Origin of the sequence: Desulfovibrio sp. (assembly GCF_019424165.1) — a bacterium.
Lineage (GTDB): Bacteria > Desulfobacterota > Desulfovibrionia > Desulfovibrionales > Desulfovibrionaceae > Desulfovibrio.
In genome coordinates this window covers 1-56764 of record NZ_JAHZAA010000004.1, presented here as the reverse complement: position 1 = coordinate 56764, position 56764 = coordinate 1, and the positions used below count along the sequence as shown (strand labels likewise).

The 56764-nt window shown below is 55.7% G+C and carries 53 protein-coding genes, 1 tRNA gene and 1 pseudogene (1 of these 55 cut by a window edge); 39 read left to right on the top strand and 16 right to left on the bottom strand.

From position 1 onward, the window contains the following. The 14 genes from QZ377_RS03125 to rlmN all read left to right on the top strand — a co-directional run. Positions 1-1777: the 3' portion of an acetyl-CoA carboxylase carboxyl transferase subunit alpha/beta gene (locus QZ377_RS03125; RefSeq protein ID WP_291439447.1), read on the top strand. The gene continues 473 nt to the left of window position 1, outside the view; the window shows 1777 of its 2250 coding nt (coding positions 474-2250); the start codon falls outside the window, past its left edge; its stop codon occupies positions 1775-1777. Between the two features lie 295 nt (positions 1778-2072). Further along, entirely contained in the window at positions 2073-2723 is a 651-nt protein-coding gene (locus QZ377_RS03120) for a biotin attachment protein (protein WP_291439446.1), read from the top strand. Between the two features lie 42 nt (positions 2724-2765). Then, positions 2766-3104, top strand: coding sequence for a hypothetical protein (locus QZ377_RS03115; RefSeq protein WP_291439444.1), 339 nt, complete (start codon positions 2766-2768; stop codon positions 3102-3104). A gap of 37 nt (positions 3105-3141) precedes the next feature. After that, positions 3142-3678 carry a single-stranded DNA-binding protein gene (locus QZ377_RS03110; RefSeq protein WP_291439442.1) on the top strand — a complete coding sequence of 179 codons (537 nt, stop codon included), beginning with the start codon at positions 3142-3144 and terminating at the stop codon, positions 3676-3678. 1040 nt (positions 3679-4718) lie between these two features. Beyond that, positions 4719-5990 carry a sulfate adenylyltransferase gene (gene sat, locus QZ377_RS03105; protein ID WP_291439440.1) on the top strand — a complete coding sequence of 424 codons (1272 nt, stop codon included), beginning with the start codon at positions 4719-4721 and terminating at the stop codon, positions 5988-5990. Between the two features lie 227 nt (positions 5991-6217). After that, positions 6218-7231: a hypothetical protein gene (locus QZ377_RS03100; RefSeq protein WP_291439438.1), complete on the top strand. Its 1014-nt coding sequence runs from the start codon at positions 6218-6220 to the stop codon at positions 7229-7231. A 348-nt stretch (positions 7232-7579) separates the two neighbouring features. Further along, complete coding sequence (locus QZ377_RS03095) at positions 7580-8107, top strand: RsbRD N-terminal domain-containing protein (RefSeq protein ID WP_291439436.1); 528 nt, start codon at positions 7580-7582, stop codon at positions 8105-8107. Positions 8108-8229: 122 nt separating this feature from the next. Beyond that, the gene (gene dsrM, locus QZ377_RS03090) at positions 8230-9249 is read left to right on the top strand and encodes a sulfate reduction electron transfer complex DsrMKJOP subunit DsrM (RefSeq protein WP_012624091.1); all 1020 of its coding nucleotides are present in this window, start codon (positions 8230-8232) and stop codon (positions 9247-9249) included. Positions 9250-9261: 12 nt separating this feature from the next. Beyond that, the gene (gene dsrK / locus QZ377_RS03085; RefSeq protein WP_291439433.1) at positions 9262-10905 is read left to right on the top strand and encodes a sulfate reduction electron transfer complex DsrMKJOP subunit DsrK; all 1644 of its coding nucleotides are present in this window, start codon (positions 9262-9264) and stop codon (positions 10903-10905) included. Continuing rightward, a complete protein-coding gene (gene dsrJ, locus QZ377_RS03080) occupies positions 10906-11286 on the top strand; it encodes a sulfate reduction electron transfer complex DsrMKJOP subunit DsrJ (protein ID WP_291439431.1) in 381 nt (126 codons plus the stop codon). Then, positions 11286-12068: a sulfate reduction electron transfer complex DsrMKJOP subunit DsrO gene (dsrO, locus tag QZ377_RS03075; protein WP_291439429.1), complete on the top strand. Its 783-nt coding sequence runs from the start codon at positions 11286-11288 to the stop codon at positions 12066-12068. The genes dsrJ and dsrO overlap by 1 nt, the downstream gene beginning before the upstream one ends. A 12-nt stretch (positions 12069-12080) precedes the next feature. Continuing rightward, on the top strand, positions 12081-13250 hold the full coding sequence (gene dsrP, locus QZ377_RS03070) for a sulfate reduction electron transfer complex DsrMKJOP subunit DsrP (RefSeq protein WP_012624087.1): 1170 nt from the start codon (positions 12081-12083) through the stop codon (positions 13248-13250). 427 nt (positions 13251-13677) lie between these two features. Further along, positions 13678-15009: an HD domain-containing protein gene (locus tag QZ377_RS03065; protein WP_291439426.1), complete on the top strand. Its 1332-nt coding sequence runs from the start codon at positions 13678-13680 to the stop codon at positions 15007-15009. 257 nt (positions 15010-15266) lie between these two features. Next, positions 15267-16361: a 23S rRNA (adenine(2503)-C(2))-methyltransferase RlmN gene (gene rlmN / locus QZ377_RS03060; RefSeq protein WP_291439424.1), complete on the top strand. Its 1095-nt coding sequence runs from the start codon at positions 15267-15269 to the stop codon at positions 16359-16361. 519 nt (positions 16362-16880) lie between these two features. On the opposite strand, the gene QZ377_RS03055 is transcribed toward rlmN, so the two are convergent. The 3 genes from QZ377_RS03055 to QZ377_RS03045 all read right to left on the bottom strand — a co-directional run bounded on the left by QZ377_RS03055 (position 16881) and on the right by QZ377_RS03045 (position 20252). Next, entirely contained in the window at positions 16881-17489 is a 609-nt protein-coding gene (locus QZ377_RS03055; protein WP_291439422.1) for an indolepyruvate oxidoreductase subunit beta, read from the bottom strand. A gap of 10 nt (positions 17490-17499) precedes the next feature. After that, positions 17500-19356 carry an indolepyruvate ferredoxin oxidoreductase subunit alpha gene (iorA, locus tag QZ377_RS03050; protein WP_291439420.1) on the bottom strand — a complete coding sequence of 619 codons (1857 nt, stop codon included), beginning with the start codon at positions 19354-19356 and terminating at the stop codon, positions 17500-17502. Positions 19357-19484: 128 nt separating this feature from the next. Next, the gene (locus tag QZ377_RS03045; protein ID WP_291439418.1) at positions 19485-20252 is read right to left on the bottom strand and encodes a tetratricopeptide repeat protein; all 768 of its coding nucleotides are present in this window, start codon (positions 20250-20252) and stop codon (positions 19485-19487) included. A gap of 184 nt (positions 20253-20436) precedes the next feature. On the opposite strand from QZ377_RS03045, the gene QZ377_RS03040 reads away from it, so the two are divergent. The 5 genes from QZ377_RS03040 to QZ377_RS03020 all read left to right on the top strand — a co-directional run bounded on the left by QZ377_RS03040 (position 20437) and on the right by QZ377_RS03020 (position 24005). Continuing rightward, positions 20437-21708: a glutamate-5-semialdehyde dehydrogenase gene (locus tag QZ377_RS03040; protein WP_291439416.1), complete on the top strand. Its 1272-nt coding sequence runs from the start codon at positions 20437-20439 to the stop codon at positions 21706-21708. After that, the gene (locus QZ377_RS03035; RefSeq protein WP_291439415.1) at positions 21708-22448 is read left to right on the top strand and encodes a nicotinate-nicotinamide nucleotide adenylyltransferase; all 741 of its coding nucleotides are present in this window, start codon (positions 21708-21710) and stop codon (positions 22446-22448) included. Before QZ377_RS03040 ends, QZ377_RS03035 begins: the two co-directional genes overlap by 1 nt. Beyond that, entirely contained in the window at positions 22442-23260 is an 819-nt protein-coding gene (locus QZ377_RS03030) for a tetratricopeptide repeat protein (protein ID WP_291439414.1), read from the top strand. The genes QZ377_RS03035 and QZ377_RS03030 overlap by 7 nt, the downstream gene beginning before the upstream one ends. A 233-nt stretch (positions 23261-23493) precedes the next feature. After that, positions 23494-23587, top strand: a tRNA-Ser gene (locus tag QZ377_RS03025). Positions 23588-23768: 181 nt separating this feature from the next. Continuing rightward, positions 23769-24005, top strand: a complete 237-nt coding sequence (locus QZ377_RS03020; RefSeq protein ID WP_365854046.1) for a recombinase family protein — start codon at positions 23769-23771, stop codon at positions 24003-24005. A 153-nt stretch (positions 24006-24158) separates the two neighbouring features. On the opposite strand, the gene QZ377_RS03015 is transcribed toward QZ377_RS03020, so the two are convergent. Continuing rightward, entirely contained in the window at positions 24159-24920 is a 762-nt protein-coding gene (locus QZ377_RS03015; protein ID WP_291439412.1) for a putative phage abortive infection protein, read from the bottom strand. Between the two features lie 397 nt (positions 24921-25317). Continuing rightward, the gene (locus tag QZ377_RS03010) at positions 25318-26235 is read right to left on the bottom strand and encodes a hypothetical protein (RefSeq protein ID WP_291439410.1); all 918 of its coding nucleotides are present in this window, start codon (positions 26233-26235) and stop codon (positions 25318-25320) included. Positions 26236-26432: 197 nt separating this feature from the next. Between QZ377_RS03010 and QZ377_RS03005 the strand changes: the two genes are divergently transcribed. Beyond that, positions 26433-26684 (top strand): AbrB/MazE/SpoVT family DNA-binding domain-containing protein, encoded by a 252-nt coding sequence (locus QZ377_RS03005; protein ID WP_291439408.1) that lies wholly within the window; start codon positions 26433-26435, stop codon positions 26682-26684. After that, the gene (gene mazF / locus QZ377_RS03000; protein ID WP_291439406.1) at positions 26678-27019 is read left to right on the top strand and encodes an endoribonuclease MazF; all 342 of its coding nucleotides are present in this window, start codon (positions 26678-26680) and stop codon (positions 27017-27019) included. Before QZ377_RS03005 ends, mazF begins: the two co-directional genes overlap by 7 nt. A gap of 517 nt (positions 27020-27536) precedes the next feature. Here mazF and QZ377_RS02995 read toward each other — a convergent pair. Next, a complete protein-coding gene (locus QZ377_RS02995; protein WP_291439404.1) occupies positions 27537-28466 on the bottom strand; it encodes an AraC family transcriptional regulator in 930 nt (309 codons plus the stop codon). Between the two features lie 212 nt (positions 28467-28678). Here QZ377_RS02995 and QZ377_RS02990 point away from each other — a divergent pair, with 212 nt between their 5' ends. From QZ377_RS02990 to bioF, 7 genes are all read left to right on the top strand, one after another. Further along, on the top strand, positions 28679-30742 hold the full coding sequence (locus tag QZ377_RS02990; protein WP_291439402.1) for a TonB-dependent receptor: 2064 nt from the start codon (positions 28679-28681) through the stop codon (positions 30740-30742). Between the two features lie 2 nt (positions 30743-30744). Next, positions 30745-31830, top strand: a complete 1086-nt coding sequence (locus tag QZ377_RS02985) for a class I SAM-dependent methyltransferase (RefSeq protein ID WP_291439400.1) — start codon at positions 30745-30747, stop codon at positions 31828-31830. Next, positions 31827-32840, top strand: coding sequence for a hypothetical protein (locus tag QZ377_RS02980; RefSeq protein ID WP_291439398.1), 1014 nt, complete (start codon positions 31827-31829; stop codon positions 32838-32840). Before QZ377_RS02985 ends, QZ377_RS02980 begins: the two co-directional genes overlap by 4 nt. Beyond that, positions 32833-33606 (top strand): ABC transporter permease subunit, encoded by a 774-nt coding sequence (locus QZ377_RS02975; protein WP_291439396.1) that lies wholly within the window; start codon positions 32833-32835, stop codon positions 33604-33606. Before QZ377_RS02980 ends, QZ377_RS02975 begins: the two co-directional genes overlap by 8 nt. Continuing rightward, complete coding sequence (locus tag QZ377_RS02970; protein ID WP_291439394.1) at positions 33603-34241, top strand: ATP-binding cassette domain-containing protein; 639 nt, start codon at positions 33603-33605, stop codon at positions 34239-34241. The genes QZ377_RS02975 and QZ377_RS02970 overlap by 4 nt, the downstream gene beginning before the upstream one ends. 133 nt (positions 34242-34374) lie before the next feature. Next, positions 34375-35082: a 6-carboxyhexanoate--CoA ligase gene (locus QZ377_RS02965; RefSeq protein ID WP_291439392.1), complete on the top strand. Its 708-nt coding sequence runs from the start codon at positions 34375-34377 to the stop codon at positions 35080-35082. After that, positions 35079-36233, top strand: a complete 1155-nt coding sequence (gene bioF / locus QZ377_RS02960) for an 8-amino-7-oxononanoate synthase (protein WP_291439390.1) — start codon at positions 35079-35081, stop codon at positions 36231-36233. Before QZ377_RS02965 ends, bioF begins: the two co-directional genes overlap by 4 nt. A gap of 71 nt (positions 36234-36304) precedes the next feature. Here the strand turns inward: bioF and QZ377_RS02955 are convergent, their stop codons facing one another. Continuing rightward, entirely contained in the window at positions 36305-37258 is a 954-nt protein-coding gene (locus tag QZ377_RS02955) for a GGDEF domain-containing protein (protein WP_291439388.1), read from the bottom strand. A gap of 513 nt (positions 37259-37771) precedes the next feature. Here QZ377_RS02955 and QZ377_RS02950 point away from each other — a divergent pair. Continuing rightward, positions 37772-39529: a bifunctional diguanylate cyclase/phosphodiesterase gene (locus QZ377_RS02950; protein ID WP_291439386.1), complete on the top strand. Its 1758-nt coding sequence runs from the start codon at positions 37772-37774 to the stop codon at positions 39527-39529. Positions 39530-39656: 127 nt separating this feature from the next. On the opposite strand, the gene QZ377_RS02945 is transcribed toward QZ377_RS02950, so the two are convergent. After that, a complete protein-coding gene (locus QZ377_RS02945; RefSeq protein ID WP_081428268.1) occupies positions 39657-40010 on the bottom strand; it encodes a helix-turn-helix domain-containing protein in 354 nt (117 codons plus the stop codon). Positions 40011-40951: 941 nt separating this feature from the next. Between QZ377_RS02945 and QZ377_RS02940 the strand changes: the two genes are divergently transcribed. Both QZ377_RS02940 and QZ377_RS02935 read left to right on the top strand, forming a co-directional pair. Continuing rightward, complete coding sequence (locus QZ377_RS02940) at positions 40952-41497, top strand: V4R domain-containing protein (protein ID WP_291439382.1); 546 nt, start codon at positions 40952-40954, stop codon at positions 41495-41497. A gap of 63 nt (positions 41498-41560) precedes the next feature. Beyond that, positions 41561-42442 carry a hypothetical protein gene (locus QZ377_RS02935; RefSeq protein ID WP_291439380.1) on the top strand — a complete coding sequence of 294 codons (882 nt, stop codon included), beginning with the start codon at positions 41561-41563 and terminating at the stop codon, positions 42440-42442. Positions 42443-42547: 105 nt separating this feature from the next. On the opposite strand, the gene QZ377_RS02930 is transcribed toward QZ377_RS02935, so the two are convergent. After that, positions 42548-43744, bottom strand: coding sequence for an MFS transporter (locus QZ377_RS02930; RefSeq protein WP_291439377.1), 1197 nt, complete (start codon positions 43742-43744; stop codon positions 42548-42550). Positions 43745-43867: 123 nt separating this feature from the next. On the opposite strand from QZ377_RS02930, the gene QZ377_RS02925 reads away from it, so the two are divergent. Both QZ377_RS02925 and QZ377_RS02920 read left to right on the top strand, forming a co-directional pair. Then, a complete protein-coding gene (locus QZ377_RS02925) occupies positions 43868-44680 on the top strand; it encodes a helix-turn-helix transcriptional regulator (protein ID WP_291439375.1) in 813 nt (270 codons plus the stop codon). 334 nt (positions 44681-45014) lie between these two features. Beyond that, the gene (locus QZ377_RS02920) at positions 45015-46472 is read left to right on the top strand and encodes a phosphomannomutase (protein WP_291439373.1); all 1458 of its coding nucleotides are present in this window, start codon (positions 45015-45017) and stop codon (positions 46470-46472) included. A 4-nt stretch (positions 46473-46476) separates the two neighbouring features. Here the strand turns inward: QZ377_RS02920 and QZ377_RS02915 are convergent, their stop codons facing one another. After that, a complete protein-coding gene (locus QZ377_RS02915; RefSeq protein WP_291439580.1) occupies positions 46477-47244 on the bottom strand; it encodes a class I SAM-dependent methyltransferase in 768 nt (255 codons plus the stop codon). A 1100-nt stretch (positions 47245-48344) separates the two neighbouring features. Between QZ377_RS02915 and QZ377_RS02910 the strand changes: the two genes are divergently transcribed. From QZ377_RS02910 to QZ377_RS02900, 3 genes are all read left to right on the top strand, one after another. After that, positions 48345-49541, top strand: coding sequence for a Fic family protein (locus QZ377_RS02910; protein ID WP_291439370.1), 1197 nt, complete (start codon positions 48345-48347; stop codon positions 49539-49541). A 431-nt stretch (positions 49542-49972) separates the two neighbouring features. Continuing rightward, positions 49973-50272: a CopG family ribbon-helix-helix protein gene (locus tag QZ377_RS02905; RefSeq protein ID WP_291439368.1), complete on the top strand. Its 300-nt coding sequence runs from the start codon at positions 49973-49975 to the stop codon at positions 50270-50272. Beyond that, positions 50260-50568: a type II toxin-antitoxin system RelE/ParE family toxin gene (locus QZ377_RS02900; RefSeq protein ID WP_291439366.1), complete on the top strand. Its 309-nt coding sequence runs from the start codon at positions 50260-50262 to the stop codon at positions 50566-50568. The genes QZ377_RS02905 and QZ377_RS02900 overlap by 13 nt, the downstream gene beginning before the upstream one ends. Positions 50569-50731: 163 nt before the next feature. Here the strand turns inward: QZ377_RS02900 and QZ377_RS02895 are convergent, their stop codons facing one another. Both QZ377_RS02895 and QZ377_RS02890 read right to left on the bottom strand, forming a co-directional pair. After that, positions 50732-51064, bottom strand: a complete 333-nt coding sequence (locus QZ377_RS02895) for a hypothetical protein (RefSeq protein WP_291439364.1) — start codon at positions 51062-51064, stop codon at positions 50732-50734. After that, the gene (locus QZ377_RS02890) at positions 51061-51633 is read right to left on the bottom strand and encodes a DUF6036 family nucleotidyltransferase (protein ID WP_291439362.1); all 573 of its coding nucleotides are present in this window, start codon (positions 51631-51633) and stop codon (positions 51061-51063) included. Before QZ377_RS02890 ends, QZ377_RS02895 begins: the two co-directional genes overlap by 4 nt. Positions 51634-51900: 267 nt before the next feature. On the opposite strand from QZ377_RS02890, the pseudogene QZ377_RS02885 reads away from it, so the two are divergent. Continuing rightward, a pseudogene (locus QZ377_RS02885) lies at positions 51901-53061 on the top strand (IS3 family transposase). 116 nt (positions 53062-53177) lie between these two features. Here QZ377_RS02885 and QZ377_RS02880 read toward each other — a convergent pair. Then, complete coding sequence (locus QZ377_RS02880; RefSeq protein ID WP_365853962.1) at positions 53178-53852, bottom strand: IS1595 family transposase; 675 nt, start codon at positions 53850-53852, stop codon at positions 53178-53180. 213 nt (positions 53853-54065) lie between these two features. Here QZ377_RS02880 and QZ377_RS02875 point away from each other — a divergent pair, with 213 nt between their 5' ends. Together QZ377_RS02875 and QZ377_RS02870 are read left to right on the top strand one after the other, a co-directional pair. Continuing rightward, on the top strand, positions 54066-54356 hold the full coding sequence (locus tag QZ377_RS02875; RefSeq protein ID WP_291301308.1) for a type II toxin-antitoxin system Phd/YefM family antitoxin: 291 nt from the start codon (positions 54066-54068) through the stop codon (positions 54354-54356). Beyond that, a complete protein-coding gene (locus QZ377_RS02870) occupies positions 54343-54711 on the top strand; it encodes a type II toxin-antitoxin system RelE/ParE family toxin (protein WP_291301307.1) in 369 nt (122 codons plus the stop codon). Before QZ377_RS02875 ends, QZ377_RS02870 begins: the two co-directional genes overlap by 14 nt. Before the next feature lie 447 nt (positions 54712-55158). Here QZ377_RS02870 and QZ377_RS12625 read toward each other — a convergent pair whose 3' ends face one another. The 3 genes from QZ377_RS12625 to QZ377_RS02860 all read right to left on the bottom strand — a co-directional run bounded on the left by QZ377_RS12625 (position 55159) and on the right by QZ377_RS02860 (position 56499). Then, positions 55159-55557, bottom strand: a complete 399-nt coding sequence (locus QZ377_RS12625) for a transposase (protein WP_365853958.1) — start codon at positions 55555-55557, stop codon at positions 55159-55161. After that, positions 55481-56194 carry an IS110 family transposase gene (locus QZ377_RS02865; protein ID WP_291439360.1) on the bottom strand — a complete coding sequence of 238 codons (714 nt, stop codon included), beginning with the start codon at positions 56192-56194 and terminating at the stop codon, positions 55481-55483. Before QZ377_RS02865 ends, QZ377_RS12625 begins: the two co-directional genes overlap by 77 nt. A gap of 143 nt (positions 56195-56337) precedes the next feature. Next, positions 56338-56499, bottom strand: a complete 162-nt coding sequence (locus QZ377_RS02860) for a hypothetical protein (RefSeq protein WP_291301305.1) — start codon at positions 56497-56499, stop codon at positions 56338-56340. Positions 56500-56764: the final 265 nt, after the last annotated feature.

The window sequence follows — 56764 nt, the reverse complement described above, 5'->3', positions numbered from 1 at the left end:
GCCCTGGGGCAACGCCAAGGCGCAGCAGTATATGCGCGTTGCGGAAACCGAGGGCATTCCCGTGCATGCCTACATCTTCACGCCCGGCTCGTATCCCATTGAGGACTACCCCGGCGCGGCGCAGCAGATCGCACGCAATATCTACAGCATGGCCGGTCTGCGCGTACCCGTTATCGCCGTCATCTCCGAAGGTGGTTCCGGCGGGGCCGAGGCCATCGGCCTTGCGGATAAAAGGCTCATGCTTTCGCACGGCTACTATTCGGTCATTTCGCCCGAAGGGGCCGCTGCCATTGAAGGCCGCCTCAAGGCCGGGCAGCGCGCCGCCCCCGAACTGATCGAACACTGCGCCCAGCACCTCAAGATCACCGCGCAGGACAACATCAAGTTCGGCTATATCGACCGCATCGTGCAGGAACCGCCCCTGGGCGCGCGCCCCTGGCACTTCGACTTTTTCCGCACCTTGCGGCAGGAAGTCATACGCGCCACAGACGAAGTGGTGGTTTCCACCCGCGTCATGCCCATGCTCAAGGGCTTTACGCTTTCACGCCTGCGCAGGCCCGATGCCAATCTGGATGAAATGCATACCCGTTGGGGGCTTTCCTCCAAAGCTAAAGACCGCCTGCGCGAACGTCGCCAGCAGAAGTTTCTGCGGCTTTCCCGTCAGGCGGCACGCGACCGCAGGCCGTTCATCACCAAAATGGCGGGCGCGGCCTGGGACTGGATATCCAAGCCCTGGGTCAGCTTCAAATACGACTTCTATCGCAAGCATCAACGCCGCATCCGCACCTTTATGGAAGAAGTGGGCAACGAGTGGGATGTGTTCAAGGGGCGTCTGCTGGCTCCCTGGCACAAGCTCACCCACAAACTGCCCGGCAAGCAGGACAACAAGGCCAAAGAGCTCATGGCCCTTTCCACCTGGGCAGACGATTCGCGCCGGCTCAAGTGGAACTACATATCTCCGCGCTACAAGGCCGACCGCACGGTTACCTGCCCCAACAGCGCCTCTTACGGCTGCCTGGACCTCTGGGGACCGGACCTTTTCGCCGAATTCGCGGGCGTGTGCAGCCATTGCGGCTATCACTTCCCCATGGAGCCGGAATGGTATGTAAAAAACGTCTTTGACGCCGGTTCGGTCTTTGAGTTCAACAGCGAAATCGAAGCGGGCAACCCGCTGGACTTCCCCGACTTCAACGACCGCGTCGCCGCTGCCCAGAAAAAAACCGGGGCCAAAAGCGGCTGCGTGACCTTTGAAGCCCGCATCGACAATACCAAGATGGTGGTAGCCATGCTTATGGGGACCTTCCGCGGCGGCTCCGTGGGCGCGGCCGAAGGCTACAAGTTTGTGGAGGCCGCCCAGCGTGCCGAGAAAAAGCGCTATCCCTTTCTGGCATACGTACACGGCACGGCGGGCATACGCATTCAGGAAGGCACGCACGGCGTCATCCAGATGCCGCGCTGCACCGTGGCTGTGCGCCGCTATATCGAATCCGGCGGTCTGTACATGGTACTGTACGACACCAATTCCTTTGCCGGGCCGGTCGCCAGCTTTCTTGGCTGCTCGCCTTACCAGTTCGCCGTGCGTTCATCCAACATCGGCTTCGCCGGGCCGGGCGTTATCAAGGAAACGACGGGCATGGACATCCCGCCCAAGTACCACCGCTCGTACCGCGCCCTGTCGCGCGGGCACATCCAGGGCATATGGGACAGAAGGCAGGTGCGCGCCAACCTCAAGCAGGCGCTGCTCACCATCGGCGGCAGAAACCTTTATTACCGGTAGGCAAAAAAACATGCCGGGGGCGGATGATACGGCGTTGCCGCCAGATCAGCACTTTCGTTCCCGGCCGTAAAAAACTACGCATCAGGCAGGGGATGCGCCCCGCCGCCTGATGCGTATGCCCCGGTGCTGTGCACCCCGGAACACGGCCCGCCGCCGGAACAGCCGGAATGCGGGCAGCGCCGCCATCAGGGCGGCCCGGCAAAACCGCCGCACACACCAAAGGGCAAGCCCGAAGAAAACCAGGCGCCCGCGCCGCTACGGCGGCACGCGCGCCCAAGCATATAACGGACCAAGCATGATCAACATATCTTCACTGCTGGACGAAATAAAAGCTTCGCCCTACCGCGAAATAGTCATCCGCACGCCCCATACGGGCCGCGTCACCTTTGCGGGCCTCAAGCAGGGCGATCAGGCCCTGGGGCCGCAAGGCCAGTGGAAAGAAAAACCCGGCACGCTCATTGCCACGCTGGAGCGCGAGCACAACCCCAAACCCATCTGCGCGCCTGAAAAAGGCGAGGTGAGTGTGGTACACAGTGAGCTTGAAGGCCAGTTTGTAGAGGCGGGCGCGCCCCTTGCCGTGCTGCGGCATATGCTGACCAAGGATGAAGTACAAAGCATCATTCTGAAGAAAACCCTGCACCTCTTCCGCGCGCCCGAACGCGCCAAATATTATTTTACGCCTGAAGTGGACAAAAAAATCCGTGCCTCCGATGCCCAGTCCGTAGCTGTGCGGGACGGCATGGAGCTGCTGATCATGTCACGCATGAAGCGTGAGGTTCCCCTCAGTTACACCGGCCCTGACGGCGTCATCTATGCGGTCTACTTCAAAATCAATGACAACATGGATGCGGGCGCGCCGCTTTTGGGCGTATGCCCCAAGGACCAGTTGCCGGCCATTCAGGACGTGATCATGCGTGTGCAAACCGAGTGGACCGAAAAAGAATAGACACCCGCGATTCCGGCGGGACAAACATCCCGGAGGCTACTCATGGGCAAGGCTTTACAGATTCGCGTCTCGGCCGTGACATGGAACGAAGACCTGCTTGAAGAACTGTGGCCCAAACTCACTGAACTTGCTTTCAGCGTACCCATCAAACACGAAAAGCACGGCGTTCTTGAAATGGTACGCGCCCTTGGCGACGGTCTACAGTTTTTACCCTGGTCCGAGGCCAGGCGTAAGGCCATGGGACCCGGCATTGAAGAAGCCGTGCGCCTCAAGCAGGCACTGGAAACGGCGCTGGCCGACTGGCAGCCCCGTGAGGCCAATATTTTAAGTGACAAACTTGAAGACGTGCTGGATAATCTGGAAAAGGCCTTTGTGGCCTGAGATATCCGGAACAAGCAGTATTATCGGAGACTTTCGCATGCTTAATAAAGTCATGATCATCGGCCGCCTGGGGCGCGACCCCGAATTGCGCTACACCCAGAGCGGCTCGCCTGTGGCCAGCCTCAATATAGCCACGGGCGAATCTTATACCGACCGCGACGGCAACAAGGTGGACCGCACCGAATGGCATCGCGTGTCCGTTTTTCAGCGCCAGGCCGAAAACTGTGCCAACTACCTGACCAAGGGCAGCCTTGTATATGTGGAAGGCAGCCTGCAAACCCGCAAATGGCAGGATCAGCAAGGTCAGGACCGCTATACCACCGAGATCAAGGCCCAGCGCGTGCAGTTTCTTGACCGCAAGGGCGATGCCCCGCGCGGCGAAGGCAGTGGCGGTGGCGGTGGCGGGCGCGGTTATGAGGACGATTACGGTGCCGCCGCGCCCCGCGGCAATGCTCCCCGTGGCGGCCAGGGCGCTCCGCGCCAGCAGAGCCAGGGCAATCGCAGGCCCGCCGATGAAGACCTTGGCCCGGCCTTTCCTTCCGAAGCCTCAAATATGGACGAAGTACCCTTCTAGAGCACTTTGCCTTTGAGCGCCGCCGTGCGCAAAGGTTTTACGGCGTCCCCGCCCGGCGTTGGCTGCGCAAAGCCATTGTGTCCGCCATTTTGGGGTAGATACTCCCCAGGCAACCGGCAGAGCGGTCCACAGTAAAACCACTCCGGTCCGCCGCTCTCTTCTGTTTACACGCCTGCCGCACGGTCGACGCAAAGCGTGCTCCAAGCCCTCAGGGCTGGAGCACGTTTTGCGTTGAAGCGCATTGCTCCCCCATCCTAGGCACCTCCGGCTTGCCACAGCCGACGCATAAACAGTACGGCTGCGGCAGGCAGGATACGCGTTGCCGCTGGTCGCCGCATGCTGCCGGGCCATTTGCCAACTGCCTCACAAGACTGCTGACCTCCCCGATGCAGCCTGCCTGCTACATCAACAGATTCAGTCTGTTATATTCTGGCGTTGAGTACACGGGCATTCACCCCTGCGCGAAAAAATGCGGCAGGTGCGGCCCCCTGAAAAAACGACGCGCCAACAGTCCGTCTTTTCAGATAATCCTTTTAGCCGTGGATAAAAAACAGCTTTCGCTAGATTGCGAAAAAAAGCGCCATCGGATGTTTTCAAGTGGATACTGTCCGACCTCGGCAAATCAAATTTGCCTTTGGCGGCAGCTAAAAAATCGGATGTAAATATTATTTATTAATAAAAACAATATATTATACAAATAAGCTTCATACAGTGATATTCATTGTCCATATAAAAATCCCTTTATCTGTACTATTTTTCCCCATCCAGGCAAGTGACAAAACAGGGACAATGTGCGTTTTTTTCAGCCGGGGGGCTTCTCTTTTTTAAAAACATGCCGTAGGATGGTATTTATGTTTTTTGGCTTTAACAAAGGCCTTTTCGCATTTTCATATGTTTGAAAGTCAGGAAATTTTGCGAGAGGTAGTTGACTTTTTGTTAGATTATTCACAAGATGGATTTCGAGAGAAGCCCTCCCCATTCCGGCTGTGCGTGCTGCCGTGGCGGGAGGCTGTCATAACCAAAACACGGAGGATTTCGCGATGTCCAAGTTGGTAGCTCCTCACGGCGGTAAGGGTCTGGTCTGTTGCCTGCTTGAAGGCAAGGCCCTGGAAGATGAAAAGAAAAAGGCCGCTGGCCTCAAGCAGATCGAAATTTCTTCCCGCGCCAAGGGCGACCTCATCATGATGGGCATTGGCGGCTTTTCGCCTCTGAACGGTTTCATGAACAAGGCCGACTGGAAGAGCGTGTGTGAAAAAATGACCCTCACCGACGGCACCTTCTGGCCCGTGCCCGTAACGCTTGACGTCTCCGCTGACGAAGCCAAGAGCATCAAGGCCGGTGAAGAAGTGGCCCTGGTCCGCAAGGGCGAAGTCATGGCCACCATGAAGGTCGAAGAAATCTATGAGATGACCGAAGCCGACAAAAAGATGGAGTGCGAGCTGGTCTTCAAGGGCGAAGGCCCTGACTCTGAAAAATTCTGGGAAGTGGCCCCCGAAGACCATCCCGGCGTAAAAATGGTTCTGGCTCAGAAAGAATACAATATCGCCGGTCCCGTCAAAGTGCTCTCGCAGGGCGAATTCCCCGAAAAGTTCCCCGGTGTGTACATGACCCCCGCCCAGTTGCGCGCCAAAATGGACGAACGCGGCTGGCAGAAGGTTGCCGCCCTGCAGTTGCGCAACCCCATGCACCGCTCGCATGAATACCTTGCCAAAATCGGCGTGGAAGTGTGCGACGGCGTGGTCATCCACTCCCTGGTCGGCTCCCTGAAGCCCGGCGACATCCCGGCCGAAGTGCGCGTGAAGTGCATCGACACCCTGGTGGACAAGTACTTTGTGAAAGACTTTGTCATCCAGGCCGGTTACCCCCTGGACATGCGCTATGCCGGCCCGCGTGAAGCCCTGCTGCACGCCACCTTCCGCCAGAACTACGGCATCAACAACCTGCTGGTGGGCCGCGACCACGCCGGTGTGGGCGACTTCTACGGCATGTTTGAAGCCCAGGAAATCTTCCGCAAGATGCCCACCCCCGCAGACTCCGGCAAACGCCTGCTCTGCGAACCCCTGAATATTGACTGGACCTTCTACTGCAAGAAATGCGACGGTATGGCCAGCATGCGTACCTGCCCGCACGGCAAAGATGACCGCGTCATCCTGTCCGGCACCAAGCTGCGCAAGATGCTTTCCGAAGGCGCGGATGTGCCGGATCACTTTGGCCGTGATGAAGTGCTCGCCATCCTGCGCGAATACTACTCCGGTCTTACCGAAAAAGTCGAAGTCAAGATGCAGCGTGCCGCCTCTGGTTCCACCATGTAAGGTTGCCGCAGTCACAACGCGAAAGGACGCCCGCAAGGGCGTCCTTTTGTTTTGCCCTGCATACCTTGTAGCCACACCATGCTTTACCTGAAGGCAAAAAAAGCCTATAGAGGCATGATACATTCAAGGTACAGGATTCGTGCCGCGGCTGCCGCCGCCGCGCGGTCCGGTTCATTTCTTTGCAAGCTCCGGCGGCGCGCCCGCCAAACCCATATTACAGGTGGTTCATGAACCGATCCCACGAAATCGTTACCGGCGCTCTGCTTCTTGCCCTGCTGGCCGCGGCATTTTGCGTATGGAGCGCTCTTGGCAACGAAGTAAATCTGTGTGTGACGGCAGGCTGCTCCCTGTACCAGGACAGCACTGTGGCGGGTATTTCGCTGTGGTGGATCGGGGCCGGCGTTTTCGCGGCCTTGTGCTTTCTGGCCCTGCTGGGAGCCGCCCACTGGGGCCGCACGCTGTCTGCGCTGGCCCTGGCGGGTGATGTGGCCCTGCTGCTTGTCATGGCGCTTACCGCCCCCTGCATAAGCTGTCTGGTGGTGGCGGTGTTCTTTGTGCTCATCTATATGAGCTTTCGTCAGGCAGCCACGGCGCGCAGCCGCTCGGGCCAGGCGGGCCGTTCCCTCCTCGTGCTGGTATGGGGTCTGCTCTTTATCATCAACCTGGGCGCTGTGGCGCGGTCGCAGGCCACTGTGTGGTCCATCACCGACAACCACGACAGCGCCACGGTGCGCATGTTCTTTTCGCCGTCCTGCTCCAGTTGCCGTGAAGGCGTCGCCATTCTTTCCGGACATGTGGACGTGGCCTTCTACCCCCTGGCCGAAAACGATGCCGACGTATACCGCGTGGCGCAGATGATCCGCCTGCTGGATCAGGGCGACAGCATGGCCGAGGCCATGACCCGCTCGCAGGGCGCAACCGCCCCCGGGGGCTTTGGCGCGTGGAGTCCGGATATGATATGGCTGCGCTTCCGCATGCTGCGCAACAAGGCCCATGTTTTCATATCCGGCGCACAGACCGTACCCTTTTTTGAATATCACGGGCTGCCAGCCATGCTGGTCAAACAGGGCAAGAGCACCGGCCCGCGCGGGTCCGGCACCAATGCTGCCCCGGCCGGCGGCTTTTCCGGCATGCCGGGAACCGGCCACTGGCAGGAACAGCCCGGCGGCACAAACGACGCCCTGCCGCTGGAGCCGCAAATTGCGGGCCAGTGCGGCGGCCCTGCCCCCTGCCCGGAATAGGGTGCGGGTACAGACATATACCAGCCCGGATTTTGCCGGACAAAAGCCAGGCCGCAAGCCGGGCAGCGGCCCCGGCGTATAAAGGTGGGCAACGGGCAAAGCTGAAAAAAGGGAGCAGCCCATGCTGCAGACAGCGTAACGCCCTGCTGATGAAATAAAAAGCGGCCACACACGTTTCAACATACGTTTGGACTACGCAATTGGACCAAACCCCGAACACCGTGTAAGCAGAACGCGGCATTGTGCAAAAAAGTGCGCAAGTGACGCTGTCCGGCGGCAAAGGGGCTTGACGCCCTTTGCGCTTCCCCTTTATATGAAACAGCCTTATCCGTAAGGCGCGAGGGCGGGATGAAAGCACAGGAATTGTTCAGGAAGCACAAAAGTGAAATTGTTCGCCTTTGGGCCGAGGAGGTGTTTGACACCTACCCTTTTGAAACGACAGGTTTTTTGCGTACGCGCAACGATCCTTTTGCCAATCCTGTCGCCCATATGACCAAAGAAGCGGCCGGGGCGCTGTATGACGCCATGGCCGGCGAGCATGTTGACCCGGGGCAGACCAAGAAGGCCCTGGAGCGCTTTATCAGGCTGCGCGCGGTGCAAAAGTATACTCCCAGCCAGGGATTGGGCGTATTTTTTCTCATGAAGCCCATTCTGCGCACGCACCTTTTGCCCGAGTTCATAGCTCTGGGCGATACGGCCTCCTATATGGAAGCCGAATCGCGCCTGGACAGTCTCACCCTGCTGGCCTTTGATATGTATACCGAGGCCCGCGAGGTTGTGGCCGACCTGCGCATCACAGAAATTCGCAACCAATACGCCCAACTGGCGCGCTGGGCGCAAAAGCTGGAAGGCGGCCCTTCGCATCCGGCGGACTGACGCTGAACCCCGCACCCCCTGCCCGCGTTGTGCCTGGCGGGTTTTTGGAGTGTGCGGCCCAGGCATTTCTCAATATCCCGTGGTGGGCTTTTGAGGCAACTTTAGTGGAAGTGAGGTAGGGAATGTTCAATTCATTACTGCTGGTGCTGCTCATAGGAGCCATCGCCTGGGCGGGAGCGGCCATAGGGCTTGCGCCTCTGTTCGGCGTTGTGCTGCCTTATGTTGCAGTCGTCGTTTTTATCGTCGGTGTTATCTGGCGTATGGTGTACTGGGCCAAATCGCCAGTACCCTTCTCCATCCCCACCACCGGCGGCCAGGAAGTTTCGCTTGATTTCATCAAGCCCAACCGGCTCGACAGCCCCAGCAACACCTGGGACGTTGTGCGCCGCATGTTTCTGGAAGTATTCTTCTTCCGTTCGCTGTTCCGCAACACGGTTGCCGATGTGCGCGAAAATGACCCCATCAGCAACGGGCCGCGCACCATCTATTTTTCCTCCAAGTGGCTCTGGGTGTTTGCCCTGCTGTTCCACTACTGTTTTCTGCTGGTTTTCATCCGCCACTTCCGCTTCTTTATGGAACCTATCCCGTCCTGTATTTCCTTTCTGGAAACCATCGACGGCATCATGCAGGTAGGTTCGCCCCGCTTTTTCATGACCGGCGGACTGGTGCTTGTGGGCGTGCTCTTTCTGCTTGGCCGCCGCATTTTCGACCAGCGTCTGCGTTACATCTCGCTGTTCAACGACTATTTTCCGTTGTGGCTTATCATCAGTATCATCAGCTCCGGCCTGTGCCTGCGCTATTTCGATAAGACCGAAATAGCCCAGGTCAAGATTTTCGTCATGGGCCTCACGCATTTTGCGCCCGTGTCCACTGCAGGCATCAACGCGCTTTTCTTCACCCACCTTACTCTGGTGTGCGTACTGCTGATTTACTTCCCCTTCTCCAAGCTCATGCATATGCCGGGCGTGTTCTTCAGCCCCACGCGTAACCTGGCCAACAACTCACGCCGGGTGCGCCATATCAACCCCTGGAATCCGCCCAAGCAGTACTTCACCTACGCCGAGTACGAGGATACCTACCGCGAAGCCATGGCTGAAGCCGGGCTGCCGCTGGAAAAGCAACCCGAAAAGGCCGCCGAGTAAGGAGTCTTCATCATGGCAAAATTACCTACACCGCAAATGCTTGTCGCCAGTCGTCCGGACTTTCCGGCCGAAGGCTGGCTTGATGTCAAGCCGGAATTCACGCCGGGCAGTTTTTGCTATCCGGCCAAAAAAGATACCATGGAACTGCTGCACATGCCCAATCCCCATGAGTGGGATCCGGCCGCAGAAGACTGGAATCTGCCCGAAAACTGGGAAGAAATTCTGTGCGACGCCTTTGCCGACAAGCTTGAGAAGCACCGCTCGCTCAAGCTCTTTATGGACATCTGTGTGCGCTGCGGCGCCTGTGCCGACAAGTGCCACTTCTTCCTCGGCACCAATGATCCCAAGAACATGCCCGTGCTGCGCGCCGAGCTTCTGCGCTCGCTCTACCGCCGCGATTACACCATGCTGGGCAAGCTTCTCGGCAAAAAGGTCGGCGCCCGAGGCTGGGACGTGTCCGTCGTCAAGGAACTGTACTACTACGCCTACCAGTGCACCGAGTGCCGCCGCTGTTCGCTCTTCTGCCCTTACGGCATCGACACGGCCGAAATCACCGCCATTGTGCGCGAACTGATGCACGAAGTGGGCCTTGGCACGCACTGGATCATGGACCCGGTGAAAAACTGCAGCTTCACGGGCAACCACCTGGGCATCCAGCCCCACTCCTTCGTGGAAATCGTGGAAATGCTGGCCGATGACTGCGAAACCATCACCGGCATCCGCCCCAAAACGCCCTTCAACGAAAAGGGCCGCGAAATCCTGTTCATCACGCCCTCGGGTGACGTGTTTGCCGACCCCGGCATCTACACCTTCATGGGTTACCTCATGCTCTTCCACGAGCTTGACCTTGACTACACCTTCTCGACCTATGCTTCTGAAGGCGGCAACTTCGGTTCCTTCACCACCTTCAACATGGCCAAGAAGCTCAACGCCAAAATGTATGCCGAAGCCGAGCGCCTGGGTTCCAAGTGGATTCTGGGCGGCGAATGCGGCCACATGTGGCGTGTGATCAACCAGTACATGGATACCTACAACGGCCCGTCACCGGCCAATATGGAAGTACCCGTGTCGCCCATCACGGGTACGGTGTTCAAAAACGCCGCCTCCACCAAGATGGTGCACATTGCGGAATTCACGGCCGACCTGATTCACCACAACAAGCTGAATCTGGATCCCAGCCGTAACGACCATATCATCACCACCTTCCATGACAGCTGCAACCCCGCACGCGCCATGGGTCTGCTGGATGAACCGCGCTACGTGCTCAACGCCGTGTGCAACAACTTCCACGAAATGCCCGAAAACACCATCCGCGAGCAGACCTTCTGCTGCGGCGCCGGTTCGGGCCTGAACACCGAAGAAATCATGGAACTGCGCATGCGCGCCGGTATGCCCCGCGGCAATGCCCTGCGTTTTGTGCAAGAAAAATACGGCGTCAACCACATGGCCTGCGTGTGCGCCATCGACCGCGCCACCCTGCCCCCGCTTGCCAACTACTGGGCGCCCGGCGTCAATGTGAGCGGGCTGCACGAACTGGTGGGCAACGCCCTTGTCATGAAGGGCGAATGCAAGCGTACCATGGACCTGCGCCAGGAAGATCTGCCCAACGTGGCAGATGATGAGGATGCGCCCGAAGCGCAGGGGGAGGGCCAATAAATGTATAACGCCAAAGCAGTTATCGTCGGAATCGTCATCTTTGTGGCCCTGTTTACCTCCCCTTTCTGGTTGAGCCTGATGGGGCAGGACTATAAGAGCACAGGCATTGAGCTGCCCAAGGGTGAAAAGGAATGCATCGAGGACGTGCAGTTCATGCGCGACCAGCACATGCGCCTGCTCAATGAATGGCGCGATGAAGCCCTGCGCAAGGAAAACCGCGTTTATGTGGCCACCAGCGGCAAAAAATGGACCATCAGCCTGCAGAATACCTGCTTGAAGTGCCACAGCAACTACAAGGAATTCTGTGAGAAGTGCCATACAGCCAACGGTGTTGATCCGTATTGCTGGACTTGCCACATCATTCCCCAGGGGAGCAAGTAATGAACAAGAGCAGAAGAAGCTTTCTGAAAGTGGCGGGCTTTTCGGCCTTTGCCCTTACCAGCGGCATGGCTGCCCTGTCTGGCGTGGCCCAGGCGCAGATTGCCCCCGGCAAGTATGAACGCGCGGCCAACGCCCTGCACGCCAAGCGCTGGGGCATGGTTATCGACACGCGCCAGTTCAAAGGCCCCGAAGACTACAAGCCCCTGATCGAGGCGTGCCACAGCTTCCACAACGTGCCGCACATTCCTGACAATCAGGACATCAAGTGGTTCTGGCTGGACAGCTACGCCCATGTCTTCCCTGACGACATGAACGCGCACCTGAACACGCACACCCGCGAGTCCATGTACCCGCTTTTGTGCAACCACTGCACCAACCCGCCCTGCGTGCGCGTGTGCCCCACTCAGGCCACCTACAAAATGGACGACGGCATTGTCGCCATGGACTACCACCGCTGCATCGGCTGCCGGTTCTGCATGGCGGGCTGTCCCTACGGCGCGCGCTCGTTCAACTTCAAGGACCCGCGCAAGTTCCTGGCGGATCCTGTGCCCAATCCCGAGTATCCCACGCGTATGATCGGCGTGGTCGAAAAATGTACCTTCTGCGCCGAGCGCCTGGCCGTAGGCCAGATGCCCGCCTGCGTTGAAGCAGCCAATGGCAAAATTCTTTTCGGCGACCTGGAAGACCCCAACTCAACGGTGCGTCAGGCTTTGGCCACCAACTACAGTATTCGCCGCAAGCCCAGCCTGGGTACCCAGCCCGGCGTTTACTACCTCATTTAGGGAGAACAGGCCATGCTTGAAAAATTGCTCGACGGTCCTAAGACCTTCTACATGTGGCTGCTCTTTCTGCTCGTCGTCATCGCGGGTTGCGGCCTTGTGTATCTGGATCAGTTGTACAACGGTCTCTCCGTCACCGGCCTGAGCCGCGACGTTTCGTGGGGACTGTATATTTCGCAATTCACCTATTTCGTGGGTGTGGCGGCCTCGGCTGTCATGCTGGTGCTGCCCACCTACTTCCATCACTATAAAAAGTTCAAGCGCATGATCATTTTCGGTGAATTCATGGCCGTTGCGGCCGTGGTCATGTGCGCGCTGTTCATCGTGGTGGACCTGGGCCAGCCCCAGCGCATGCTCAACGTCATGCTCCACCCCTCGCCCAATTCCGTCATGTTCTACGACATGATGGTGCTCATCGGCTATCTTGGCCTCAACATCATCATTGGCTGGGTCACCCTTGAGGCCGAAAGGCACGAAATTGACCCGCCCAAATGGATCAAGCCCCTTATCTACCTTTCCATCCTTTGGGCTTTCTCCATTCACACGGTTACGGCCTTCCTGTATGCGGGCATCCCCGGCCGCCATTACTGGCTTACCGCCATCATGGCTGCCCGCTTCCTGTCCTCGGCGTTCTGTTCCGGTCCTGCCATCCTGCTTCTGCTTATGATGGTGCTGCGCCGCCTGACCAGCTTCGACCCCGGCAAGGAAGCCGTAAAAACCCTGACCACCATCATCGTTTATGCCATGTGCATCAACGTATTCTTCTACCTGCTGGAAATCTTCACCGCCTTCTACAGCGGTATTCCCGGGCATGAAGAACCCATCCACTTCCTCTTCTTCGGTCATGGCGGACACCTGACCTGGGTGAGCTACTGGATGTGGGGCGCCGTAATCATGGCCTTCGCCTCGCTGGCCCTGCTTATTCCGCCCAAACTGCGCGAAAACGCCAACGTGCTGCCCATCGCGCTCATCATGCTGGTGCTGGCCTCGTGGATCGACAAGGGCCTCGGCCTGCTGGTCGCGGGCTTCACGCCCAACATGTTTGAAGCCTTCACCCCGTACATGCCCTCGGCCAAGGAAATTGCCGTTGCTCTGGGCGTGTACGCCATCGGCGCTCTGGTGCTCTCCCTGCTGTGGAAGATTGCCCTTGGCGTCAAGATGGAAGTGAACCAGATGCACGACTAGCGCGTTGCATAACGGGGATTTTTGTAAAATCCCGCGGAGCGGATAAACATTTTCGATGTCAATCTGCTCTTATCCCGGCCAGGGCCGGTCTGGTTTCATAAAATAAAGCCCCCGTGCGGATATGTCCGTGCGGGGGCTTTCATATATGCCCACATTGTGATAAAATGCACTTGTTGATTTGCATCATTGAACATATGCAGATGTTGCGAAAAATTCTGCCGGCACAGCATGCACAAACCCCACGCATGGTCGAAACACGCAGATTTTGTGATGCATAACGGCAAGTGCAAACAAAAAACCATTGCCGCCTCGCCCCCCATCAGGGGGCAGACCACCGGCTGCACAACAAGGCGACATGCTTGACTTTCATAGGTTTCAAAAGGCATAGTGCAGGTCATTGCCGCCATTCTTTTGCAAGGAGATCAAGATGAAGCAAGCACTCAAAGACGCCATAACCATTTGCAAAACCTTTTTGCGCAACGGTTATGACGCCCACGTCATCAACGCCCCCTTGCAGGAACATCTGCTCGAAAGGACCGGGCAGCTGGCTGTAGATATTGCCTGCGAACCGGATATGGACACGCTGTTCAAGCTTTTCCCCAAGGCGCAGGCCGCACCTGAAAAGCGTGCTCTGGCCGTTATGCAAGAAAACGGCGTCACCTACCGCTTCTATCCCCTTGAAGTGGCCGCAGCGGGGCATCCCGAGCTTTCGCTCATCAAGATCACCCCCACCATGATTGACCTCATGAGCCATGAAGAGCGCCTCAAGTTGCGCCTCACGGGCTTCAGCACTCCCGAAAACACGGGGGATGTATACGATGGCTTTGAAGACATCAAAAGCGGGGCCATCAGCCTGACCGGCCTGCCCGATGAAACCCTGCGGCACGACTATCTGCTGGCTGTGCGCGCATTGCGCTTTGCCGCCAACTTCGATCTGCCCATCGAGCCCAATACCTGGCTTGCCATTGTGCGCGCATCGAGCCGTGTGCTGGACTACGTCCCCGCCACGGACATTATGGACGAATGGCGCAAGGTTGCTGCAGAAAACATGCACCGCTTTGTACGCCTTTTGTTTGACGCCCACATTCTTCAGGGCCTTATTCCCGAAGTGGCGGCCCTTTCCTGCCTGACCCAGATGCGAAATAAAGAAGGCGACACCGAAAATGTTTTCGAGCATACCCTTGAATGCATGAAGTGTTACCCCGAAGAAGATTTCCATTACGACTGGCTCGGGACCATGGCCATGCTTTTCCACGATGTGGGCAAGCTGTATACCGGTGAATACTATGACGGCCTGTGGACCTACTACCAGCATCACCGCGTGGGGGCCAAGGTCACACGCAAGATTCTGCGGCGGCTGCACTTCGCCCAGGAAGACATCGACCTGCTCTGCCACCTGGTGCGCAACCACATGCGCTTTCATTTCATGATGACCGACCGCGGCATTCGCCGGTTCAAGGCGCTGGACGACTACCCCCGCCTTATTGCCATGGCCCGGGCCGACCTCAAGGCGCGTGACGGCATTCCCACATCGTTCAACCACAATATGAAGTATCTGGACCGCGCCGAAACACCGGAACAGATGCTGGAACCCCTGCTGAACGGCAACGAAATCATGAGCGAAACCAAGCTTTCGCCCGGTCCGCAAGTGGGGATTATCCGCGACGCGATGCTCAAGGCCCAGATCGCCGGGGAAGTGACGGATCTGGAATCGGCAGTGAGCTTTGTGCGCGAGTACGCGCGGAAGTCTGTGGGTTAATTGGCGAGAACCATTACAGGTAGTACAGGTCAGGTTACTATTGAGGCCGCCTCTGAAACATGGGGCGGCCTTTTCTTTTTGGTCTTGCCGCCTGCGGCGGAAAGGGTATTGCGCGATGCGCAGGGGACGCCGCCAAGGCGCTCCCTAACAAATCTCCTTGTACTCTTGCCCTCCTCCCGGTAAACAAGGGGCGGGCCGTTACGCACAGGGCGGGGCCGAAACCACAACACGCAGCAGGACGCCCCCGGCAGGACAGAATGACCAACCTTCTCAATCTTACACTTCCCGAACTGGAAGCCTGGACCCAGGCAGAACTGGGCGAACCCAAATTTCGCGCCATGCAGTTGTGGCAGTGGATATGGCAGCGCATGGCGCGCGATTTCGACACCATGACCAACATATCCCGCCCCTGCCGCGAGATGCTCGCCGCCAAGGCCTGTATTGTCTGGCCGGAAGTCAGCGCTGTGGAAGAAAGCCGGGACGGGACCACAAAATTTTTGCTGCGCCTTGAAGATGGTGCGCAGATAGAGACCGTGCTTATTCCTTCTGATTCACGCGAGGGCGTGCGCCGCTGGACGCAATGCCTGTCCTGTCAGGTGGGTTGCGCTATGGGCTGTACCTTCTGCGCCACGGGGCAAATGGGCTTTGAGCGCAACATGACCATGGGCGAAATTCTCGGCCAGATACTGGTGGCTCGCCACCATCTGGGCGATACCCGCCTGCACTGGCCCATGCTGCGCAACCTTGTTTTTATGGGTATGGGCGAACCCCTGCTGAACCTGAAAGAAGTCATGCGCTCGCTCGAAAGCCTTAATAACGACAGGGGGCTTGGTTTTTCGCCCCGCCGCATCACGGTTTCCACCTGCGGCATTGAAAAAGGGCTGAAAGAACTGGGCGAATCCGGGCTGGCCTATCTGGCCGTATCATTGCATGCATCCAATCAGGCGGTGCGCCAGCGCATCATGCCCAAGGCCGCACGCTGGCAGATGAACGACCTCATGGCAGCGCTCAAATCTTATCCGCTCAATACGCGCGAGCACATCACCTTTGAATATCTGATGCTCGGCGGCGTCAACGACGGCCTGGAGCATGCCAGAGAGCTGGCTCCGCTGATCAGCGCTGTCAAGGGCAAGCTGAACATCATTGTATATAACGCTACGGAAGGCTCCCCCTACAAGGCCCCCAGCGAGGAGCGCATACTGGCGTTTGAAAAGTACCTCTGGAACAGAGGCATCACCGCCATTCTCCGCAAAAGCAAAGGGCAGGATATCAAGGCAGCCTGCGGTCAGCTCAAGGTCGCCCGGCAAAAGGATACCGCCGGAGCAGACGGCGATCCGGAAAATTGCGGGTAAAAAGCACGCCCGCCATTGGCTGCGCAACGGACACACCATACAACTCTTCTGTCCCGGTATGGTTTCTGCCCGCGGCCACATGCAAGAGGCAGACCGCCAAAGCGGTTACCCCTGAAATTAGCCTTGATTTATGCCCAAGATTCTTGTGAAGCAGCAGGCTCATAACAAACTGTTTCTGCCATCAGCCAAGCTCGTGAACGGCATTGCGCGGCACGCAGACAGATCTGAGCGAAACGAGGAAATTCCCGCAGCACAGGCCGCGCAGCTCTCGCAGATGTAAAGTGCCGGAAGGCCTCTGGGGTGCTCCGGCAGGCGACCCAAAAGACAAGCAGGCAGCCATTAGAGCTTCTTGACCTTTAAGGAATGCCCACTCGCAAAGCGTTAAGGCCCTCATTACGGCCCTTGACCCCGCAGCCACACTGCACGGCGGAGCTTCTTGCTCACAATAAAGCGGCCCGGCCTTATACAGGCCGGGCCGCTTTATTTTAACTATACCCTACCGCTACTTTCTTGGCCGCATCAGCCCTTGAGGACTTGCCTGCCAAGTTCCAGTGCCTTGAGGTTCACTTCCTGAAGCTTCGGGGGCAGGAATTTTTTAATGGCCGCCTCCAGCGCATCCACGCCAAAGGGCAGCGCACCGGAGGCGCACACCGCACTCAAGAGCACGGTATTGCCGCTCTGCACCGAACCAGCCTGCCTGCCCAGTTCACGGCAGGGGATAAAAAAACACTGTCCGGCGATGGCGCGCACACTGGATTCTATGTGCGCCATATCAGGATATACGGCCTTGCCCAGAGACACCCCCACGGGCGGCAGCGCATCGCTGCTGGAAAACACCGTACCGCCCTGCCGCAGATAGGGCAGGCCCCGCAGGGTTTCCAAAGGTTCAAAGCCCAGCATGACGTCAGCCTCGCCAAGGTCCAGTTTGGGTGAACGCCAGCCGCCCAGCAGCATGACCGATTCCACCACACCACCGCGCTGGGCCATGCCGTGCACTTCGCCTGCCACCACATCCAGCCCGGCCTCAAGGGCCGTACGGGCCAGCAGGGTCGTGGCTGTAAGGGTTCCCTGGCCGCCCACGCCGGTAAAATAAACGCGCATGCGCTTCTGCTTGTTCTGCATAGTCATTGTCTTTCACCTATCCCTGGCGCTTGCGCGCCTTGAAAGCCCCGGGGGCCACCTGCAAACAGACCATGCAGCCCGTGCAGAGAGTCGCATCCACCTCCAGATTGTCGCCGTGGCGATAAAATGCGGGGCAGGCAAGCTCTTCAAGACAGCGCATGGCCTCCGGTCCCTGCTGCGCCACTACGGCCACCTGGGGGGCAACCTTCTTAAGCTGGCGGCGGGCATAAAGCACGCACGGCTCTTCAGTGATGAGCACACGCACGCCGGGCTTGTCCTTCATGTCTTTCAGGGCAGTTGTGAGCGCCTTGATATTGAAGGCACGCACCTTGGCCACTTCGGTCACGCCCATGCCGCGCACAATGGCTTCAATATCCATGTGGCTGCTCATGCCGCCGAGCACATCCTGCTGCATGCCGGGATTGGGCTGATGCCCGGTCATGGCCGTGGTGCCGTTGTCCAGAATGACCATAAGCACGTCATGCTGGTTGAAAACGGCGTTGGCAAGCCCGGTCATGCCGGAATGGAAAAAAGTGGAATCGCCGATAAAGGCGACGACAGGCTTTTCCGAGGCCCGGGCAAAGCCACTGCCCGCCGAGATGGACGAACCCATGCACACCAGAAAGTCAGCCGTGCGCAGGGGCGGCAAAAGCCCCAGAGTGTAGCAGCCGATATCGCTGGAATAATAGGCGTCGTCGCCGAATATCTGCCGCACCGTGTAATACACGGCGCGGTGAGAACAGCCGGGGCAGAGGTTGGGCGGACGGCCCGGCAGATCGGGCTCCATGCTGCGTGGCTCCTGCACAGGACAGGTTTCGCCAAACCAGCGGGCCAGACGGCGCGTGACAAGCGTGGTGGAATACTCGCCCTGATGTGTGAGTATATCGTCCTTGCCTTCAATGCTCACGGAAAGGCCACGCCGCTGCACCAGAACGCGAATGTCCTGTTCCAGCAGGCCCTCACCTTCTTCCAGCACCAGCACCCGCTCACACCTGTCAAGGAAGGCGCAGATTTTTTCTTCGGGCAGGGGCCAGGTCATGCCCAGTTCCAGCACGCGCGCACGGCCTTCCCACCCATTGGCGGCCAGCGCATCAGCCAGATAATTGCGCGAAACGCCACTGGTGATGATGCCCAGCGTTGTGGCTTCGGCTGGTTCGGCAATCGTATTGAAGGAACTTTCTTCCGCGGCCTGACGGGCGCGGGCCATCAGCTCGTCCAGCACCACATGCCGCCTGCGGGCCACGGCAGGCACGGGAACAAAACGGGCGGGGTCGCGCTGGAAATCCTTTTTGGGCTGCGGCTCTGGCAAGGCGTCAAAATCCACAGGGCCGCGCAGATGGCTGATGCGCGTTGTGGTACGCAGCAGTACGGGCTGCTCAAGACGGCGCGCCAGGCTGAAGGCCTCGCGGGTCATGTCCTTGGCTTCCTGCGCCGAGGCCGGCTCAAAACACGGCAGCATGGCAAAACGCGCATAATAGCGGTTGTCCTGCTCGTTCTGGCTGGAATGGCAACCGGGATCATCGGCGGAAAGCACAACCATGCCGCCGGGCAACCCCGTATACACTGCCGTAAACAACGGGTCAGCGGCCACGTTAAGCCCCACATGCTTCATGGTCACAAGGCTCATGGCCCCGCCAAGGGCAGCGCCTGCGGCCACCTCCATGGCAACCTTCTCGTTGACGGAATACTCCAGCCGGTAACGGCCTTCGCCGCCGATGCGATGAAAAGTGTCCGGCACTTCGGACGAAGGCGTACCCGGATAACAGGTAACCACATGCACGCCCGCCTCAAGAGCGCCGCGCACAATGGCCTCGTTGCCCAACAACAGATGGCGCTCACCTTGGGCGCCGTGCAACAGGGGATTGTTGCTCATGCTTCCTCCCGGCCCCGGCGCATGGCTCGCGGACCGCACTGATAATGCAAGGTGCGCCCGGTGGCGCACCCTTTTATTGCACAACAACCCGCAGTGCGGAGCATCTTGCGGGTTGTTGTCTGAAATTGTTACGGTCTGGACGGTGTATCTTTTTGTCCGGCGGCATCCGGCTTGGGCGTGGCATCCACAGCGGGGGATTCCGAAGCGACGGGTTCGTCGGCGGCAGCCAGTGCAGGGTCCAGCTCGGCAGCGCGGGCACGCAGGTAGCTGCTGTTCACGCCGTCAGTTTCGCGGGCCAAGGCCAGGTAGGTACGTGCGGCCAGCTCTTTCTGACCTGCGGCGATGGCCGCTTCAGCCAGCATCTGACGCAGTTGCGGCGCGCTGGCTCCGCCGGGCAGGGTATTTTGCAGCCCCTGCAGCAGGGTCAGGGCCTGTGCGCTTTTTCCGGCCTGAAGCAGAATACCGGCCTCACCCAGGGCGGCGGAAAGGCTGAAAGCGCCATCCGTGCTCTTGGCGGCCTTGCCGTAGGCCTGGGCAGCGGTGTCGTAATCCCCGTTAGCCAGAGCACTCTGGGCCAGGGCCATATACGCCGCGAAACGCGTGGCCGAAGGCGCGCTCTCCGCCAGTTGGGCGAGGGCCTTGACCTGATCAGCGCCGCTGTGTTGCAGCGTGGCACGCGCCAGGGCGTCACGGGCTTCTTCGGCCCGCGAATCACCGTGCCAGTTGTAAATGCCGGTGCCTACGAGCACCAGCAGAAAAACCACCAGCACACCGGCGATAAGTCCGGCGTGGCGCAGCATGAATTGCAGAAGAGGCGCGCTTTCGTGGCTCACCTCGGCCTGCAGGTCACGCAACAGGGGCGCGTCGCCCGCGCCTTGATTCTTTTGCGGATTCATGTATCAAAAACTCCTTAGGGGCGAAATCGCCGCTGTTTCCGGCGTGTACGCAGAGCGCTCACGTGGGGACAGGCTCAGGACGGAAGTCTTCTTCATAGGCCATAAAACGTCCATCTGTCAAAACAAATATCCCCCGGCCAAAGCCGCAAAGGCGCGCTCATGGCCGCTGCCACAAGGAGCTTGCATGACGCCGGCTAAAGAAATGGCGCGTCTTGGCGCGCAGGCAAAGAATGCGGCACGGGCCATGACCAGGGCCACGCCCGAAGCCAAAAATCAGGCCCTGCTGGGGCTGGCGCAACTGCTGCATCAGCGCGAACCGGAAATTCTGGCCGCCAACGCCCGCGATATCGAAGCCGCCCGGGCCGCTGGGCAGGATACGGCACGGCTGGACCGCCTTGCGCTGACACCAGCCATTATGGAAGAAATGCGCGCCGCCTGCGCCCATGTGGCCAACCTGCCCGACCCAGTAGGTGCCACCGAAAGCCAGTGGCAACGGCCCAACGGCCTGCTGGTAGGCAAGATGCGCGTACCGCTTGGTGTAATCGCCATGGTTTATGAGGCCCGCCCCAATGTGACCATTGATGCGGCCATCCTGTGCATCAAGGCGGGCAATGCTGTTATTCTGCGTGGCGGCAGTGAGGCCATACATTCCAACACAGCCCTGGCTCAAGCCCTGCAGGAAGCCATGGTCCAGGCCGGGCTGCCAGCTTCTGCGGCGCAGCTTGTGACGGTTCCGGGGCATGAAGCTGTAAACGCCCTGTGCAAGCTTGACCAGTATATTGATGTGATAATCCCCCGTGGGGGCGAAGGGCTTGTACGCGCGGTTACCGAAGCCGCCACCATGCCCGTGCTCAAGCACTTCAAGGGAGTGTGCCACGCCTATATCGAGCCGGACGCCGACCTTGAGCGCGCGCTGGACATTGTTTTCAACGGCAAGGTGCAGCGTCCCGGTGTATGCAACGCCCTGGAATGCCTGCTCGTACACAAGGATGCAGCCCCGGCCTTTCTGCCCCTGGTGGCGGAAAAACTCGGCGCGGCGGGCGTGGAGTTCCGGGCTGACGCCACTGCCCTGCCCCTTATGAACAAGGCCTCGCAAGGCCGCGTTGTTCCCCAGCAGGCCGAAGACCTTGGCCAGGAATTTCATGATCTTGTTCTCGCAGTTCGCGTGGTGGGCAATATGGATGAAGCGCTGGACCACATCGCCCGCTACGGGTCCAACCATACAGAAATCATCTGCACCAATGACTACGCCAAGGCCATGCGCTTCCTGCGCGAAGCCGATGCCTCCATGGTGGCGGTCAACGCATCCAGCCGCTTCAACGACGGCGGGCAGCTCGGTCTGGGCGCGGAAATCGGCATATCCACATCCAAACTGCACGCTTACGGGGCCATGGGCGTTGAAGAACTGACCACCACCAAGTTTGTGGTGATGGGGCAAGGGCAGGTGCGACAGTAGTGACCATACGGCGCGCTCTGCGGCCCGCGGCAGAACCTGCAACCCCGCGCACGGGACGGGCCATCCTGGGGGGCAGCTTCAATCCGCCCCACGTGGGACACCTACGGCTGGCCATTGAGGCCGCCGAGGCACTGTCATCCCTGACTGACGGTGTTGACCTGGTTCCCTGCGCGGTGCCGCCGCACAAAGCCATGACCGGCATGCTGCCCTTTGACCTGCGTGCCCGGATGCTGGAAGCCAGCATAGTGGACCTGCCCTTTCTGCGCTGTAACAGGCTTGAAGGCCAACGCCGGGGGCCGTCCTATACCTGGGACACCCTGCTCGCCTACCGTGAGGCAGCCCCGGATACAGAGCTTTACTTCATACTCGGCAGCCCGGACTTTGCCCTGCTGCCCACCTGGCACAGGGGCCTGGAGCTACCCGGCCTGTGCCACTTTGTTGTCGTGCCTCGGGACGGTCAGGACGGCAGGGACATGGCAGCCACCGCCACCCGCCTGTGGCCCGAGGCCGAAGAGTGTGAGCCGCTGGTGGGCGATGGCCCCTGCATGGCCTTGCCGGGTGGAGGCATGGCGCATTTTCTGCCCTTGCCGTGGCTTGATGTAAGCGCATCGCGCCTGCGCGCTTTGTGGCTGGCACACCGAAGAGTGGACTTTCTGCTGCCCCGGGCAGCCTTTGAGATTCTGCGTGAAAGCGAAGAAACCGTACGGACACACTGGCAACAGGCAGGAAGCCCATGCTGACAACTGCCCCCAAGGATATACGCGAAAACATTGCCCGCGCTGTAGGCTACTTGCGGCGGGACGAAGTGGAACGCTCCCTGCTGGCCATGAGCGAAGCCCTGCGGCGCATGGCCGAAGTCCGAATGCTGCGCTCCGCCAGGGCCGAGCTGGACATCCAGATCAGCGAATTCCTGGCCGTCCTTATCCATCATCAGACCATGCAGCCCTTGCTGGACCCGGAACATACGGGCAAGCCCAGAGGCATTCCCTTTCAGCAGGGCAAAGAAGCCGCCCTGGCTACTGTGCTGGACGGCCTGGGACGGATTTTGCAAAAAGAGGCAGAAAACTGCGTGCAGGCTGAACTTGCGGCACGGATGGAGCGTAAAAAACACCTCATTGAAACAGGCCTGCAATTCGTGCGCGAAGGCCAGACCGCCAAAGGCCGGGCCTTTTTAAAACGCGTTGTTGAAGAATTCAGCCAGGAAGAAGGCATACGCGTACAGGTTGGACAGATTTTTTCCGCTGCGGGCCTGTATCAAGAAGCTGCGGAAATGTATGAAGAAGCCATTGCCATCCAGCCAAGAGAGCCTGCCGCCTACACAGGGGCCGTGGCTGCGTGGATGGAACTGCGCGAATACGAAAAGGCCGAAAGTATCTATAAGGCCGTGCTGCGCACCTTTGGCGGCCATCCCTCAACCTACGGCAAAATGGCAGCGCTGTACTTGGCATGGCGCAAACGGCAAGCTGCGGAAGACATGGCCTTTCGAGCCCTACAGGAAGATCCGGGCCAGCCGGACGCTTTGGAAGTTCTCGCGGCGCTGGAGCGCCGGTAACGCGACGCTTCTGCCGCAATCCCCGAAGATTCCATGCATCAGGTGGCAGATTTCTTTCATCAAGATGGCAGCCACCTTGCAGCTGCCTCCAGGCGTCCATCACCTGGGCGCAGCTCGGCGCAATCGGCAGACAGCCTGAAAAACTGCCATGCAGCATCAGGCACGCCCATTGCCATTCAGAGCAAGATGCGCTATACACTGCCTTCGGTCACGGGGCCCATGCCCAGACCTGCGGAGAGGTAGCGAAGCTGGCCGTAACGCGCTCGACTCGAAATCGAGTTGTCCCTTAACCGGGGCACGTGGGTTCGAATCCCACCCTCTCCGCCATTAAGTCAGTGAAATCCCTTGAAATCTACTATTTCAAGGGATTTTTTCATGAAATACCGCCATTATCCCTCCCTGCTTTTATCCCTGATTATCCCTCTTTTTCCGCATTTCCCCCCAAATTATCCCTAATTTATCCCTACCGGGAATTACAAAATATCCTCTACGACCTTGAACAGAAAAAATAGATATCCACATCATCAAACAAGGCATTCGAACCAATGGCGAGAAAAGCGATTCCACAACAAAGATTTTGTTCAATGCTTTCGGCATGGCTGCTGAACTGGAAAGGGAACTGATATCTCAACGGACAAAAGCCGCCCTTGTCGCTCGTAAGGCACAAAGGATTAAACTTGGCAATCCCAATCTTGCCATAGACAATGCTGCCGAGTTCAGAAGGCAAAAGACTTTGCAGAAATGATGAAGCCGATTATTCTTGGCTTCAAGTCGGAGGGATTATCGCAGAGGGCTATGGCTGAACGGTTGAACGCGCTTAATATCCCTACACCAACGGGACGTGGGAGTTGGCATCTTTGCTCTGTGCAAAATTTGCAGAAATATTTTTGAATACAATTTACACTTGCTGCAAACGTAGTGCTGCCAGCTTTATTTGAATAGTTCGATAGGTATCCCGCGAAAATATTGAATATTTTATCAACATTTCTTCATAATTATTGTCTAAGTAAATTCCGTCATCTTTCCATTTTTTATAAAATCTGCTGAAATTCTGTTGGCAGGTAGAGCAAGTTACAGCCACTTCTTGAGTAGCCGGAACATTTATTAGTTCAAATTCTTTGCAAATGTCTTCTTCAGTTTTTTCTCCAATAGCTGCTAGTCGAATCAAATCAAAAGCATACTTGTCGTATAGAAAAATATCTAATAGCGATGGAAGCAACTCCACTCGCAACGTATCAAAAATACTATACAGCATAGCGTAGTATTTCATTTTCCAGCAATTACAAGCTAATGAGTTATAAAATAAAAGAACAAGCTCATATGCACTTAGTTGCGCCCTGAGGATATCTATATAATTAGATTTTTTTGTAAAAACATCAAATGCAGACTCTTTTCCTTCCGTTTCGGGGTCAATGTCTTGCAAATCAGCATCATGAACAAACTTTATTATTCTATAAAAATATCTAAAATAGCTATCGAATACATATATGTTTTTATCTTTTTCATACCTATCTCTGATAGTTGTCAGGCGTGCTTCAAGGGTCTCATTAATATCTTTTTCTGTTTGAAACTTGTATAAATTGAATTGGAACTTATCAGCCTCAATTGCTTTTGCGGCCTTCTTAAAGGCGTATGTCCATTCTTCATCTTCATAAATCAATGTTTTTGCTATTTATCTATGAGCAGTAAGCATATTAAAGAATGTATTTTCAAACCTCACACGCCGACCGGTATTATTTTGCATAGTGAATTCTTTACGTGTAAGGCTAAGCTCCAATCTTTGAGATTTAAGTTCTCTACCTTGAAGGATTATAGCAACAATAACACCCGCAAAGGCAAGGCCAGAAAAAAGTGTATTTAGTGAACCAGATGCGTCACCGCGTGACGCATCATCTGATAATTTCAAAAATCCTTCGCCGTACATTTTCCAAGTAAAAAAATAACTAATGAAAGAGTAGAAAATAAAAAAGCTGGATGTAAGACAATATCAAAAATTTTTTTGATAACGTTCTTAAAAAAAATAAATGAGAAATTAAAGCATCTCACAGCTTTTCCTGTCAAATTAAAAGATTAGGCTGCGCGTGTGCAGGGCTAATTGCAACTATTGATATATCGGTACGAGGACGGATACCACCAATCTTCTTAACTTTCCTTTCGACAATTTTTGCAGTGAATTCAATACTTCCGATTTCTTCAATGGTTTTGTCCTTCATCCCATTTATAAATTCCGGAACAAGTATTTCAGCCCAAAATTCTTTTTGTGCCCCCTTACGATTAATGTGAGAAAATCTCCAACGCGTTCTATACGGGGAGTTATAAACAACATGAAGACTTGCATAGTATTCATCTATAGATAGAATTTCTTCATTTTCATCTTCAAAAAACGAAAAATATTTTCTATCTTCCTTTTTAATTGACACTTGCTCGACTTCTTCATCACGAATTTGAAATTCATTAATTTCTTCTTTTTCTAGAACAGAAGTCATATCATCAAGATGAATCTTCGATTTTTTATTAACAATCAGGTCTATTATTACTTTCTTTGTATCATCATCCAGCTTAGCTTCTTCAATTTCCTTTATTACAGCGTCATAGTCTCCGCGTTTGCTAATTAATTTTTCTGATATCCATTTTAGAAATACAACAGGCAACTTGAGAATTGTTCGAGCATCAAGCCCGAAAAATTGCAAAAGTGTAGCAGCAATGCCAGTTGCAACAACCTCCCGTTGAGAGAGGAAATCAACTAATGCTTCAAATGACCCAGGGCGAAACCCTGTGACATTTATCCGCAAGTCAGTTTTTAAAAACTCTTTTGCGACGAGTTTGTGGTAATTACAAAATCCTGCAAGTGAAATTGCAAAATATTCCGCATCAATTTCGCCACTTTTTATATATCCAGCCTGTTTATATATAAGTTTAAACCCTTCAGGATGTGGACAATGCGGGATATCTTGGCTAAGCAATCCACCTTGCATAGGCTCCTCCTCAGAAGAAACTGACTGGAAAAATTAAAGAATATTTTGCATCATTATAGCAAGCTAGGCGTAACTATACAATCACTGATGAATGGAACATTTTTTCGATATAAATTGAAAGAATTAAACATATTTTTTGTCCCTCTTGCCATCCTTCTCTTTTATGGATATCTTCTGGATATACAGAGGATAGAAACATGCAAAATCAAACGAAAGTATCACAATGGGGTAATTCCCTTGCGATTCGGCTCCCCCAAGCTCTGGTCAATGAATTGGCTATCGAGCGTGGTGTTGATGTTGAGTTGGAAATTGAAAATGACGGCTTTAGGGTGAAAATTCCCTCGATGCCTAAGAAATTCACGCTTGATGAACTCCTTGCTGGGGTCACGCCTGACAATCTTCATGGCGAATTTGATTGGGGTAAAGCGCAAGGCAAGGAAGCATGGTAGCAGCATATATTCCTGATGCCGGGGATATTGTCTGGTTGAATTTTGACCTTCAAGCGGGTCATGAACAAGCTGGACACCGACCTGCTATCGTTCTGTCACCAAAAGCATATAACAGCCGTACAGGGCTATGCTTGGTTGTGCCTGTCACTAATCAAAGCAAGGGCTACCCTTTTGAACTGGCGCTTCCTGCCGGGTGTAAGACTACAGGCGTTGCACTTTGCGACCAGATGAGAAGTCTGGATTGGAAAGCGCGGCAAGCAGCTTTGAAAGGAACTGTCGGACATGATTTTGCGCGGGAAGTCTTAGCAAGATTTTTACCACTGGTGACATGGTAATACTAGTGGGATTCGAACTGGAAAGCTCACTGTGAACAGATTTTGTTTGAAATGCTTGGATGTTTTTGAAAGAAAAGCGAAAGAGTACATAGAGACAAGGAAAACTTAGGACTATTATCTCTAATTTATCCCTCTAAAAAATTAAATCAACTAATAGCATGTATTTTAAGGGATAGTTGAGAGAGGCTTAGTCTCCCACCCTCTCCGCCATATGATGTTAAAACAGGCTGTTATGCTTTTTGCATGACAGCCTGTTTTTTATGGCCTGCGGCTTGTGGTTCGATTTATGGGCCGCTGGCACAAAAATATCCGACCATAGCAATGGTTGGTGCTATTGATCACCTTCTCGGCCTGCCATCAGGCCGAGAAAAAGCCATCGCCATATTCGTGGTCATAAATGAACACCGCATACAACAAGAGACCGAAAATCTATGCGTGTCTTGCCGTATTCTAAAAATAATCCCACGCATATCGCGTTGCGCCCCAAGGCATTCTCTGATTGGATCACAATGCGGACTTACTGCCTGCCCGAAGCCTGAAATTCTCTGGGCGTAACGCCGAACTTCTTGCGAAACGCCGCGCTGAAATGGCTCAGACTCTGATACCCGATATGCATGCCTGCCTCTGTGACGTTCATCGTGCCTGAAGCCAGCAACTCACGGGCCATTTCAAGACGGTAATTTCTGAAATATTCAAAAACCGGCATGCCGAAAATCTGCTTAAAGCCGAATTTCAGCTTTTTTTCATTTATCCCGGCCAGCTTTGCCAGTTGCATTATGGATGGTGGGTTTTCCATATCCTGAAGCAGCAGTTCTCTGGCATCCCTGATGCGGCTCACGTCCGAAGCTGCAAGCCTGGGCGTCGTGGGGGCAGACTCAGGCGACAGGTACTCCGCGAGTTGCAGGCCGATCAGTTCAAGCGCTCGGGCTTCCAGGTGCAGCCTGCGCAACGGCCCGGCATATGCGGCCCCCAGCACATCCGCCACAAGACGCATTTTGAGGGGGCATTGCCGCCCGACCCATTGAAAAGCCGTATTTTTACCTCCAATGGCGCCCGCCAATCCCCTCGGCAGCTTTGCCCGTTCCAACTCCATATAGTCTTCCAGAAATTCCGGCGCGGCCAGAATGCTCAAACGCTGCATACCGCCCTTGCAGTCCAGAACGCCGCTTGTTTCAGGCAGATACGTAATGCGGTTGCTGCCACTTGTGTGCACGCACTGGGTACGGCTGAGAGCCCCCTGTGCGTAACGGCAGCAGTTCAGCCCCGCAAGCATAAAGCCGAAGATCACGGGTGAAGAGTCAATGACAAATTCCGTCCGGCAGCGAACGGCCGCAGGCACACGGGCGAACTGCAACGCCAGCCCCGGTTTGAGCATCAGGGGGCTGGTTCCTGCCATCTTGTACACATTGGAAGCGGCAAAGGCCGCCATATCTGGATTACGGTGCATGGCATGCGGTGAAAAAAGGGCGCTCACTTTGGGCGTTGCGCTGGAGATTGTTGTTCACGCTTCCTCCCGGCCCCGGCGTACGCTCACGGGCCGCACTGATAATACAAGCCTATCCCCGCCGGGGGCAGTTTTTGGCCCCTACGGGGTTAGTCCTTCTGTTCAATGGAGTGTACTGAAAAGAACATTCAATTTCAACAACAGGCAGGACGAACATGCGCTACCTTTCCCTGAGCCTCGCAGCCCTCGGGCTGTGCCTGAGCGTCACGGCGGCAACGGCAAAACCAGGCCCTGCGGCCCCGGACTACACACTGGACGCCGTAACGGTTACCGCCACCAAGCGTGAGCAAAAAGTCAAGGATATTGCCACAAGCATATCCACCGCCACCGATCTTGACCTGGAAAATGCCGCTGCCCACACCCTGAAGGATGCCACCCGGCTTTTTCCCAACGTGCACATGAAAAGCACCAGTTCGGGCAATGAAATTGTCATCCGTGGATTTTCCACCTGGGATACGGCCCTGCAATCACCGGCCGGCCTGTATGTGGACGAGATCCCCTACCCCATTTCCTACATGCAGAACCTCTACCTGCTGGACATAGACAAGGTGGAGGTCTTGCGCGGCCCGCAGGGAACCCTTTTCGGTCAGAACAGTGAATCCGGCGTGGTCAACCTGACGCGCCGCGTGCCGGGCGACCAGGTTCGGGCGCACATTTTTACCGATGCCGGCACCTACAATACCTACCGTCTGGGGGCTGCCGCCTCCGCGCCCCTTCTTGAAGACAGGGCCTATTTTTCCGGCAGCTTTTTACGCCACCAAAGCGATGGATATGTGGACAATCTGTATAAAGACAGCACCCGCGCCGCGCGGCACGAATCCACCTCCGGCAGAGGCATGTTGCGCCTGACCCCCACAGACAGACTGGACCTGCGCTTCTCGCTGGACGCTTCGCGCCAGGAAGATGGCGTGGGAACCATGCGGCTCGACACCGGCCCCTACCGCTCCAACAGGTGGGAAGTACGTTCAGACGCCGCGGATTCGTCTTCCGCAAACTTTACCTTGCCCGCGCTGATCGCCAGCTATATGGGCGATGCTGTCAAGCTCACGTCCATTTCCAGCTATACGGCATACAACTATGAAATGAAGAGCGACATAGACAGAACCCCACTGCCTACCGGGGTTTCAGACATGCAGATCAATCAGCGCGGCTTTACGCAGGAACTGCGGCTGGCCTCTGTGGGCAAATCACGTCTCTCATGGGTGACCGGAACATACCTCGGCTCGTCAAGAACAGAAACAGACATGAATCGCCTCATGCAGCGCGCCGTGGCCCGGTCCTACCTTCATACGGACTATACCAGCGATACGGGAGCTCTCTTCGGCCAGAGCACATGGTCCATCGTTGAAGGACTGCGACTGACCCTGGGCCTGCGCGCCGAACATACGCGGCTGAACGGCGAGCAGACCTACCGCACCATGGCCTCGCGGCGGCACTACACCAAGGATGTCTCCTACACTGAACTGCTGCCCATGGCCTCGCTTTCGTGGGACGCCACAGACAATATCACTCCGTACATTTCCTGGTCACAGGGCTATCTGCCCGGCGGGTTCAACGTCTTTTCAGCCAACAACCGCAACAACTTCTATTATGATCCGGAGTACAGCACCAACTATGAGCTGGGGCTGAAAACCCACTGGCTGGATGACAGGCTTATGGCCAATATCACTGCTTTTTATTCCTCCATCCGCGACAAACAGGTGCGGGAAGAAGACCCCTCCGGCGGCGTAGGCACGTGGAAGTTCACCAACTCTGCCCAGGCGCACTCGTCAGGGCTGGAAGCGGAGATAAAGGCTTACCCGCTGCCCGGCCTGGAACTGCGGGGCGGCGTGGGCTACGCCCGCGCGATTGTAGACGACTGGACCACCACGGTTAACGGCGTTAAAAAGGATTTCAGCGGCAAGCGCCTGCCCTGGGCGCCGGAGCTGACCTATAATGTGGGCGTGGGCTATACGCATGAAACCGGGCTGTTCGCCCAGGTGGACCTGTTCGGAGCCGGAAAACAGTATTTTGATGCAGAAAACACACTCAGCGATTCGGGCTATCAGACCATAAACGCCCAGATCGGCTACCACGGCGATAACTGGGATGTTTCGGTATGGGGCAAAAACGTTCTGGACGCCCGCTATGCCACCAAAAAACTGGTTGCCGCAGGCCAGACCATTGTGGAAGACGGCGCTCCCATGACGTTTGGCGTCAGCGTGGGCTGGAGGTTCTAGCCATGACAGCACACAGCGTGACTCCAACGGCAGTGCTGCCGTTTGCGGCTCTGTCGGACTGGCTTGTGGCTCCGGTGCGCATGGCGTTGCTCAGCCTGGCCCTGGAACTGGAACTGCCGGACATTCTTGACAGCAAGCACAGCCTGCCCGACATTGCCGCCTCGTTACAGGAGCATTGCGGCAAAACGGCGGATACCGCCCGGCTGACAAGCCTTATGGATGCGATGGCTGCGGCCGGGCTTGCCCTCAAAAATGGCGGCAGGTACGCCAACAGCCCTTTTGCGGGAGACTATCTGCGCAAGGGATCTCCGGCATATCTTGGCGACCTGATCGCCTCGCTGACCGGAATGCAGCACCGCAACCTTTCCAGCCTGCGCCAGCGTCTCTTTGACGAGGTTCCTGCACCTGCGGAAAGCAGACAAAGCCCCCGCATCGACCTGCGCGGCGAGGCCCACTGGAAGCGTTCAATGGCGGGATTGGCCGCATACCAGAAGGCCGGCGCGGCAAACAGCCTGGCGCGGCTGATCGCGGCTCTTCCCGGCGCGGCGCGGTTTACCTCCATGCTGGACCTGGGATGCGGGCCGGGAATCACGGCCCTGTACGCGGCAGACATGCTGCCGGGGCTGCATGTGACGCTTTGTGATTTTGCCCCTGTGCTGGACATGGCCCGGGCCGAAGCGAAAAGCCTGGGCCTGTGCGAGCGCGTGTGTCTGAAGCCTGGTGATTTCAACGAGTGCGATCTTGGCCTTGGGTACGACCTCGTATGGGCCTGCCAAAGCCTTTATTACGCCAATGACCTGCATGCCTTCATAAAAAAAGTCCACCGGGCCTTGCGCCCCGGCGGCATGTTCGTCAGCGTTCATGAAGGGGTGCAGGAAGGAATCGCCCCGGCGGAGCTTGTGCTTTCGCGGCTTTCTCTGGCCATGGAAGGTCAGGATGTTTCCCTGGCGCACGGGCAGATGGCTGCCGCCGCCACCGCCGCCGGGCTGGAGCGCATCAGTACGCAGCCCATACCCATGCTTTTTGGAGAAGCCCATATGGAAGTATTTCAGAAGTCTTGCGGACAAGACGCGGGAGACAACACATGAAGCTCATGATGATGCTGCCCGCGCTGCTGCTCCTTGCACTGGGATACCCCACCCATGCCGCCTCTTCAGTGGAAGGGGCGGCTCCGGCCGGTCTGCCGGTCTTGCGGCTGGCAGCGCCCTTTGTGCCGCAGGCCCTGCCTCTGCTGCACGCCGGCGAGAGCGAAGCGTTCCGCAAGGCCGGGGCAACGGCGAAATTTACCTTCTGGCGTTCGCCGGAGCAATTGCGCGCCCTCGTGGCGAACGGGCAGACAGACGCGGCAGTAACCGCCCTGCCCACAGCGGCCGTGCTGGCCCGGCGCGGCGTGCCGTGCACGGTGTTGGCGGCCTACGCCGCCCCCCTGTGGCTGGTCGGCCCGGCCCATCTGGCGCGTGACGGCGAACCGCCCGCGGATACCTTTCGGCGGCTGCTTGAAAGCGCGGTGCTTTTACCATTCGGCCCCGGCAACATGCCGGAGCTTGCCTTGCGCATGCTGGCCGCGCAAACAGGCATTGGCTGCACGCCCCGCCACTGCGGCAGCGCCATGGAAGCCCTCAACCTGCTGCGTCTCGGGCAGGGCAGCGTGGCGCTCCTGCCCGAGCCTTCTGCCTCCCTGGCCACAGCCGGAGGAGAATTCGTCCAGCTGCTTGACCTGCGCGACATCTGGGCCGCCGCCTTTCCCGAACATCCGGACATGGCCGCAGCCTGCCTTGTGGCAGTGGGGCCTGCTGCGCACGATCCGGCTTTACGCGCGCTGCTGCGCCAAAGCTTTGCGCAGGGGATGCGCCAGATGGCCGATGCGCCGGAAAGCGTCCTTGCCGCAGCAGCCGAACGTCATACGGAATTCAACGTAATCCGTGAACGTGTGCCGGACGGAGGCGCTGCCCTGCTGCGCTCCGCAGCATTGCTCACAGGCGAAAGAGGGAAAAAGGCCGTGTTGTTCGTACTACAGCAAGTGTATGAGCTTTCGCCGTCTTCAGTGGGCGGCGTCCTGCCCGCGGACGATTTCTGGGATATGGGTCACGATGAATAATACCCGAACGGCAAAAAACTCTGCCGCCTTTCGCTGGCGTCTGGCAGGCTGCCTGTGCTTTCTGGGCGCGTGGCAATGGGCCTCCGCCCATGCCGGAAGCCTGGCCCTGGCATCGCCTGTGGAGACATGGCGGGCGCTGATGGATATGGCCGCGCATCCGGCCTTCTGGACACAGGGCATGCTGCCCACTCTGGGACGAGTGCTGTCCGGCTTCGGCCTGGGGCTTGTGGTGGGAGGCGCACTGGGCTGGGCCGCCGGCATCTGCCCCGCAGCCGGATTTATGCTCCTGCCCTTTCGCTGGGTCCTGTCCAGTGTACCCGGCGTGGTTCTGGTCATCCTGGCCATGCTCTGGTGCGGCGTCGGTTCGGCCATGATCATCCTGATTGTGGCCCTGACCAGCATCCCGACCATTTACATGGCGCTTCAGGAAGGCCTGCGCGCGGTTGACCCGGCGCTGTGCGAAATGGCCCGCGCCTACAGGATCAGCCTGCGCAAACGGCTTACAGAACTGTATCTGCCCGCGGTTGCCGCACCGCTGTTTTCGGCATGCGTGGTGGCCCTTGGCGGCGGCATGCGCGTTGCCATTCTGGGTGAAACCCTCGGGGCTTCGCAGGGGCTGGGTTACATGCTGGCTCTGGCAAGGGCCGATCTGGATACGCCCAAACTGTACGCCGTAGCCCTGGTCAGCATGCTGCTGGTCAGCGTCATTGAAGCCACATTTCTGCGCTGCCTGCGTAAAAAACTGCATTGCGGAGCAAGATCATGAATCCTGTAGTCACGCTGTGCGGCGTGGGACACCGTTTCGGCGCGCACGCGGTGCTGCGCGGTGTTGATTTTACCCTTATGCCCGGCAGTTGCGCTGTGCTCACCGGCCCCAGCGGAACGGGCAAATCCACCCTGATCCGCATCATGACCGGGCTGCTGCGCCCGCAGGAAGGGATTGCAACGCTTGCAGCCCACCGGGTGGGCTTTGTTTTTCAGGAGCCGCGTCTCCTGCCCTGGCGCACGGCCCTGCAAAACGTCCTGCTGCCTTGCGAGTCGCGGTCCCCGCAAGCGCGCCGCAACGCCCTTGACCTGCTGGAAACCGTTGGTCTGTCCGCCGCCGCAGACCTGCTCCCCCAGGAGCTGTCCGGCGGCATGCGCCAGCGCGTTTCCCTGGCGCGCGCGCTGGCGGTACGGCCTGACCTGCTTGTTCTGGACGAGCCGTTCACAGGGCTGGACGGCCCCCTGCGCGACGACATGAAAAAACTCATTGAAGACCTGATGCATGCCGGTCATGCCCAGACCGCTATGGCTGTGGTACAGGTGGCGCACCACGAACAGGACATCCTGCGCCACGCCGACGCACATTTTCGCCTCGAACACGGCACGCTGGTCGCCGGGCAGCGCAACCTGCCCTGACCCGGCCGCTGGATGTCCGGCAAGGGGCCTGCTAGACTGTGCCGCAAAGCGGACCAGCCGAAAAACTCCGGGGCTGCCGCACCGGCGGCAGGCGGGGTGCCGCGCAATGGCAGCCGTAAAGGATAAAGGGAACATGCTGTACAGTATAAAAATGCGCGCTGAAAGCGGCTCGCGGCATATTTCAGGAGCGGAGCGCATCGTGGAGCGCCACGATATGGCCCAGGCCATGGATGCCCTGACCCGCCGGGGCATGGAGCATCCCAACGGTCCGGCCGAGGCGGTTACCGTTACCGTTCGCCCCATAACACGACCCCTTGTGCGCATTCCGGCCCTGCCCGTGCATGAGCCGCGCGTGTGCGACCAGCATGAGGCCCGACGGGTGCTGACCGAAGAACTGCGGGGCATGGTTCTTAACCCGACCCCGGTACTCGACCTGCTGTATGGCTTGCGCCAGCCCATGCGTGGAGCTGTGCTTCTGGACGTGACCAGCATGGAACGTCTGGAGCCTGATCCGCAACGGGGTGTGCGGGCGACGTGCATGGATTACACGGGCAATCGCGGGGAAGGCAAAAATCATTTCAGGGAGGCCCTTTGCCTTGCCAGCAAGGTCGCCCACTGCTCCCAGATTATCGGCGAGCTGTGCATTTCTGACGATCCGGACTATACGACGGGTTACTTTGCCTCACAGCGCAGAGGCTACGTGCGCATCCATCACATAAAGCAGGCCGGACAGCAGATGGGCGGGCGCATTTTTCTTTTCAGGGGGCAACAGGCCGAGGTCGGGCAGTGTATGGACTATCTTGAAAACCAGCCCGTCATGGTTCTTATGGAGCACCTGTGAACGATTTTTCCGCCCGGCTTGAAGCCATCAGGGCCGCGCACCTGTACCGGCGCCTGCGCACGCTTTCCACACCGCAGGACAGGGAAGTCGTCATCGACGGCCAGCGTGTGCTGCTCTTTTCTTCCAACAGCTACCTGGGCCTCGGCGTTAACGCGCAGATCCGCCGCAGTGCTGTGCGCGCACTGGAAGAATTCGGCACCGGATCCGGCGGGTCACGCCTGGTTACGGGCAACATGACGCCGCACATGCAGCTTGAATCGGCCCTCTCGGCGTTCAAGGGCAGCAAGTCCGCCCTGGCCTTTACCAGCGGCTATACGGCCAATGTGGGTGTTATCAGCGCCCTGTGCCACAAGGATACGGTCATCTTCAGCGATGCGCTCAACCATGCCAGCATCATTGACGGCTGCCGTCTGGCGCGGGGGTGTACCGCTGTTTACGCCCACAACGATCTGGACGACCTGCTGGAAAAAATCCGGCAACTGCGCCCCAGGCAGGGCTTTATCATTACCGACGGCGTATTCAGCATGGATGGCGATCTGGCGCGACTGCCGGAACTGGCCGACATTGCCCGCAGTTATGGCCTGACGCTTATGGTGGATGACGCCCATGCCACTGGTGTGCTGGGCGCTACGGGACGCGGCACGCTGGAACACTTCGGCCTCAGCCATGAGGACGTGCCGGTTATCACGGGTACCCTCAGCAAGGCTATTCCCAGCGAAGGCGGTTTTGTCTGCGGCAGTGAACATCTTTGCGAACTGCTCAGGAATACGGCGCGGCCCTTTATTTTCACTACGGCCCCCTCGCCTGCCGCCGTTGCCGCCGCCACTGCGGGCCTTGAACATATTGCCGCGCACCCCGAACTGGTGCGCCGCCTTCAGGACAACGTGGCCTATTTTACCGGCAGCCTGGCAGAACAGGGCATGAACGTGCCGGGCCAAAGCCCCATCATCCCCATCATGGCCGGTGAAGAAGAAAAGGCCGTGCGTGCCGCGGAGGCCCTGCTGGCTCTGGGGGTTTTTGCGCCCTGCATCCGTTATCCCACAGTGCCGCGGGGTCAGGCGCGGCTGCGCCTGACTGTCATGGCCTCCCACACCCGCGACGACCTGGATCATGCTGCGGTCAGCCTGCGAAAGGCGCTGGCAGGCGTGTAAAAATCCCGCTTCAGACGTCAGCGGGCAAGCCGCCGCAATCATCGGCGCTTCAGGCACGCGTTGCCCGAAAATCAGGCCTGATGCATCTCACTGCAAACAACACGGTTTCTGCCGGTCTTTTTGGCCCGGTACAGGCAGGCGTCCGCCTCTTTCACCGTCATCTCAAAAACAGAAGCATTGTCCGGCAGAGGCCCGTTGAGGTCGATGCAACTCACCCCCAGGCTGACCGTGATGACAATGCCATGCCCCTCGTACGCCAGCGGCTCCGCACAGATATGCCGCCGCAACCGCTCCGCCACGCTGTACCCCGGCTGCAAACCCATGCCGGGTAAAAGCAGGATGAACTCCTCCCCACCGTATCGGCAGCACAGGTCATCCTCGCGCAACTGCGAAAGAAATATCTGGGCCATGTGGCGCAATACTGCATCGCCACAGGCATGCCCCCATGTGTCGTTGATTTTTTTAAAGTAGTCGATATCGGCCATGATAATGGCGGCCTGCCCCTGGTCCGGCGGGTTTTTCAGCATATCCATGGCCCGGCTGATAAAAGCGCGGCGGTTCAGCAGGCCTGTCAGGGAGTCACGGCAGGACATTTCTTTATATCTGGTGGAAAGACGGGTGAGCTTGGACACGCTTTTATCCAGCTCTTCAACCATTGTGTTGAAAGCGGTGGAAAAATCGCCAAGAAAATTTGCGCGGTGCTGGTACTCCCCTTTGGCGATACAGCGGGCCTGCCACGTCAGATGACGCAGATTGGCCTGCAATGCCTTGAGCGAACCTATAACATACCCTCTTTCATTACAGTTGTAGGTCAATTCGCCCCTGCCCAGGGCATCCGTCATGTGGCGTATGCCCCAAAGCAACGCGCAAAGCTGTTCCATACCGCCCGCATGGCGGATGTTTTCAGGAATTTCATCGCGCTCGATCGCTCTGCGGCTCAAAACCGCATGCACATACTGTATCACATCCTCTATCGACGACTTTCCGTCGCGGCCAACAAAAGCGCTCTTTCCATTTTCGGCCATACTACACCACCTTGCGGATCTGCCATACTGTATTTCACGCCGATCATTGCAGAAGAGTCCGGATGCCCCTGGTTTCTGGACATATGCGGCAGCGGCCCTGCAAAAATCTCCGGGTACAACAGGGCGTTTCCGCAATATCCGGCAGCAGCCTGCCCGGACGCGCGCCGGGGCGCTTGAGCCACCCGGCAGGCCGGTGTGCGCGAAATAATGGTAAGTGTATTATATAAACACTCTCCCCACGCCAAACAATAATTTATTACATTCGATATTTCAGAAAGATTTTATCGAACCATGAAAACAATTTACATTTAAATTATTTTGGCTTTTCTTTGCAAAAAGAAAAACAAAAACCTGATTACATGCTCCGCAAACTCAATGCCATACTGTGTCCTGTGCCGGCGCAAATCATCCTTGCAAGAACGCTTCCAGTTTATGGAAAATCCCCTCCGCCCAAGCCGCAGGCCCGATTGACGGGCGCACAGTAATTGACCCCAGGACAGCACGAGGCGCTTCATGAGCCGGATCGCATCAACCATCTTCTTTTTGGGCATCCTCTTCACGCTGCCGTCAACACGGCCGTTTGACAACAGCGCCTTTGCACGCCAGGTGGAACTGTCCCCCCCGCAGGGGCGGCAGACTGCCCCGTTTTCCCATGCCGACACCGCCCACATCCCGCAACATGCCGACGCCGTTGGCCTTCATCAGGGCATGGCTGGCGACAACAGCGCCACGGCTTCAGGCACAGCAGAAGAAGCCACGGCAAGGCCTGGCTCCGACCCGGCAGACGAAACAGCGAATCGGGACGAGCCGTCTCTACTTCATCAGCACAGACCCGCTATCCTGCTGGCGGTGACGCTACTTGCCGCCCTCGGCTACCAGGGCCTCGCATCCCATAAAAAAAAGAAACTCTCAAACCTGCAGAACTGTGACGTCCTTACCGGGCTGCATACTCTGCACAGCTTCAAAAACGAATGCGTCGCGCACCTCAAACAAAAAGACGGCCATTCACATGCGATTGTGCAGTTTGATATCAGCAAGTTCAAAATCATCAATGACAAATTCGGCTTTACAGAAGGGGACAGCCTGTTGTGCCTGTGCGGCGAGGCGCTCCACTCCGCCCTGTCGGACACAGAGTGCTGCGCCAGAAGCTTTGCAGACCAGTTTACCGCCTTTCTTCGCTATGACGACCTGCACTCTCTGAAAGAACGCATTTACAGCATTATCAATACCATTGAGCAATGGCGTGCCGGAAACGGCATGTCCACCAGGATTGAGCTGCGCTGCGGGGTATATATCATCGACAGATATGCGCACCCCCACAATGACATCCAGCAGGCTATGGATCTGGCGGGCTATGCGTTGCAAGAGTCGAAAAAACGCGGAAAAAGCAAAATGGTGCTCTATGATGAAAGCATGCGCAAGACGTCCCTGCTCCATCAGGACCTCAAAGACAGCATCACTACGGCTCTGGAGCGGGAAGAGCTGAAAGTATGGTTTCAGCCCAAGGTGAACATGCTCTCCAATTCCGTCATCGGCAGTGAAGCCCTCGCACGCTGGTATCACCCGACGCACGGTCTGCTGCTGCCGGGAAAATTCATGCCCCTTTTTGAGCACAGCGGCGATGTACTGCGTGTGGATTTTTACATCTTCGAACAGGTCTGCAAAACCATACATCAATGGGAACGCGACGGCATCATGACAAGCACCGTATCGTGCAATTTTTCAAGCCAGCACTTTGAGCGCCCGGAATTCTGCCGCCGTCTGGTAGAAATCGCCTCGCGACATTCCGTACCCCACGAGCTGCTTGAAGTGGAAATCACGGAAAGTACCATGCTGCAAAATCCCGATGCGGCCAATATACAGATAAAGCGCCTTCGCGACCTGGGCTTCAGGACGAGCATTGACGACTTTGGTTCCGGCTACTCATCGCTTGGCCTGCTGCAACTTTTCACTGCCGACGTCATCAAGTTTGACAGAAGCTTTGTAAAGCGGAACCTCGCTGGCAAAAGGGCGCAGATCGTGCTTGGCAGCATGATAGAACTGACGCGGCAGCTTGGTATGAGCGCCATCTGCGAAGGTGTCGAAACAAGGGAGCAGGCCAATATCCTCATGCAGCACGGCTGCTATAATGCCCAGGGCTTCTACTACGCGCGGCCCATGCCCGCAGACCAGTTTAAAAACCTGCTGCGCGTGGGACGGGTTTCGCCCGGAAAAACCGACAGCACAGGCATGCCCAAAAACCGCCGTGCAACCAGGGTGTCGCCGCTCTGATGCCTGCGCGCGCAGACAAAAACGCCCCGGCCAGGAACATCCTGGCCGGGGACCGCTTGGCAGCCCCATCGTGCGCCGTTGCCCCGGGCGCGCAGATCAGGCAAGCCTCATCAATTCAGAACATCAGCTATGTGAGCTTGTTGCCGTCTATGGCCCTTCTGACAAGAGCGTAAAAAAACTCCTGCATAAGACAGCCAGAAGACAGCCCCTCAACCCTGCCCTGCAAAATATCGCCACCAGCCTCACTGGGATACAGATATTGCGACCCCATGCCGCTGCGCACCCAGTCCGGATTGATGTTTTCTTTTTTCAGCAGTTTTAACAGCCATTCCGCTGGGATAGCCATACGTTTTTTGGCGTCTGAAATGCAGGATTGTGAAACACCCAAAAATTTTGCCAGTTCCTGCTGGGTCTTGCAGCCGGTAACCGATTTTATTCGTTCCATGGCGAGGGAGTAGTCAAAAAAATTATTATCCATCATCTTGCTCCTGATCTTATGCCTGCGGCACAACATGAATAATTGCTTCTTCCAAGGCTTCCGCCAGACGTGCATAAGCACCTCCCCCATTAGGCGGGGCCTTTTGTAGTCGTATGATTACATTCAGAGAATGAAAGTCAGCAGGGCGTCATACTCCAGGGAGCGGCCCTGCTACCGCAACAAGCCTGGAGTCCCACTAGGGACCATCATTAAAAAAAGTGGAACATCTCCAAGAGGAAGGAGGTTACGGCAAAGCGTATGTCAGCATGTCATTGGCTGACTGCGACAAACAAAAAGACATATACAACATTATAAATATTCACATTTGCGTTAATCATCAACGCAAAAACGGCATAAAAACCGTTATCAGGCACATCAAATAGACCATGCTATATAAAACAAAAAGCCTTGCTGTGCCTCTGTGCGCCACACTACTGTCACGTACTGGAGCGCGTCAATAAGTTTTGTCATTCGATATTGAAATAAATATATCTATAACAAAGCAATGCATACATACAAGAGCACATATTAACGCTACTGCCCTGTGCCGAAACAGAACCTGTCATACCATTGACCTTAATTATTACTGTTAAGCTGGATAAAAAAATACGGGGCGTTCACGAACAAGGCAGTTCCACAGGCGATGCCCCGGGTGCATGCCATGTTCACCATTTACCATAAAATCATGATATCAATATCGCCCGGGCAGCAAACTCTACTATGCACTGCACCGGCAAACAATAACTCCAGCATAACATTACCACACTGCCACGCATCAGCAACATTTAAGCCCTCTGCAACTACCATGCGCAACACGTATATTCTGATATATGATTAAATTGACAACTTGCACCGATACCTGAATAAATTGAAAACATATTATCAGAGCCGGAAATCCGGCGCCCCAGGCTCATACAACAACTCTGAACAAAGTTGGAAGCAGCATGAAATCACGTCGCTATGTTTTCAGTTGGGACTTTATCGGCGATATCCAGCAAGGGCGGCCCAACCTCGGCAACTCCGTCAGCATCGAAGCGTACAGGCTTTTTCTGTATACCATGCGTGACGTGCTGGAAGAAAGCTACGGCACTGAAGAGTCAGAAAAGATTCTCTACCGGGCCGGATTTCTTGCCGGTGAAAATGTTGTAGAGAACTATCTGCGCGGATACACGCAGTTTGATGATTTTGTGGCGGCCCTGCATGACCTTCTGCTTGAAAAAAAGATCGGCATACTTCGTATAGAATCAAGCGATCTCTCTACAAACACCTTTTGCATCACCGTTTCAGAAGATGTGGACTGCTCCGGCCTGCCCGAGTGCGACCATGTTATCTGCACCTACGACGAAGGCTTTGTGGCGGGCCTGTTCAGCTCCTTCACGGGACGGCGATTTACCGCAAAAGAGGTGGACTGCTGGTGTACCGGCGACAGGACATGCCGCTTTGTTGTGCAACTGACTGAAGAGCACGCAGCCCCCCTGCGGGATGGTTAGCCACGGCGCCCACCGAAGCGCGGCACGCGCGCCCGACCCTGCAACCCCACCATCAGCCCCCCAATGAACGTACTTTCTGGTGATACAAGCTGCATCTGGAATGCGCACAACCATAAAGCCTTTGCTGCGGCCCAAAGTCAAAAAACCCTCGTGAAAGTGGCCTGCTGCCTTTTCTGGAAGGGACGCCCGAAAGACATGATTCTGTACGGTCGCCTGCGCTCCGTTACCGGGCGCGAAGCTGTTTTTGTGGTCCTTGACAGGGAGGTGCTGCCCCGCCGGTGCAGAATGCAGGTAAATACGTGCGAATTCTTTTTCTGCCTGGACACCAGAAACGGAGCCGTGGTTGTGGAGCGCCTCGGCTACAGGGGGGCAGGACGGGTAATGGGGGTCAAAAAAAACGCCAGAGAAGAAATCAGCCAGGTACACCTGCGCCTGTGCAACAGGTGCTTTGTGCGCCGCATGCGGCGCGATAAAAGAATCATGTGGCGCAGCCGGTATTGCCGCGCTTCGGGCGTGATGCGCATGGTCCATCTGCCCCAGCTTGTGTGCGATCTTAAAGCCCTGCTGCAGCGGCACAGTCATATGCCCATCGCAGACACGCAGATACTGAATCTCTCCGCACGCGGCGCGTGCGCCCTCATGCCGCTGGAGCCGGAGCTGAAAAACTTTTCCGGCAAGCCTGACCTGCTGCTTTACATGATCCCCGACAGCCCGCCACCTACCGATGTTCCCTATATTTTTCTCAGCAAAAAAGTGGGTTTCCTGCCCGCAGCACATACAGAACACCTGGCGGTGCGCATGCACTTCGCCTATGAGCTTGACTGGAGCAGCCCCGAGCAGCGGCTCAGATGGAGAGATATATCGTCCTGCGGCTCCTCACGCCTGCGCGAGCACCTCGACAACTATCAGGACAGCGCTGAAAGCGAACAGTGGTTCGACATCTGAGCCGCTGCGTTTGAGCCGCTGCCGCATACAGCCCTTGCCGCATAAACCGGTCCTCTTCCGGGTGGCCACAAGCCGCCCGGAAGAGAACCCTGCTCCTGCCTGGCGTTACTGCTTTTTTTCGCCGATACGCATATCGCGTCCAGCGCCCAGCCCGATCAGCCCCAAAAGGATGCAGAGAACGGCGCAGCCATAAAACACCGCCGCCCAGCTTTGCGTCATGTCATACACCGCCCCGGCACCTATGGGGCCGCAAGACGCAAGCAGATAGCCCATACTTTGGGACATGCCCGACAAGGCTGCCGCCTGAAAGGTATTATTGGTCCGCAAGCCGATAAACATGAGCCCGAGAATAATCGCCGCCCCTGCGCCAAAGCCTATGCAGCTTCCCCATATGAGCGCCAGGCCCGGCAACGCCGCCAGCCCGGCTGCGCCCAAAGCGGCGACGCCCGCAACGGCCGCCGCGATGAGCCGCTGGTCTTTCATCCGGCCGACAACCGGAATAAGCAACAGCCCCGGAGCCGCTGAGGCCAGTTGCATCACGCCATGAATGTTTCCGGCCTCGGCGTCTGTGAATCCGGCGCTGATGAGCAAGGCAGGCAACCAGCTTACGCAGATATAGTACGTCAATGAAGTCAGACCGAAAAACAGCGTCACCTGCCACGCCAGGGCGGATTTCCACAAGGGGGCGCCGCGCGGCTCTTCCTGGATTTTGCCCGCGCCGCAGTTGCGCGCAGCCAGTTGCGGCAACCACACCACCCCGGCCCCCAGAGGCAGCAAAAGCAGGGAGCCGGCGGCGAACTCCCACCCCCAACCGAAAGACTGCGCCAGCGGAACCACCAGAGCGGACCCCAATGCCGCGCTTATACCCATAGTTAATGCGTATAGTGCCGTAAGCCTGGCAATGGAGCCGGGGAAATCCCGCTTCACAAGGCTTGGCAGCAGAACGTTGCCTACGGCTATGCCGCAGCCGATCAAGATCGTTCCCGCGTACAGGCTCCAGCCATGCCCCAGAGAGCGCAGGACAGTTCCGCCGCCTATCAAAAAAAGAGCCAGGCCCAGCGCCCGCTCAAGCCCGATCTTTCTGCTTATGGCCGGAGCCAGTGGAGATACTGTTGCGAATGCCAGCAGCGGCAGCGCATTGACAAGGCCCGTTGCCGCGGTGCTGAGATGAAGCGCTTTCTGCACAATTTCCAGCAACGGCCCCATGCTCGTAAAAGGAGCCCGCAAACACGTGGCAATACATAAAATACCCACAGCAAGCATGACCTGCCGTCTTGCTTCGGGCGTTTTTTTAACACTCATGAAACCCTCAATACTGCGTGTGAATTACTGATCTGGATACTCAGGATCAGAGGGCCACTATGCCATTTTTCTTTTTGATTTAATTTAGCGATTATGCCAATGAATATCTAAAAGAGGCCATAAGTGTCACTAAAAGAATTACTGGCAGTTTTTTCACCCGACCAGTGGGATATTCCGGTTACGGCCAGAAAAGTGGATGTCGTCCGCAATGAATACGAAATGCCAACGCACCAGCACACCGCCGGGCAACTGCTGCTTACACTGCGCGGCAGCACGGCATGCAGGGTTTTTGAGGACCTCTGGCTGGTTCCGCCGCAGTGCGCGGTATGGGTTCCGCCCAACACTCCCCACTGCAACCGGATAACAGCACGATCCAGCGTGTGCCTGCTCTTTATTCGCCAGGAACACATCCGGCTGCTTCCTGCCACATGCTGCACCCTGTCCATATCACCGTTGGTGCGTGAACTGATCAAACATGTCGCCGCGCTGCCGCCCGAAGGCATATACACAGAGCGCAGCGAACGCCTTATTCAGGTGCTTCTTGACGAGCTGGCACGTATGCCCGCAACCGGACTGCGCCTGCCGGTGTCGTCAGACAGCCGTTTGCAGTCCATTGCGGAAAGCATCACCGAGGCCCCGGCGGAACGGAAAAACCTTTCTGACTGGGCCAGATACATCGGCATGAGCCGCCGCTCTCTGGCGCGGCTGGTGGTCAGGGAAACGGGCCTGTCTTTCGGGCGCTGGCGGCAACAGCTTCTTCTGGTTATGGCCATTCAGATGCTGTCGGACGGCATCAGCGTGCAACAGGCCGCCTGGAACCTGGGCTACGAATCCGTCACGGCCTTTATCACCATGTTCAAAAAAGCTCTGGGCGTTTCACCGGCGAGGTATGTTCAAAAATATTTCACATCGCCCGGAACGGAGCCCGAGAGCTGAAAACATTCTGACGCCCGTCCGCCCCCCCCCCCGGGAGCCGAGGCCTCCGGCACAAAGGGCCGATGGCAACAGAGCGGACCGGCAGCTTTTGCTCCTTACCTCTCACCCGCATGCGCCATCAGCCAGACCTGTCGCCACATACGCACACGGTAAACTTGAGCGCTGTTGTCAGGCTGTCTGGCAGAACACTTTTCCGGCATTGCGGCCTGCCCTGTTCCTACGCATTGCAGCATAAAACAGGCTTGGCAAAAGCCGCTCAAGTTGGCTACAACAATGCCCACCATACCTGTTTTACGACAGTCGCGCGCCAAGCGCGCCAAAGCCAAGGAACCGCATGAGCACTCTCCTCCCCTGTTTCAAAGCCTATGATATCCGTGGTCGCGTGCCTGATGTCCTGAATGCCCCTCTGGCGCATGCCCTTGGACGGGCTGTGGCGGAAGTGCTGGGCGCAAACCGTGTTGTGCTGGGGCGCGATGCCCGCCTTTCCGGGCCGCTCCTGCGTGACGCCCTGGCAAACGGCCTGCGCGAGGCCGGGGCCAGTGTTACGGATATCGGCCTCTGCGGCACAGAAGAAATGTATTATGCCGCCGCCAACCATGACGCCAATCCGGCCGCAAGCCAGGCGGCTACTCCGCCTGCTGACGGCCCTTTTGACGCAGGCATCATGATCACTGGCAGCCATAACCCGGCTGATGAAAACGGCTTCAAGCTCGTGCGCGGTGGGGCCATCCCCGTGAGCGGCGATTCCGGCCTGTTTGCCCTGCGTGACCGGGTGGCGGAACTGCTGGCGGGCGGCGGCCATCCCCACGCTGCGGATACAGCATCTCCTGCGCTGCATGTGGCTTCTTTCCGGGCTGAGTATGTACGCTGGCTTCTCGCCTACAGCGGCGCGGGGCAGCTTGGTGCGGCTCCGGGGCGCAAGCCGCTCAAGATTGTAGCCGATGCGGGCAACGGCTGTGCGGGCCTTGTGCTGCGCGACCTGGTGAAAAGCCTGCCCTTTGATTTCACCTGTCTGCATATGGAGCCTGACGGCTCGTTTCCCAACGGCGTACCCAATCCGCTTTTGCCGGAGCGCCGCGCCGCCACTGCCGCAGCCGTGCGCGAAGCCGGGGCGGATATGGGCATTGCCTGGGACGGAGACTTTGACCGCTGCTTTTTTTACGACAGCGACGGCAATTTCATTGAGGGCTACTACTGCATCGGCCTGCTGGCTCAGGAACTGCTGCGCCGCGCTCCCGGCGGCAAGATCGTGCACGACACGCGGGTTTACTGGAACACTCGCGAAGTTGTGCTGGCCGCAGGCGGCCAGCCTGTCATGGGCAAAACAGGCCATGCCTTCATGAAAGAACGCATGCGGGCCGAAGACGCCGTATACGGCGGCGAAATGAGCGCCCACCACTATTTTAGGGACTTTGCCTACTGTGATTCGGGCATGCTGCCCTGGTTGCTGGTGGCAACGCTGCTGCACCGCACGGGCCGTTCCCTGGCCGAGCTTGTGGCCGAGCGCATGGCCGCCTACCCGTGCAGCGGCGAGATCAACCGCCGCGTGCAGGATGCCCCCGCCCTTATGCAGCTTGTGCGGAAGCAGTACGCCCCCCATGCCCTTTACGAAGACAGCATGGATGGCGTGAATCTGGAATTTGCGGACTGGCGCTTCAACCTGCGCATGTCCAATACCGAGCCGCTGCTGCGCCTCAACGTGGAAAGCCGAGGCAACCGCGCCCTGCTGGAAGACAAGACCGCCGAACTCCTGCGCCTGCTGGAGGCACGGGGCGGGGCTGTACCGGCGTAAGCATTTACTTATTCTTAAAGGCGGTAAAGGTGACAATCTGGGATTGACTGTTTCCGTACCCTATTTCGTGCTCAAAGCGTTTAAATCCGGAACGCGCCAGCAGCATTTCAAATTCTGTAATCCCATACCAATACAGCACAAAATGCGAAATCTCTGTTTGTGTCACTGCACCGCGCTCTATTAACTCGTATCGATATACAGACGACACTTTTTGCGCAAACCAATCGATTGTTTCATTGAAAACTGTAAGGAGGATTCCGGTATCCGCAGAGAGGGGAAAATGGGATGTAGTGCTCTCCCCTTCCCGAAAATCTGTAGGCATTTCCAGATCAACAATCAGTTTTCCGCCGTCATCTAGCTGATTATAGAATCCAATCAAGATTTCTTGCACCTGTACTTTAGGCAAAAGGCAAAAACTGCCTGTCGGCATTATAATGGCACCGTATTTGTGCGGCAGAGATAGTTTCGTTAAATCCTGTTTATAAATATTTGCGGCAATATCATGTTTTTCCATATTAACTTTGCATTGCCCAAGCATGTCATCCGAAATGTCCACCCCATCGATCGTGATCGATTTTTTAACAAGAGGTATCAAAATTCGTCCTGTTCCTACGCCGGCCTCCAGAACACGCCCAGATAAATTCTTCAATTTCTTGGCATAGTACTCAATATCTCCATTAATAGAATAGCCAACTGGCTTTGTGTGTTCATACAGCCTTGTGCTTAATTTTCCGTATTCTTTAAACATCTGCAAAGTACCTTTTTCAGTCATCACGCGATTCGATCCATATGGATTATAAGGCTATTTTTCAAAGATCCCATGCATCATCTCGTAGCACCCACTTCAAAATGCCGCAACATTATGGCCCGGTGTGTACAGCTATATCGTTTATACGGCAGCCCGAAATTATCCGGCCGTAGTTGCTTGATCAATCTTCTAAAACGCATCCGCATGACGGCAGCCTTCTCGGCCTGATCATGGTATGAGACCAGGACACTGTGAGGGCAGCCTTTGCCTGCTTTTGCGGCTGCGCGGCATGGGTAGACCACACTTTGCCCACTAAAGCATAGCTGGCCTGATCGTAAAGCATTCCTACGCGGCCACCAAAAAGGTTAATGCCTGCGCCCTGGTCACGGCCTTGCCTCAGCCCTAGCCACTTTTTATGTGCGGCGGGGTCAACATCCCTGGTCAGATGCTTTTACCATCATCCCGCTTGCTGCGAGCGTCTTTCTGGGGCCCCACAAACTTATACGTTGAAATTCAAAGCCACCACGTCCCGGCGAAGCGGTAAACCGTCGACCTGAGGAGCACCCAGTTGGAGGCGCAACATAGAAATACAAATTCAAATCGGTAAGTTTGGTTGGTGTACCGTCGGATTTCAGTTTGCGTAACATGGCACCGGCCACCAGCCAGCGGAGTGGCGCAATCCTTTGCGCGAGAATTTGCGGATAACGGTATTTTTAAACTCTATAGACCCTGGTCAAAAATACCTTTTAAAAATCGCCCTTTACGTGCTGTTCGTGGGCGTTAGATCAGCACATAAAACTTGCCATACGCCAAAAAACATAAATCCCGCAAGGCTTAAAGACCTCACGGGATTTATGTTGATTCCTTTATGGTGGCGAAGGGGAGAATAGGCACCGCGACACCATCGCGTTAAAAACAGCCTGTAATTATTGATAATATTTTTTAGAAAATTTGTCTATGACCCCGCACTTTGACCCCCTAGTTTGACCCCACTTAGGTGACTTTGTATCAAGATTTTTGATAGGAGCGGTCTATTCCTGTTTGTTTCCCCCGCAGGTGACAATGCAAGCATACCTGCACCTCCCTGATTGGAGGATGAGCATGCAGGATTTTAGTTGTAGTTAATGAAGTCGAATTCCACACGCCGCGTCGAAGAACCAAACCTTTTATGCACCTTTGGCCATGCAAATCAGTACAAAAACATAGAAATAGATGGAAATGGGTGTATTTGCGGCTTGACTAATTGGGTGTTTGTGGGTGTATTAATGGGTATGATAAGTATCGACTCGCTGTGCATCACGTCCGACTTCCTTGGCCTGATTGCCGAAATTGACGAATTCAAAGGCGCATGGAAAGCCTTGGGGACTCTCGCCCCAGAGCGGCTTTTGGCTCTGCGCCGGGTCGCCACAATTGAGAGCATAGGTTCCTCCACCCGCATTGAGGGCAGCAAGCTTTCGGACAGCGAAGTGGAAAGGCTGCTGTCCAATCTTGCCATTCAGTCTTTCTCTTCGCGTGACGAGCAGGAGATTGCCGGATACGCGGAAACCATGGAGCAAATATTTCAGTCTTGGGAATTCATTCCGCTGACGGAAAACCATGTCCGCCAACTCCACCGGGATCTACTTTGCCACAGCGACAAAGACGAGCGCCATCGCGGCAATTACAAGACTTCCTCAAACAATGTGGCGGCCTTTGACGGCCAGGGCCAGCAAATCGGCATCGTCTTTGAAACCGCCACGCCTCTTGATACCCCCCGGCTCATGCGCAAGCTGATTGAATGGACAAATGCCGCGCTGGAAACCAAAAGCCTGCACCCCCTACTGGTTATCGGCATCTTTACCGTGACTTTTCTTGCCATCCATCCATTCCAGGACGGTAACGGGCGCTTATCCCGCATCCTGACGACCCTTCTGCTGCTGCGTTGCGGCTATGCTTACACGCCATATAGCTCGCTGGAAAGCATTATCGAGAACAGCAAAGAGAGCTATTATCTGGCCCTGCGCCAAACGCAAACAACGATCCGCACCGATACCCCCAACTGGCAGCCTTGGCTATTGTTTTTCCTCCGCGCCCTTCACCAACAAATGAAACGTCTGGAAAAGAAGGTGAAGCAAGAACATATCGTACTGGCCGCGCTGCCGAAACTCTCTTTACAGATTTTGGAATACGCCCGCGCACACGGCAGGGTGACAATCAAAGATATGCTCATTCTGACCGGAGCCAGTCGCAACACCTTGAAAGATCACTTCCGCAAGTTGGTGGAAAACAAGCAGTTGACCATGCAGGGCAAGGGCAGAGGGGTGTGGTATCGGATTGGGTGACGGCTTAAAAGCGGCCTTCGGGCATTGCTGTTATATGGGGAGATTACCGGGGTAACATGATTAGCCGATTACACAAAATTTCTTACACCCTCCAACTTGTTGCCGCTGGCTTTTTAAGCGAATGGACATACTGGAACGCCTGAAACGCGCCGCTCACGGACGAGCAACTAGCGGCCCTGGACCATCATGCCTTCATCAAGCTCTATGTTCACTTTGAGTTTGCACACACGCCGCCAGACCAGACACCACGGCTTGAAGCCAAAAAGACCAGACCTGTAAGGAAGAAAGTAACGAAGGCCCGCGTTTAACCCGGCAGCCAGTCTACCCAACTCGGCCACAACCATGCCGGGCGCTGGCCAGGGCATAGCCCTTGGAGCCCAGATTGACTAAAAACCAAAAGGTAGCTACTGTTACTTTCAGGAGGTGGAGCTATGCAGACACAAACCCCATTACAGGCATTATCAACCAGCATAAAAATACCCGGCGAACTGCGTAAACGCTTGCAGAGCCTTGCGGAATCCCGCCAACGCACGCCCCACGCGCTCATGATTCAGGCAATAGAAAATTTTGTGAGCCGTGAAGAAAAACGGGAAGCATGGCGGCAAGAAGGCATCGCCGCTTGGGAAGAATATCAACGGACAGGCCTACATCTGACGAATGCCGAGGCTAAGGAATGGCTCTCGCAACTTGCAGCGGGTAACAACGTGGAGCCGCCCAAATGTCACATATAGTCGTCTGGTCGCCGAGGTCTCTTGAATGTGTTCAGCGCCTCTATAATTTTCTTGCTGAAAAAGACATTGAGGCAGCGAAAACGGCGGCAGCGCTTATTTTGAAACAGGCTGGACTTTTGGAGCAGTTCCCACAAGCCGGACGTCCGGCTGAGGATTTGGAGCCTGAACACCGGGAATTGCTCATCCCGTTTGGCGGGGCTGGATATGTCCTTTTGTACCACTACGCCGAAAACGGGGAAGCCATTACTGTTCTGGCAATCAGACACCAGAAGGAAGTAGGTATTGATTACCTGTAAAAGGAAAGGCTCACCAGACGATGCGGGCAGAAGCGAGGTTAACCAGGCCTCGCTTTTTTCTCATGAGGCCACGAGTCAAGGGGGATGTCCAGAATTTTCTCATGAGGGCACGAGTCAAGCAAAACCTTTCACCTTTTTGCTTTGCTCTTTTTGGGGACACCCCCTAAATTTTCTTACATCCTCGATCTTCTCGCCACTGACGAATGAATTCCCATCGCTCTTTGGGAGTCCATATTACTCCGAAAGGTGAGCATGAGCGCAACACCTGTCCCTGTTCCGATGTCTCTGTGGCCAGAGAAATGACGGCTTCCGGTCCTTTTTCAATCGCATCAAGCCATTGCTGCAAGTATCCTGTTGAACCTGGACATTTTTCAGATTTCAGCCAAGTATCCACGCATTTTTTCATGTCTGCCAACAGCAACGGATTTTTGCTTAATCGTGTCGCCAAGTGCAGATGCATGGCAAATGAAAGGGAGTCTATTTTTGAGTGATTCATCGCTCTTGCCCTAAGTTTTTCCCTCGTTTCATGTAGGCTTCAATGTCACACGTAACACGGTTTTTCACATATCCTAGCTTGGCCCCAAGCTTTTCTGCTGGTAGTTGGGACAAAAGTTTTTGCATGGTGTTCACGTCAAGCAAATCTTCATCCCAAAGTTTTTTTATGAATTCAGTGTCCTTCCCTCGTCCAGCGCAGTATTTTGAAAGTGCTAAGTCTTCCGCAGAAGGAAAATAGACATTGATGTCTTCTTCAAAAATGTAGTGTGAGACCCTTTGATCCCAACCCAATGGAAAGATAGCTGTCCCCATATCGCATCCATCTGCATAGTAACCAAAGGTTTGATGAAAAGGTGATAGCTCCCCAATTGTTCCTGAAATTAAATCGGAAATGATTTCATTTTCTGGAATTGGAGCTATATCTAGCTCCATTGATTCGTGAAAAGAAAAATCATAGTCCTTGTCTAAGCAGTGCCCCAAAATGGCTTGCGATTCAAGAATGAGAAATTTTTTATATCCGGTTACCCCTGCTGAAGCCCGAATTATATGGCGCAGAGCTTCAATTTTCATTCTACTTCCTGTGTTTTTTTATCTCCATCCTTAATCTTGCCTTTACCGATTTTCATTCTTGAAAAAATTATCCAACGCATCCCTTACTATGTCCACTTCTTTCATCCGGTATTCGAAAGCATATTTGCGTAACTGTTCAGCCAGAGCGTATGAAAAAACGAAACTCTTTTTTACCGGCTAATTTCTGTCCATGCAAACAGGGCGGGATATAAATGAGGTAGGCTGGAAAAAACGGACGCCATAGTTCATATCCATTGAGGAGGTTCTATGACGAAAGCACCACGGGGACGTTATTCCCAGGAATTACGGCAGCAAACCGTCACCATGGCGGTTGAGGATGGTTTCGGCGTAACGGAAACAGCGCGAAGATTGTCTATTCCTATGAAAACTCTGGCGAATTGGGTTGCGCAGTATCGACAGGATAAGCAAGGGTTCGCGTTGAAGCCGGGCGTGAGTGAGCAGGACGCGGAATTGGCGCGATTGAAGAAAGAGAACGCTTTACTGCGTATGGAACGCGACATTTTAAAAAAAAGCGGCGGCGTACTTTGCCAAGGAGTCGCTGTGAGGTACGCCGCAGTCAACACGTTGTGACACCAATATCCTGTCCGGCTTATTTGCTTGGTTTTGCAAGCGTCTGTCAGTGGCTACTACGCCTGGCTCAAACGCGACGCAGTCCCATCAGGCAAGGCAGCTCGCCTGGAGGCTGAGGTTCTGGCCGCCCACCAGAAGACACGCGGCACATACGGCGCGGAGCGGTTGCACCAGGAACTCGTGGCAAGCGGTTGCGCCATCAGCCTCTGGAAGGTCAAACGGCTACGCCGTGAACTGGGCCTCGTCTGTAAGCGCAGGAGGCGGATTATCCGCACCACGGAGTCAAATCACGCACTGCCGGTCGCTCCCAACCTTCTGAACCGCGACTTCGCGCCGGGCGAGCACAACCGCGCGTGGGTGAGTGACATAACCTACATTCCCACACGGCAGGGCTGGGTATATCTTGCCGGAATCAAGGATTTACACAGTCGGGAAATTGTCGGCTTCAGCCTGGCCGAGCGTATGGACACCGGACTTGTCTTGGCTGCATTGATGAAGGCGGTGCGCCTGCATCGCCCGCCTGTGTCGGATCGCGGGAGCCAGTATTGCAGCGTAGCTTACCAGAAAAGACTCCGCTCATACGGTCTGGTCTGCTCCATGAGCAAAAAAAGGGATTGTTACGACAACGCACCCATGGAGAGCTTCTGGGGCTTGTTGAAAAATGAGTTGGTGCATTGCAAAAGCTACAGCTCACAGGCTGAAGCCATTACAGATATAACAGAGTATATTGAGATTTTTTACAATCGGCAAAAGCGGCAGGCGGCACTCGGCTATCTCTCTCCGGCGGCGTTTGTCAGAAGCGGCCGGCTGGAATCAAAGCTACTGATTGCCGCTTAACATGGCGTCCGAATTTGACGACCTATCACCAAGCAGTAGCATGAACGGCAAATAGAGCCAGCGTAGCGGCGTTTTGGGGGTATCTTCCCCCAATCCATATTCTGTTTGGGTCATGCCTAGCTGAGAGGCTTTTCCCTGAGCATTTTGAGGACGAGTTTGGAAAGGTCCTCGTTTCTGTGGTTAAACCGGAATTCGCATTCTTTCAAATGAAAGTAAAAAGTGTGTTTTGCCAGCCCTCTAAAACGCACAAGGCGCGTCTTGGCGAAGGCCCAGAAGCTTTCAATGCCATTAATATGTGAGTGTTTAGTGGCAAATTCATTGTTGCCATGTTGCACCCTGAAGTGCTTCTGATACCCCAAGTCGACCAGGCCATCGTAGCCGCGCCAGCCGTCTGAGTGGATAATACTTTCGAGTTCTACCCGACCACGAATTATACCTTGGAGCGTGGCCTTTGAGCAGTCGGGGACAACCTCTGTGTAGACTCGCCCATTTCGTTTGAATAGGCCAAAAACAATAGTCTTTCCTCTTGCTCCACGGCCTCGAAGTCCTCTAACTCGGCGAGCACCGAAGTAGCTTTCGTCAACCTCAACTTCTCCCTTTACTGGAGATTCTGCCTCGCAGAAATGGGCAATGCGTTCGCGAAATGCAGCCAAATACCTGTTCACAGTATTTCGGTTCACACCTGCGATTTGCGCAATCTGCAGGGCATCCAAGTCAACGGCAAACAGCCTCACTATTTGCCGGATTTTGGCCTCTGAAATTTTTGAACGAATTGCATACTTGTTTTTCATTGGTATCCCTAGCTTTGAAACCAATCATGAATGGCTCAGCTAGGCAAGACCCTTCTGTTTTTTTCGCGCACATGACAGTCTCGTAAAGAGGCCGTCTGGCGACGCGAAATTGGGGAGCGTGTCCCGCAGAAAGAATTTACAAAGAATCCTTGATTTCTTTTCCTACAATGATTAGTCTAAATTCAGACATAATTTTTCCCATATGGAGGGTCTATGCAATTTCATTCCGACATAAAGCCTATTTCATGGCTTAAAAATAACGCCAAGCAACTTATTGAATCCGTTGATGAATCTGGCAATCCTATGATCATTACACAAAATGGTGAAGCCAAGGCGGTAGTAATGAATGTACGAGAATATGACCAAATGCAGGAAAGCCTTGCCCTGTTACGCCTACTGGCAGAAAGCTCCGCTGATGTAGAGGCTGGCAACTTGCATGACTCTGACGAAGTTTTTGCCGACCTACGGAATATGATTGCGGAGAAACGCAATGAGCATAGGTAGGAAAACTTGGATTTCCTCTTTTACGAGCCGTGCTAAAAGAGACATTTCTGATATTGTTTCTTTCATTGCTGACAGAGAAGGCCCGGACATGGCAGATACGATTTTGAACAAATTCCTTCAAGCGCGAGACAGCTTGTCCGAATTGCCCGATAGAGGGCGGATCCCACCCGAATTGAGGCGAGTAAACATATTGTCTTTCAGGGAGATTCAAGTTCCGCCGTATCGAATTTTTTATCAAATTCACAAAGCGAGTCATGAAGTTCATATCCATCTTATCGCTGATGGGCGGCGCAATTTTTCTTCGCTTTTGAAAGAACGCTTGCTTACTTCTTATAGTAGAGACAGAGATAAGTAATAATCGCATTTCCTAGCTCCCTGCTCTATACGGCTGTTCAAACACCATATCTTTAGTGACTATGACATTGAATTGGTAGCCGGGCCTAATTTCTAATGTCGGCTTGATATTCAAGTTCATTACTGTCCGTATATGGCCTCGCCCAGGAGTCAAGGTCTTTCTTCATGAAGTAAAAACAAATCGGATGCACACGTATATTCGGCATCAGGCGATATCGCCGCGCCAGTATGGGTAATCCGCGCTTTCGGTCCTAATCGGCTAATCGGTCTTCATGACCACGGACTGCACCAGGTTTTCCGAAAGCAGGTCCGACCGTTTATTCCATGCGTCTTGACTCTCACATCCTCGGGAGGGAAATAGTTTTCGTCATCAGTGTTTGTTTAGGTTTGGCGAGAGATTTGCATGCGACACCATCAAAATGTCACGCTGTAAGGCTCGTGAAAAATGCTATGCGGCACACGCTGCTTTTTGGAAAGATACGCCTTTCGCCAATATGGCCCACGCCATTCGCGCCAGCTTTCCCGCCAGAGCCACAATGGTTTTGTTTTTACCTCGCCGGTTCAGCAACTCTGTTGCCCACGCCTCAATCGGGCCTCCACCAAATGGGGAGCGGCCAAAGAGAATAGAGCGTAGCGTTGTCCTGGCCCCGTGGACCAGCAAGGTACGCAAATAGCGGTTCCCATGCTTGCTGATGCCCAAAAGTACATTTTTCCCGCCGCTTGAGTGTTGTCTGGGAATCAATCCCAAGTAAGCAGCAAAAGCGCGACCGTTACGGAAGGCGGAACCGTTGCCCAGTTCCGAGCCGAGTAATGTTGCCGTTATCACGCCAAGACCTGGAAGCTGCATGATACGCTTCTTCTTGGGTTACAAGTGCTTGCAGCATTTTTCCTAACTCGGACAACTGTTCACGCAGAGCAAGCAGAAGGGCATATTGCATCCGCAAAAGCTGTCGCATCATGCCAGACAGATTATTTTCATAATCGTCGATGATGACAGGCAAAGCGGAGAATACATTTGTCGATCCTTGTTTTATGACGATGCCGTTTTCGGCAAGCAGAGCGCGAGCCCTGTTTATTGTCGCGGTTCTTTCGGCGACAAGTCCTTCACGGACCCTGTGCAAGCCCTGGATGTCCGACTGGCGTTGCGAGCGCAACCGGACGAAACGCATATCCGGACGTTGCGCGGCTGCACAGATGGCCGCGGCATCCTTGGCATCATTCTTGTCGCCGAGGCGGTATGGCGTAACGTAACGCGGATGAATGAGCTTGACCGTATGCCCGAGAGATTTCATGGTGCGTCCCCAGTAATGGGAACTTGCGCAGGCTTCCATGGCCACTGTACATTCGGATAGCGACGCAAAAAATTGAACAACGCCTTCCCGGTGCAGATTTTTGTTCATGACGCGCTTGCCGTTTTCATCCAAGCAGTTGATGCGAAAAATGTTCTTTGCTAGGTCGATGCCGATCAGAGTAATCTCGCTCATGGGATGGTCTCCTTTGCAGGGTTGTTTGCTTTACCTATGCATGCCTGATTTGTTCGGGCGAGGCCATCCCATCAGCTAATCTCTGTCCATGCAAACAGGGCGGGATATAAAAAACTCCCGCCCTGCAATCAGACTGTAGCCCTCTACATGCCTTCGCTTTCAGGCAAGGCCAGCGTTTCAGGTTCATCCACTGTGTCACGGGTGCCGCTTTGCCGACCCTCCAGTTCCATAGAAATCGCCGCCGCAGTGAATACCCCTGCGACACCAGCGAGTATGCCACCTATAAATACCCATTTATTGCTCATTGTTATTCTCCTTTTCAGTTGCGTAAATGCAGGAGGCGGGAATTATCCCGCCTCCTGCACCAACTATTCTGCCGGTTAATCGTCCCAGTTTTCCTTGATGACCTGCAACACAGCAATAGCAACAGGTATCCATGCCAGTGGATTCATACAGCCTCCTTGAGTGTCAGCAACGCGGGATGCGCCGCCGGTTGTGGGTGAAAAATGTTGGATTGGGCCGTGCCGGACTCCAGCGGCAATAGTCCAAGGGTACCATCATGCCGCACCG

What these genes read in the sequence shown, in the direction of transcription:
- QZ377_RS12625 (WP_365853958.1), bottom strand. Translation starts at nt 55,557, where the DNA reads ATGCAGCTTCCAGGTCTTGGCGTGATAACGGCAACATTACTCGGCTCG.
- rlmN (WP_291439424.1), top strand. Translation starts at nt 15,267, where the DNA reads ATGACCAACCTTCTCAATCTTACACTTCCCGAACTGGAAGCCTGGACC.
- QZ377_RS02965 (WP_291439392.1), top strand. Translation starts at nt 34,375, where the DNA reads ATGCTGTACAGTATAAAAATGCGCGCTGAAAGCGGCTCGCGGCATATT.
- dsrP (WP_012624087.1), top strand. Translation starts at nt 12,081, where the DNA reads ATGCTTGAAAAATTGCTCGACGGTCCTAAGACCTTCTACATGTGGCTG.
- dsrJ (WP_291439431.1), top strand. Translation starts at nt 10,906, where the DNA reads ATGTATAACGCCAAAGCAGTTATCGTCGGAATCGTCATCTTTGTGGCC.
- QZ377_RS02910 (WP_291439370.1), top strand. Translation starts at nt 48,345, where the DNA reads ATGAAGTCGAATTCCACACGCCGCGTCGAAGAACCAAACCTTTTATGC.
- QZ377_RS03110 (WP_291439442.1), top strand. Translation starts at nt 3,142, where the DNA reads ATGCTTAATAAAGTCATGATCATCGGCCGCCTGGGGCGCGACCCCGAA.
- QZ377_RS03030 (WP_291439414.1), top strand. Translation starts at nt 22,442, where the DNA reads ATGCTGACAACTGCCCCCAAGGATATACGCGAAAACATTGCCCGCGCT.
- QZ377_RS02930 (WP_291439377.1), bottom strand. Translation starts at nt 43,744, where the DNA reads ATGAGTGTTAAAAAAACGCCCGAAGCAAGACGGCAGGTCATGCTTGCT.
- QZ377_RS02940 (WP_291439382.1), top strand. Translation starts at nt 40,952, where the DNA reads ATGAAATCACGTCGCTATGTTTTCAGTTGGGACTTTATCGGCGATATC.
- QZ377_RS02935 (WP_291439380.1), top strand. Translation starts at nt 41,561, where the DNA reads ATGAACGTACTTTCTGGTGATACAAGCTGCATCTGGAATGCGCACAAC.
- QZ377_RS02860 (WP_291301305.1), bottom strand. Translation starts at nt 56,499, where the DNA reads ATGAGCAATAAATGGGTATTTATAGGTGGCATACTCGCTGGTGTCGCA.
- dsrO (WP_291439429.1), top strand. Translation starts at nt 11,286, where the DNA reads ATGAACAAGAGCAGAAGAAGCTTTCTGAAAGTGGCGGGCTTTTCGGCC.
- QZ377_RS03065 (WP_291439426.1), top strand. Translation starts at nt 13,678, where the DNA reads ATGAAGCAAGCACTCAAAGACGCCATAACCATTTGCAAAACCTTTTTG.
- QZ377_RS02980 (WP_291439398.1), top strand. Translation starts at nt 31,827, where the DNA reads ATGAAGCTCATGATGATGCTGCCCGCGCTGCTGCTCCTTGCACTGGGA.
- QZ377_RS02990 (WP_291439402.1), top strand. Translation starts at nt 28,679, where the DNA reads ATGCGCTACCTTTCCCTGAGCCTCGCAGCCCTCGGGCTGTGCCTGAGC.
- QZ377_RS03010 (WP_291439410.1), bottom strand. Translation starts at nt 26,235, where the DNA reads ATGCAAGGTGGATTGCTTAGCCAAGATATCCCGCATTGTCCACATCCT.
- QZ377_RS02985 (WP_291439400.1), top strand. Translation starts at nt 30,745, where the DNA reads ATGACAGCACACAGCGTGACTCCAACGGCAGTGCTGCCGTTTGCGGCT.
- dsrK (WP_291439433.1), top strand. Translation starts at nt 9,262, where the DNA reads ATGGCAAAATTACCTACACCGCAAATGCTTGTCGCCAGTCGTCCGGAC.
- QZ377_RS02895 (WP_291439364.1), bottom strand. Translation starts at nt 51,064, where the DNA reads ATGAATCACTCAAAAATAGACTCCCTTTCATTTGCCATGCATCTGCAC.
- dsrM (WP_012624091.1), top strand. Translation starts at nt 8,230, where the DNA reads ATGTTCAATTCATTACTGCTGGTGCTGCTCATAGGAGCCATCGCCTGG.
- QZ377_RS03045 (WP_291439418.1), bottom strand. Translation starts at nt 20,252, where the DNA reads ATGAATCCGCAAAAGAATCAAGGCGCGGGCGACGCGCCCCTGTTGCGT.
- QZ377_RS03100 (WP_291439438.1), top strand. Translation starts at nt 6,218, where the DNA reads ATGAACCGATCCCACGAAATCGTTACCGGCGCTCTGCTTCTTGCCCTG.
- QZ377_RS03120 (WP_291439446.1), top strand. Translation starts at nt 2,073, where the DNA reads ATGATCAACATATCTTCACTGCTGGACGAAATAAAAGCTTCGCCCTAC.
- QZ377_RS03005 (WP_291439408.1), top strand. Translation starts at nt 26,433, where the DNA reads ATGCAAAATCAAACGAAAGTATCACAATGGGGTAATTCCCTTGCGATT.
- QZ377_RS02995 (WP_291439404.1), bottom strand. Translation starts at nt 28,466, where the DNA reads ATGCACCGTAATCCAGATATGGCGGCCTTTGCCGCTTCCAATGTGTAC.
- QZ377_RS02870 (WP_291301307.1), top strand. Translation starts at nt 54,343, where the DNA reads ATGAGCATAGGTAGGAAAACTTGGATTTCCTCTTTTACGAGCCGTGCT.
- QZ377_RS02945 (WP_081428268.1), bottom strand. Translation starts at nt 40,010, where the DNA reads ATGATGGATAATAATTTTTTTGACTACTCCCTCGCCATGGAACGAATA.
- QZ377_RS03095 (WP_291439436.1), top strand. Translation starts at nt 7,580, where the DNA reads ATGAAAGCACAGGAATTGTTCAGGAAGCACAAAAGTGAAATTGTTCGC.
- QZ377_RS02920 (WP_291439373.1), top strand. Translation starts at nt 45,015, where the DNA reads ATGAGCACTCTCCTCCCCTGTTTCAAAGCCTATGATATCCGTGGTCGC.
- QZ377_RS02955 (WP_291439388.1), bottom strand. Translation starts at nt 37,258, where the DNA reads ATGGCCGAAAATGGAAAGAGCGCTTTTGTTGGCCGCGACGGAAAGTCG.
- QZ377_RS02905 (WP_291439368.1), top strand. Translation starts at nt 49,973, where the DNA reads ATGCAGACACAAACCCCATTACAGGCATTATCAACCAGCATAAAAATA.
- sat (WP_291439440.1), top strand. Translation starts at nt 4,719, where the DNA reads ATGTCCAAGTTGGTAGCTCCTCACGGCGGTAAGGGTCTGGTCTGTTGC.
- QZ377_RS02970 (WP_291439394.1), top strand. Translation starts at nt 33,603, where the DNA reads ATGAATCCTGTAGTCACGCTGTGCGGCGTGGGACACCGTTTCGGCGCG.
- QZ377_RS02915 (WP_291439580.1), bottom strand. Translation starts at nt 47,244, where the DNA reads ATGACTGAAAAAGGTACTTTGCAGATGTTTAAAGAATACGGAAAATTA.
- QZ377_RS02865 (WP_291439360.1), bottom strand. Translation starts at nt 56,194, where the DNA reads ATGAGCGAGATTACTCTGATCGGCATCGACCTAGCAAAGAACATTTTT.
- QZ377_RS02890 (WP_291439362.1), bottom strand. Translation starts at nt 51,633, where the DNA reads ATGAAAATTGAAGCTCTGCGCCATATAATTCGGGCTTCAGCAGGGGTA.
- QZ377_RS03055 (WP_291439422.1), bottom strand. Translation starts at nt 17,489, where the DNA reads ATGACTATGCAGAACAAGCAGAAGCGCATGCGCGTTTATTTTACCGGC.
- QZ377_RS03115 (WP_291439444.1), top strand. Translation starts at nt 2,766, where the DNA reads ATGGGCAAGGCTTTACAGATTCGCGTCTCGGCCGTGACATGGAACGAA.
- QZ377_RS02975 (WP_291439396.1), top strand. Translation starts at nt 32,833, where the DNA reads ATGAATAATACCCGAACGGCAAAAAACTCTGCCGCCTTTCGCTGGCGT.
- QZ377_RS03040 (WP_291439416.1), top strand. Translation starts at nt 20,437, where the DNA reads ATGACGCCGGCTAAAGAAATGGCGCGTCTTGGCGCGCAGGCAAAGAAT.
- iorA (WP_291439420.1), bottom strand. Translation starts at nt 19,356, where the DNA reads ATGAGCAACAATCCCCTGTTGCACGGCGCCCAAGGTGAGCGCCATCTG.
- mazF (WP_291439406.1), top strand. Translation starts at nt 26,678, where the DNA reads ATGGTAGCAGCATATATTCCTGATGCCGGGGATATTGTCTGGTTGAAT.
- QZ377_RS02900 (WP_291439366.1), top strand. Translation starts at nt 50,260, where the DNA reads ATGTCACATATAGTCGTCTGGTCGCCGAGGTCTCTTGAATGTGTTCAG.
- QZ377_RS02875 (WP_291301308.1), top strand. Translation starts at nt 54,066, where the DNA reads ATGCAATTTCATTCCGACATAAAGCCTATTTCATGGCTTAAAAATAAC.
- QZ377_RS02880 (WP_365853962.1), bottom strand. Translation starts at nt 53,852, where the DNA reads ATGAAAAACAAGTATGCAATTCGTTCAAAAATTTCAGAGGCCAAAATC.
- QZ377_RS02950 (WP_291439386.1), top strand. Translation starts at nt 37,772, where the DNA reads ATGAGCCGGATCGCATCAACCATCTTCTTTTTGGGCATCCTCTTCACG.